Origin of the sequence: Halopseudomonas yangmingensis (genome assembly GCF_900114825.1) — a bacterium.
Lineage (GTDB): Bacteria > Pseudomonadota > Gammaproteobacteria > Pseudomonadales > Pseudomonadaceae > Halopseudomonas > Halopseudomonas yangmingensis.
Genome location: NZ_FOUI01000011.1, coordinates 57,672 through 111,991 on the forward strand (window position 1 = coordinate 57,672; position 54,320 = coordinate 111,991).

Genomic DNA, 54,320 nt, shown 5'->3' on the forward strand with positions numbered 1-54,320 from the left:
CGTAACCCAGGCTGCCCCGCGTCAGGCTGCATCAGTTGCTGCGCCGAGCCCTGCTGCTGCGCCGCGGCCGGCTGACGGGCGCATGCAAACCTCGCGTAACGATACCTTGTGGGGGATTGCTTCACGTCATGCGCCGGCGGGTGCCAGCGTTCATCAAACCATGCTGGCGATCCAGGATCTTAATCCCCAGGCCTTTATCAACGGCAACATCAACCAGATGCGTGCCAACCAGCAACTGCAGCTGCCTGATGCCAGTCAGGCCAACTCCCGCAGCCGTGCCGAAGCACTGGCCGAGGTGCAAAAACAGAATCAGGCATGGCAGAGCCGCACCCAGCCAACCGGTGAGCGCCAGCTGGATGCCCGTCAGCGCGATACCGCGGCACCAGCACCGGCGACGGCTCCGCGTGGCGATACCCTGCGACTGGTTGCAGGAACCAGCGAGCAGGTGGAGGGCACGGCTGCGGATGGTACTGGCACCGGTAATGCAGCAGCGGATGCCCGCCTGCGTGACACGCTAGATATGACCAAGGAACAACTGGATGCTGCAGAACGCGAAAAGCAGGAGCTGAATACCCGCTTGCAGCAACTGGAAGGCCAGCTGGATGCGGTACAGCGCCTGCTCGAGCTTAAGGATGGCCAGCTGGCATCCTTGCAACAGCAGCTGGCCCAGGTAGATGCCGGTTCTCCGCAAGCGCAAGAGCTGACGTCGGCTATTACCGAGCTGGAAAACCAGTTGCAGGAGTCCATGCAGCCGGTAACTGAAGCCGAATCAGAAGGCGAGTCTGAGGTCGTTGCCGCAGACGCTGAAGCGATTGCAGATGTCCTGCCCGTGCAGGCAGATAGCGAAGCAGAGGTGAGCGACGAGGCGCCGGCAGTTGCGCAAGACAGTGTTGCCGTGACTGAAACGGCCGAATCCCCGGTTGTACTGGATCAACAGTCTGACCCTGTTGTGGCGCCAGCCAGTGAACCCGTGTCGCAGCCGGCTTCGGCTCCGGTTCAGCCGGTAGCGCCAAGCCAGTCGCTGCTGCAGCAAATGATGCAGAACCAGATGCTGATGCTGGGTGGTGGCGTGGTTGCCATTCTGCTGCTGCTGTTGCTGCTGATGAATCTCTCTCGCCGCAATGCACGCCGTGAAGCAGAAATTCAGCAGAGTTACAGGGTTGCCCAGCAGCCTGATGAACTGGAGCCGGTTGCAGAAGACGACTCTTTTGCAGCGGCCTTTGATCAGGTCGAGACAGCGGCAGCCGAGGAAGATACAACGGCAGATCTGCTCGCCAACGTAGAAGCCATGATTGCCTACGGCAAACTGGATGAGGCCGAAGCGCTGCTTGTCGATGTCTTGCAGGCTGAGCCTGATAACGCTGATGTTCGCCTGAAGCTTTTGGAGGTTCAGGCACTTAAGGGCAATGCCGAAGGTTACGTTGAGCAGGCCCGTCAGCTTGAGCGTGCCGGCGGGCATGCCGATTCGCTGGCTACTATGCATGCACGTTTCCCGGTAATGGCTGCCATGCTGGCGGGTGGTGTGGCTGCGGCGCAGTCAGATGCTCAGCAGAGCATGATCGAAGATATGCTAACGCCGCAGAATGAGCCTGCTGCGTCTTCTGACGACATCGATCTTGATTTTGATTTCAGCGAATTTGAACAGGCGCTGGAGTCTGATGGCAGTGGGGAGCAAACAGAAGCCTCCATTGATCTGACCGATGCCTTGCCTGTGGCAGGCGAGTCAGCTGAATCCGATCAGGGCTTCGATCTGGATTTTGATCTTTCCGAGTTTGATGATGTCGAGAAGTCTGCCGAGACTACCGGAGCTACAGCGGAACAGCCCACAGAAGCGGAGGCTGATCCCTTTGCGATGGATGACGGTTTCGGTATGGATCTTGGTTTCGACCTTGATGCGCCTGCAATCGCTACAGAGTCGGAGCTGGATATCGAAGACCTGCCGGATCTTCAGGGGCATGAGCTGAATGAAATAACCGAGGACGAGCCGGCTGCTCCAGTTGAGCCTGTCGTCGAAGAAGACCTTCTGGATCTGGACGGTGAGCTCAGTGCCGATGATTTGCTGGCTGCATTCGATGCGGAGCAGCAAGTGCAGGCTCCCCCGTCTGAGCCGGAACAGGACCTTGATACTGAAATGCCGTCACTCAGTGACGAGGACCTGGAGAACTTTGCCGACGAGTTCGCTGCCAGTCTGGACGCCGAGGCTGAGGAGATAGGGCTTGAAGCTGCTCAGCCGTCAGCGCCTGCAGAGTCAGAGCTTGAAGTGTCATCAGCGGAGCAGGCATCGGAAAGCGATGAGGACTTCGACTTCCTTGCCGATACGGATGAGTGTTCCACCAAGCTGGATCTGGCCCGGGCCTACATTGACATGGGTGATGACGAGGGTGCGCGCGATATCCTTGGCGAGGTGCTGGAAGAAGGTAATGATCAGCAGCAGCAGGAAGCCCGCACGCTGATGGAGCAACTGGGTTGATTGATGTCTGATCTCCGCACTGACGCGGCCGCCCACGGGGCGGCCGCTGTGTTTTCACGTATCGCCGCCTGTATCGAATACCGTGGCACCGCCTACCGTGGCTGGCAGCGCCAGCAGCCGGGTGTGGCCAGTGTGCAGGAAGCGGTTGAACAGGCGTTGTCGCGGGTGGCCAATCACCCTGTGCAGGTCAGCTGTGCCGGGCGCACTGATGCCGGTGTGCATGCCTCCTGCCAGGTGATCCATTTTGACAGCAACGCCCGCCGTGCGCCGCTGAACTGGATTCATGGGGTGAACGCCAACCTGCCGGCGGATATCAGCATGAGTTGGGCCTGCGTGGTGCCGGACAGTTTCCATGCGCGGTTCTCGGCCATGGCCCGGCGTTATCGTTATGTGATCTATAACGATCCAGTCCGTCCCGCGCACCTGGCCCACGAGGTGACCTGGAATTACCGTCCGCTGGATCTGGCGCGCATGCAGCGGGCTGCGCGGGCGCTGGTTGGTGAGCATGACTTTACCTCTTACCGGGCGATTGCTTGTCAGGCCAAGTCGCCGGTGAAGACGGTACATCACCTTGAGCTGATCCGCTTTGGGCGTTTTATCGTGCTGGATATCCGTGCCAATGCCTTTTTGCATCATATGGTGCGCAATATCGCCGGGGTGCTGATGCAGATCGGCACCGGTGAGCGGCCGGAGGAATGGGCGGCCGAGGTGCTGGCTGCGCGCGACCGTCGCGCGGGCGGCCTGACGGCTCCGGCCTATGGTCTGTATCTGGTGGACGTCACCTATCCCGAGCAGTATGAATTGCCGCAGCGTTATATGGGGCCGCACTTCCTGTCTGCGCTTAACCCTGCAGACTGACGCTGGCAGGCGGTTCTGCTACTATCGGATGCCTTGCAAACTGAAGCGATAACCCATGGTGCGTATCAAGATCTGTGGCATTACCCGCGTTGAGGATGCGCTGGCAGCGGCCGAGGCCGGTGCGGATGCCATCGGGCTGGTATTCTATGCCCCCAGCCCGCGCGCGGTGGATGCACAGCAGGCTGCTGCGATTGTGCGGGCATTGCCACCCTTTGTGACCAGCGTCGGGCTCTTTGTGAATGCCACTGAGGCCGAGGTGCGCGGGGTTTTGGCCGAGGTACCGCTGGATCTTCTGCAGTTCCATGGTGATGAGCCGGAAGAATTCTGTCTGCGTTTTTCCAGGCCCTATCTGAAGGCCATCCGCATGCGCGATGATCTGGACTTGCAGGCGCAGGCGGCAAACTGGCCGAGCGCCAGCGGGATACTGCTGGACAGCTATACACCGGGGGTGCCCGGTGGCACCGGCGAGACCTTCGACTGGCAGCGCATACCGCAGCAGCACGACTGGTCGCTGGTGCTGGCCGGTGGTTTGCGAGTGGACAACGTGCAAACGGCCATTGCTGAATGCAGGCCGTGGGCAGTGGATGTAAGTGGCGGGGTAGAGCAGGCCAAGGGCATCAAGGATGTCGAGAAGATCAAAGCTTTTATTCGTGAGGTGAGGCGTGGCTGATTCAACCCGTATCGATTTTGCCGCAGTTCCCGATCAGCGTGGCCATTTTGGCCCCTATGGCGGTCGTTTCGTATCCGAGACCCTGATGGATGCGCTGGAAGAACTGGAGACCCTGTACAACCGGCTGTCTGCTGATCCGGACTTTCAGGCCGAGTTTGACCACGATCTGGCGCACTATGTGGGCCGGCCCTCACCGTTGTATCTGGCCGAGCGCCTGAGCGACAAGGTGGGTGGTGCGCGTATCTGGCTGAAGCGTGAAGACCTGAATCACACCGGCGCGCACAAGGTCAACAACACCATTGGCCAGGCGCTGCTGGCCAAGCACATGGGCAAACCGCGGGTGATTGCCGAGACCGGTGCCGGCCAGCATGGGGTGGCGACCGCTACCGTGGCCGCCCGTTTGGGTCTGAAATGCCAGGTTTATATGGGTGCCGAGGACGTCAAGCGCCAGGCCCTGAACGTGTATCGCATGAAGCTGCTGGGCGCCGAGGTGATCCCGGTGACCTCGGGTTCGAAGACCCTCAAGGATGCGATGAACGAAGCCATGCGCGACTGGGTGACCAACGTCGACGACACCTTCTACATCATCGGCACCGTGGCCGGCCCGCATCCTTATCCGAAGCTGGTGCGCGATTTCCAGTGCGTGATCGGTCGTGAGGCGCGGGCCCAGAGCCTTGAGCGTTTCGGTCGTCTGCCGGATGCGCTGGTGGCCTGTGTTGGCGGTGGCTCGAATGCGATTGGCCTGTTCCATCCGTTCCTCGACGATGAGGGCGTGGCCATCTACGGAGTCGAGGCGGGCGGCCTGGGCCTGGCGACCGGTCAGCACGCAGCGCCGCTGAACGCCGGTCGCCCCGGTGTGCTGCATGGCAACCGCACCTACCTGATGGAAGACGAGGCCGGGCAGATCATCGAGACCCACTCGGTATCAGCCGGCCTTGACTACCCGGGTGTCGGCCCCGAGCACAGCTGGCTGAAGGATATTGGCCGGGTCAGCTATGTGGATGCTACCGATGAAGAGGCGCTGTCGGCATTCCGCGAGCTGACCCAGACCGAAGGCATCATGCCGGCGCTGGAGTCCAGCCACGCAGTGGCCTATGCGATGAAACTGGCGAAAACCATGCGCCCGGATCAGCACATAGTGGTCAACCTGTCCGGTCGCGGTGACAAGGATATTCATACGGTTGCCGGTATCGACGGCATCACCATCTGAACGAGAGTGACATGAGCCGAATTCAAGCCTGTTTTGCCAAACTTCAAGCGGCCGGTCGCAAGGCGCTGATTCCCTACGTAACCGCCGGTGACCCGCAGCCACAGATGACAGTGCCATTGATGCACGAACTGGTGGCCGCCGGTGCCAACATTATCGAGCTGGGTGTGCCGTTTTCCGATCCGATGGCTGATGGTCCGGTGATCCAGCTGGCCATGGAGCGCGCACTGGCACACCACGTCAGTCTGAGCAATGTGCTGGATATGGTTCGTGAGTTCCGCCAGCGTGATAGCGAAACCCCGGTGGTGCTGATGGGTTACCTGAACCCGGTTGAGCGCATGGGCTACGAAAACTTTGCCAATGCGGCGGTCGAGGCCGGAGTAGATGGCCTGCTTACCGTGGATCTGCCGCCGGAGGAGTCCGACGAGGTGATAGGTCTGTTCCGTGAGCGGGGCCTGGACTGCATCTTCCTGTTATCGCCGACCACCACCATGAGCCGTGCGGCCAAGATCTGCGCCCGTGCCAGCGGCTATGTTTACTATGTTTCGCTGAAAGGTGTGACCGGGTCCAGTGCTTTGAACGTCGATGAAGTGGCAGCACGACTCGAACAGCTGCGCAGCGTGACCGATTTGCCGATCGGTGTCGGTTTCGGCATCCGTGACGGGGCTTCGGCGGCGGCGGTTGCCGGTGTTGCCGATGGCGTGGTGGTCGGCTCGGTACTGGTCAACCGCATTGCCGAGAATGTCGATGATCTGCCGGCGGCACGTGCTGCCATTGTGGCGGTTATCAGTGAGATGCGGGCGGCCATGGACCGCTGAGCATCCCCGCGCAACAACGCGAACAACCTGAACAGACAAGAAAAGGATTGGTGATGAGCAACTGGCTGGTGGACAAACTGATTCCTTCCATCGTGCGCTCCGAAACAAAGAAGAGCAGCGTGCCGGAAGGTCTGTGGCGCAAGTGCCCGTCCTGTGACGCGGTCCTCTACCGTCCCGAACTGGAAAAGAATCTGGATGTGTGCCTGAAGTGCAACCATCACCTGCGGATCAATGCGCGGCGTCGACTGGACCTGTTCCTGGACCCGGAAGACCGTCAGGAGCTGGGCGCTGAGCTGGAGCCTGTTGACCGGCTGAAGTTCCGCGACACCAAGAAGTACAAGGACCGTCTGGCAGCAGCACAGAAGGATACCGGCGAGAAGGATGCACTGGTGGTGATGCAGGGCCGGCTCAAGGGCATGCCGCTGGTGGCTAGCGCTTTCGAGTTCAACTTTATGGGCGGCTCGATGGGCAGTGTGGTCGGTGCACGCTTCGTGCGCGGGGCCGAACGCGCCCTGGAGCAACGCATTCCCTATGTCTGTTTCTCCGCCTCTGGCGGTGCGCGTATGCAGGAAGCGCTGTTCTCGCTGATGCAGATGGCCAAGACCAGTGCGGCACTGGCGCGCCTGCGCGAGGAGGGTCTCCCGTTCATTTCGGTGATGACCGATCCGGTGTATGGCGGTGTATCTGCCAGCCTGGCGATGCTCGGTGATCTGAATGTGGCCGAGCCGAATGCATTGATCGGTTTTGCCGGTCCACGGGTGATCGAGCAGACCGTTCGCGAGAAGCTGCCAGCCGGTTTCCAGCGCAGTGAGTTCCTGCTGGAGCATGGGGCGCTGGACATGATTGTCAGCCGTCTGGAAATGCGTGACCGGCTGGCTTCGGCACTGTCGATGCTGACCGGTGCGCCGGCGCCGGCGCCCTCTGCTGAGCAGGCGCTGGATGCTGTCGCGGATGAGGCGTCTGATGACGCGTAACCTGCCGCAGTGGCTCGCCTATCTCGAGCAACTGCACCCCAGCACTATCGATATGGGTTTGCAACGGGTCGCCGAAGTGGCGGCCCGTTTGCATGTGGATCGTCCGGCGCCGCTGGTGATCACCGTTACCGGTACCAACGGCAAGGGCTCGACCTGTGCTGCTCTGGAGGCGCTATTGCTGGCTTGCGGCCGGCGGGTTGGCTGCTACAGCTCGCCGCACTTGCTGCAGTACAACGAGCGGGTGCGCATCGCTGGCCAGATGGTTGCTGATGCTGACCTGTGCCAGGCCTTTGCCGCTGTCGAACAGGCGCGCGCTGAGATTTCCCTGACCTATTTCGAATTTGGCACCCTGGCCGCCCTCTGGCTGTTCAGTCAGGCCGGGCTGGATGTGGTTGTGCTTGAAGTGGGGCTGGGCGGCCGGCTGGATGCGGTGAATGTGGTGGATGCCGATCTGGCGATTCTTACCAGTGTCGGGCTGGATCACCAGGAATACCTGGGCACGACCCGCGAGTCAGTGGCCTTCGAGAAGGCCGGTATCCTGCGTCCCGGGATTGCCGTGGTTTGTGGTGAAACCGATCTGCCGTCAAGCTTTGTCGCACGGGTTGATGAGCTGGGCTGCCGTCTGCTGCAGCGTGGTGTGAGCTGTGACTGGCAGGCGCTGGACGGGCAGGGCTGGCAGGTGCGCCTGTGTAGTTTGCAGGCTGAGTCGGTCAGTCTGTCGCTGCCTGACGTCAGCTTGCCGCGCAATAACCTGCTACTGGCTTTGCAGGCCTTGCACTGGCTGGCCCTGTTGCCGTCTGCAGAGGCCTGTGCAGCGACGCTGGGTGCCTTGCGCATGCCGGGGCGCATGGATCGCCGTTGGCTGCACCGTGATGGAAAGAGTCGCCAGCTGTGTCTGGACGTTGGCCACAACCCGCATGCGGCGGCGTATCTGGCCGCGCAACTGGCGGAACGCCCACAGTCCCGTTGTGCGGTTTTTGGCGTGCTCGCCGACAAGGATCTTGATGGCATTCTTGATCAGCTCAAGGGTTCCTTTGAACACTGGTATCTGGCAGCGCCAGATTGCCCTCGGGCGCTGCCCGGCGCGCAGTTGCTCACCGCGGTGCAGCAGCATGGATGTGCGGCAACCCTTGCCGCCACGCTTCCCCAGGCGCTGGAGCAGGCTCTGGCTAGTGTGGACGAAAAGACTGAGGTGCTGGTGTTCGGTTCGTTTTTTACAGTTGCCGAATGTCTGCAATACCTGCAGTCGAGTGACTGGCGGATGCACGACTGATTCGCCCTGTGCATAATGCAGCTCTGTGCAACGGCAGGGCCAAGGGCTACAGGAGCAACAGATGGATCAGGGTCTCAAGCAACGAATCACCGGTGCCTTGGTACTGGTTGCCGCGGCAGTAATTTTTCTGCCGATGCTGCTGTCCGGTCAGGATGAAACTGTGACGGTTGAGGTGGATGTGCCGGAGCCATCGGTTATCCAGACACAGCCGATACAGGCTGTGGTGCCGCTGGAGATGCCCGAGCCTGATCCTGTCCCCGAGCTTGATGTGCCGCCATTGCCAAGCGAAATCACTCCAGCGGCAGAACCGCCACCTGTCCAGGTTACACCGCAACCGGTGATTGCCGAGCCAGTCCCTGCGCCTGTCGTTGCGCCGGTGACGGCTTCTGCTCCTGAGGGTGACTGGGTTATTCAGCTGGTTAGTCTGAGCGATGCGGGTAAGGCTGCAGAGCTGGCGGCACGGCTGGGCGGCGAGGGTTACAACGCCTATACCCGTGCTGTGGTGGTCAATGGTAACCGTCTGGTTCGCGTCTACGCCGGCCCGGTTCTTGATCGCACGGCGGCAGCACGGCTGCGTGACGAGCTTGAGCGCCGTCACGGTCTCAAGGGGTTGGTGGTGGCCTTTGATGACAGCTCGCGCCCGCAGCCCTGAGCGCTCTTGCGGGCGTGGTCTGCTGGCTGCATCGCCGGTTTCTGCTGACCGGTGGCTCTGCTAGAATGCCGTTCCTTTTCATCCCCCGGGGGTTGGCGTGATATCTGCCTGGTTCGATTGGCTCATACTGGCGGTTATCGGTATTTCTGCGCTGATCAGTCTGACGCGTGGTTTTGTGCGTGAAGCCCTGTCCTTGCTTAGCTGGATAATTGCGGGTGCTGTGGCGTGGCTGTTTGGCGGTGCGCTGGCTGACCAGCTGGTCGGTTATATCGATTCTCCGACCATTCGCATTATCAGTGCTTGCGCGCTTCTTTTCCTTGCCACCCTTATGCTGGGTGGCCTGATCAATTATCTGGTTGTGCAGCTGGTGCAGGTTACCGGCTTGAGTGGTACTGATCGCTTTCTCGGGATGGTTTTCGGCGCTGCCAGAGGTGCGCTGCTGGTGGTGGTGGTGGTTGGTCTGCTGAGTATGGCTCCGGTCGAGGAAGAGCTCTGGTGGCGCCAGTCCGATCTTGTTCCGCATTTTTTGCTGGTGGCTGATTGGTCGAAAAACCTGATACTTGGACTGGCCGGACGCTGAATTTCCGGTCAGCGCATTGTTGTTGAACTTTCATTCAAAGGGTGTACAGGCATGTGTGGCATTGTTGGCATTGTGGGCAAGTCGAACGTCAATCAGGCGCTCTATGATGCCCTGACCGTCCTGCAGCATCGCGGCCAGGACGCCGCCGGCATAGTAACCAGCGAGCGCGGACGGTTGTTCCTGCGCAAGGACAATGGCCTGGTGCGCGATGTGTTCCAGCAACGGCACATGCAGCGGCTGGTTGGCAATATGGGGATTGGCCACGTGCGCTATCCGACGGCCGGTTCTTCCAGTTCGGCCGAGGCGCAGCCGTTCTATGTCAATTCGCCCTATGGCATCACCCTGGCGCATAACGGCAACCTGACCAATGTCGAGCAGTTGTCGCGGGAAATCTACGAGTCGGACTTGCGTCACATCAACACCAATTCGGACTCCGAAGTGCTGCTCAATGTGTTTGCCCATGAGCTGGCTCTTGGCGGCAAGCTGCAGCCCTCGGCCGACGATATCTTCTCTGCGGTTCGCGCCGTGCATCAGCGCTGCCGTGGTGGTTACGCGGCGATCGCCATGATCACCGGCTATGGCATTGTCGGTTTCCGTGATCCCTGGGCGATCCGCCCGATCGTCTATGGCAAGCGTGAAACCGAGCAGGGCACCGAATACATGATTGCCTCGGAAAGCGTGTCTCTCGATGTGCTGGGTTTTGAGTTGATCCGCGACCTGGCACCGGGTGAGGCGGTTTATATCAACGAGCAGGGCGAACTCTTCACCCGTCAGTGCTGCGATAATCCGGTGTATTCCCCCTGTATCTTTGAACATGTCTACCTGGCTCGCCCCGATTCGATGATTGACGGTGTGCTGGTGTACAAGGCGCGCCTGCGCATGGGTGAAAAGCTGGCCGAGAAGATTGCCCGCGAGCGTCCCGATCACGGTATCGATGTGGTCATTCCGATTCCGGATACCAGTCGCACCTCGGCGGTGGAGCTGGCCAACCATCTGGGTGTGAAGTTCCGCGAAGGTTTCGTGAAGAACCGTTACATTGGCCGGACCTTTATCATGCCGGGCCAGGCGGCGCGCAAGAAGTCGGTGCGGCAGAAGCTGAATGCCATCGAGCTGGAGTTCCGTGGCAAGAACGTGCTGCTGGTAGATGATTCGATCGTGCGTGGTACTACCTGCAAGCAGATCATCCAGATGGCCCGCGAGGCGGGAGCCAATAAGGTGTATTTCTGCTCGGCGGCGCCCGCCGTGCGATACCCGAATGTCTACGGTATCGATATGCCCAGCGCCCATGAGTTGATTGCCCACGACCGCACCACCGAGGAGGTGGCCGAACTGATTGGTGCCGACTGGCTGGTCTATCAGGATCTCGAGGATCTGGTTGAAACCGTGCGCGAGGGCAACCCGCAGATCGAGAACTTCGATTGTTCGGTGTTTACCGGTGAGTACGTCACCGGTGATGTCGACGGTACCTATCTGGATAAAATCGAGCAGGCACGTAACGATTCGGCCAAGGTGCAGAAGCAGAGCGTCAGCGAGATCATCGATCTGCACAACAACTGAGAGTCAGTGGCCGACAGCCTTCGCCAGATCGGCCCAGAGGACATGCAATGAGCAATCAATGGGATGCCGGCCGCCTTGACAGCGACCTGCAGGATGCCGGTTTCGATACCCTGGCGGTGCGCGCCGGCCAGCGCCGCGGACCTGAGGCCGAGCACGGCGAAGCACTGTACCTGACCTCCAGCTATGTATTCCGTAGCGCCGCCGATGCCGCTGCCTGCTTTGCCGGCGAGGCTGAGGGCAACGTCTATTCGCGCTATATGAATCCCACCGTGCGCACCTTCGAGCAGCGTATGGCAGCATTGGAAGGTGCTGAACAGGCAGTCGCCACCGCGTCCGGCATGTCGGCCATCCTGGCTACGGTAATGAGCCTGTGCAGTGCCGGTGATCATGTGCTGGTCTCGCGCAGCGTGTTCGGCGCCACCGTCACCCTGTTTGAAAAATACGTCAAGCGTTTCGGGGTGCAGGTCGATTATGTGACCCTGGCTGATATCGCGGGCTGGAAGGCTGCCTGCAAGCCGAATACCCGTCTGTTGTTTGTTGAATCACCCTCCAACCCGTTGGCGGAGCTGGTGGATATAGCAGAGCTGGCTGGTGTGGCCAGAGAGCAGGGCGCGCTGCTGGCAGTGGATAACTGCTTCTGTACTCCGGCCTTGCAGAAACCGCTGGCGCTGGGTGCCGACATTGTCATTCATTCGGCGACCAAGTACATCGATGGGCAGGGCCGTTGTCTGGGCGGGGTGGTCTGTGGCCGCCGCGAGCAGATGCAGGAGCTGGTTGGTTTTCTGCGTACCGCCGGACCGACCCTGAGTCCGTTCAATGCCTGGGTGTTTCTCAAGGGGCTGGAAACCCTGCGCCTGCGCATGCAGGCCCATTGTGTCAGTGCCCAGGCGCTGGCCGAGTGGCTGGAGCAGCAGCCCGAGGTCGAGCGGGTGTATTACGCCGGGCTGCCCAGTCATCCGCAGCATGCGCTGGCTGCCCGGCAGATGCGCGCCTTCGGTGCGGTGGTCGGTTTCGAGCTTGCTGGTGGACGCGAAGCTGCCTGGCGTTTTATCGATGCCACCCGCTTGTTGTCCATCACGGCCAATCTCGGTGATGCAAAAAGCACCATTACGCATCCGGCAACTACCACCCATGGTCGGCTGAGTATCGAGGCCCGTGAGGCGGCAGGCATTCGCGAAGGGTTGCTCAGACTGGCGGTCGGGCTGGAGGAATTGGACGATTTGCAGACCGACTTGCAGCGGGGGTTTGCTGTCTTGCGTGCCGACTGAATGAGGCTAATGCCAACTGCTGCACAAAGCCGCAATGTCCCGCATTGCGGCTTTTTTTATTTGGATTATGCTGCAGGTGTCGCAGGGATAGCGGAGGCATGAGGTACTGCTGTGGTGCTCTGGCAGTGCGACATAACTCAAACGAAAAAAAGGAATTGTCATGAGCAACCATCTTTCCCGCACACTGCGTGCGTTCTTCCTGACCCTGTTCACCCTGCTGTGCGTGCCTGCCTTTGCCGAGGGCACTCATCCCAGTGTGAATATCAACGCAGCCAGCGCTGCCGAACTGGCTGAAGTGCTGCAGGGGGTTGGCCAGGCCAAGGCTGAAGCCATTGTTGCCTATCGCGAGACCAATGGCAGTTTTACCTCGGCCCAGTCTCTTGCTGATGTGAAGGGGATTGGCGCGGCAACTGTTGAGCGCAATCTGCAGCGTATCAGTCTGGAATAGCGAGTGTTCGGGCCGGCGCGCAGCCGGCCCGATTCTTTATGCCTTGAGCTTGCTGACAGCGGCGCTTAACTGCTGGGCCAGCGTAGCCAGTTGGGCGCTGGTGGCGGCGCTTTGTACGGTATTTCTGACGCTGTCCTCGGTTACATCGCGGATTTGCACCACGCTGCGGGTAATGGCCTCGGCTGCAATGCTTTGCTGCTCTACAGCCTGAGCAATCTCGCTGTTGCCAATACGCATTCGACTGACTGCCGAGGTGATGGACTCCAGTGACTGGCTGGCAGCACCGCTTTGCTCGACCGAGTCGCGGGTAAGGTCTGCACTGGTTTGCATATCCTCCACGGCCTCTGCGGTTCCGCGCTGCAGTCCTTCAATCATGCGCTGTATTTCATCAGTCGAATTTCTTACCCGTTGTGCCAGTGCGCGTACTTCATCGGCTACCACAGCAAAGCCGCGACCTGATTCGCCGGCACGGGCGGCTTCAATGGCCGCATTCAAGGCCAGCAGGTTGGTCTGCTCGGCGATCTCACGGATCACCTGGACCACGCCGCTGATTTCATGGCTACTGGCCTGGAGTTTCTGCATATGGCCTGTACAGCGTTCAATGCTGGTGGCCAGTCCGGCAATAGTGCGGGTAACAAGGGCTACCTGTTGTTGCCCGGAATGGGCAAGGTTGTCTGCCTGCTCGGATTCGTCACGGGTGCGTCCGCTGCTGCCGGCAATATCCTGTACGGTGGCTCCCATTTCGTTGACGGCTGCAGCGACCTGATCGGTTTCGCTTTGTTGGCCGAGCATGCCTTCACGCATGGTTTCCATTAGACGTGCCAGTTCGCTGGTGCCGTTGTCCAGTTCACTGGCGGCGTGGCGTACCTTGGATACCACCTGTTGCTGGGCCGATTGCATGGCATTGAATGCGCGTGCCATGGCACCAACCTCGTCACGACTGTCACTGACAGCGCGCATGCTCAGGTCGCCGGTCTGTTCTACCTTGAGCATGACGTCACGCAAGGCAAGCAAATGGCGGGAAATAAACAGAATCAGTGTTTGCGAGGCGACCAATACCAGCAGCATAAGCAGAAACACCACCAGCGCATAAAGCGGCGCTCGCTCGATCAACAGCTCCAGATAGTCCTGCCGCTCAACTGCAAGCAGGTGAGCTTTTCCCTGATCGTCAAGGACACCCCAGACACCCAGCCATTGCTGGCGATAGCTTTCGCTCAAGGGCTGGTCAAGCCAGCGCGGTTCGCTGCCTAGCGAGGCACCTAACGGGCTGTTGTCAGGCAGCCTCTGCAAGCCGGAGGGCAGGGCAATATCGGCGCCGAGTAGCGGCTTGGCCAGCAGGATGCGTTGCTGTTCGAGACTGTGGCGTTCGATACCCAGTGCAACCAGAACCAGCAGCAAGACCACCACGAAGCTGACAGCGTTCAGAGCCCAGAACTTGAATTTGAGTGGAAGGTCCTTGAATCGCGGCATGCGGGCTCCTGAGGGCTGGATGACAATGAGTCGCAAGTATAGCGGGATGTCGCTTCAGGGTGGACTGTCATTCGCGTTCTGCTCTGAATGCGGCAAGGTCGCGCATATCATGCACAAGGCTATGGAGTATACTGTCACCCAAATGAGGGAACGCCCGATGACGCCACCGCTTGTACAAACCACCATGATCGACTCTGATGCCGCACTCGAGCAGGCTTGCCGCCGCTGGTCGACATTGCCCTTTGTGGCACTGGATACCGAGTTTGTACGCACCGAGACCTTTTTGCCGATCGCTGGTCTGGTGCAGGTGGGGGACGGCCAACAGACCTGGCTGATCGATCCGCTGAAAATCCATGACTGGCAACCCTTTGCGCAACTGCTGGAAAATCCTGCAGTGGTCAAGGTGCTGCATGCCTGCAGCGAGGATCTTGAGGTTTTCCGTTGCCTGTGTGACACGGCGCCTGTGCCGTTGTTTGATACCCAGTTGGCTGCTGCCTTTTTGGGTATGGACTATTCGATGGGCTATTCGCGGCTGGTACAGGCCTTGCTGGATATTGAACTGCCCAAGGACGAGACCCGCTCTGACTGGTTGCAGCGGCCGTTGTCGGCCACCCAGCTTGAATATGCGGCCCGTGATGCGCAGCATTTGGCTGAGCTTTATCAAGTGCTGGCCCCGCGACTGCAGGCCTGCGGGCGCACGGACTGGCTGTTCGAGGATACGGCGCAGCAGATAGAAGCCAGTTGCACCGAGGTTGAGCCTGAATTGGCTTACCAGCAAGTCAAGCAGGCCTGGCGACTGAATCCACAGCAGTTGGCCGTATTACGCGAGTTGGCCGCCTGGCGTGAATCCGAAGCGCGCCGACGTAACCAGTCGCGCAACCGCTTGTTGCGTGAGCGTTCGATGATTGATCTGGCCCAGCGCCAGCCTGACAGTTTGCAGGCGCTGGCGCGGATTGAGGACATGCACCCGCGCACCGTACGCCACGAGGGCGCCCGTATTGTTGAGTTGATTCGCCAGGCCGCCGGGTTGCCTCGCGACAGTTGGCCGGCCCAGCTGGCCCAGCCGCTCAGTGCCGATGCCAATCGTCTGGTTAAACGCCTGCGTCAGGTTGGTGAGCAAAAGGCACGAGAGCTGTGCATGGCAGCCGAGGTCATGCTGCGGCGCAAAACTATTGAAAATATGGTACGGGAGGGGTGGCCCAACGGGCCTTACCAGCTTCCGGGCGATCTTGTTGGCTGGCGCCGCGAACTGCTTGGCGAGCAGTTGTTGGCGGAAGTCGATTCACCGGTATCGGAGAGCGCATGAAGCTGTTGTGTTCGGTCTATCGCAGTCCACGCAAGGATGGCATGTATCTGTATGTGCCTCGTCAGCAGGGGCTGAAGGGCTTGCCGGAAGTCTTGCTGGCGCATTTTGGCAAGCCGGTACATGTCATGGACATGCCCTTGTCAGCAGAAACCAGACTGGCACATGAGGCACCTGCCAAGGTTCTCGAGGAACTGCGCGAGCGTGGCTTTTACCTGCAAATGCCGCCACCCGAGGATGAGTACATCGAACACCTGCCCGAGCAGTTGCTCTATCTCAACGATCCGCTCTGATTTTTCCTTGTTTTCAGACCAGCAACTCCACTGCTGGCGGGTGGCCGAGAAAGGCGGCGGGGCTGGCGCTGGCGCCGTAGGCGCCGGATTGCAGCACGACTATCCAGTCTCCTGCTTCGGCGCGCGGTAGTTCGATACGCTCGGCGATGATGTCCAGCGGTGTGCAAAGCGGCCCGTGAATGCTCACGGCCTCTTCGGCCGGCTGGTCGGCCCGGTTACCGACCAGTACCGGGTAGTTGCGCCGCAGTACCTGACCAAAATTGCCGGAGTTGGACAGATGGTGATGCAGTCCACCGTCACACATCAGAAAGGTCTGCCCGCGACTGTGTTTGCGTTCGAGGACCCGGCATACATAGTAACCGGCTTCCCCGACCAGATAGCGGCCAAGCTCCATCACCAGGCGTGTGTCAGCCAGCCAGTCGCGGTGTTCCTGCAGTAGCTGGGCCATGTTCTCACCCAGTTGAGCCAGTGGTAATGTCTGCTCGCCGGGGAAATAGGGTATGCCCAGGCCGCCACCAAGATTGATGCTGTGCAGCGGCTTGCCGTGGGCTTCAGTCAGACGCCGGGCCAGTTCCAGGGTGCGTTGCTGGCATTCCTGAATGGCTTCCAGCCTGAGGTTCTGTGAGCCGCTGAAGATATGCAGCCCTTCCAGGTGCAGGCGCGGATGATCGCGCAGCTCTTCGATCAGGATTGTTACCTGCTCACTGTCGATACCAAAGGGTTTGGCGCCACCGCTCATTTTCATGCCGGCAGACTTCAGTTCGAAATCAGGATTGACGCGAAGGGCTATTCGGGCCGGCATTTGCAGCTGTTCGCACAGCTGCTCGATACGGTGCAGCTCGTCGGGCGATTCGACGTTGATCAGCACGCCGCTGGCAATGGCCGCGGCGAGTTCGGCTGGTTGTTTGGCCGGGCCGGCAAAGCTGATTTCACTGGCCGGCATGCCGCTGTTGAGGGCAGTTTGCAGCTCCCCGAGCGAGGCCACATCGAGCCCGTCGACCAATCCTGCCAGCCAGTCGACCACCGCCGGCATGGGGTTGGCCTTGATTGCATAATGCAGCTCTATGCAGGCTGGCAGAGCCGCCCGCAGTGCGCTTACCCGCTGGCTGATAAGGGACCGGTCATAGGCGTAAAAGGGTGTGCGTCCGGCACGCAAGGCCAGGTTTTGCAGTGTCTGGTTGCCGATCAGTAGCTGGTGCTGGTCGATCTGCTGGTTATCGAGGGCGACGTGTCGGCTCATGACGGGTTCCTGAACTGGTCGGCATGCTGGCGCCGCAGGGCGGGGCGGTCGTATTTGCCGTTGTTGTTGCGCGGTAGCTGGTCATACCAGATCCATGCCTGTGGCTGCATGTACTGTGGCAGTCGCCGTTGCAGCCACTGCTGCAGTGTCGTCTGTTGTTGCCGATCGCCACAGAGCAGAGCAATCGGAGCCTGCCCGAGTTGCGGATGGTCAGCGCCGACCACGACGCACTCTTCTACTTTGCCACTGGCCAGCAACTCATGCTCGATTTCTTCCGGGCTGACGCGCATGCCAGAGCACTTGATCTGCTCGTCACGCCGGCCGCGGTAATACATGAAACCGTCACTGTCACGGACCACGCGGTCACCAGACCATACAGCCAGCTCGGCCAGCGGGTGTTCACCCGGTTGTCCGGGCAGGGGGCGAAAGCGTTCGGCGGTGCGTAGCGGGTCGTTCCAGTAGCCCATGGCCACCAGGCTGCCGCGATGCACCAGCTCGCCTTCTTCGCCGTCAGCACAGGGTCGTCCATCCTCGCGCAAAACCAGAATTTCCGCATTGGGAATGGCAATGCCGATCGAGTCCGTCTTGCGCTCCAGCCACTCCGGCGGAACCCAGGTAGAACGAAAGGCTTCGGTCAGGCCATACATCAGATAGGGGCGCGCCTGCGGTTGCAGTTGCCGAAGCTGCTGAAGCAGTGTGGTGGGCAGATGTCCGCCGGAGTTGGTGAAAAAGCGCAGGCAGCGTGCTTGTTCCGGCCAGTCCTGGCTGGCCAGTTGCTGCCAAAGAGGAGGGACGCCGGCCAGTCCTGTGACCTGGTGACGGGCTATCGTACGGACCACCTCGGCGGGTAGCAGGTAATCCATCAGCACCACGCTGGCACCGCTGTAAAAGCTACAGGTGAGTTGGGACAGGCCATAGTCGAAAGATAATGGCAGCAAGGCCAGCAGGCGATCATCGGTCTGCAGTTGCAGGTATTGGCTGACACTCATGGCACCACACAAAAGATTGCGTTGGCTGAGCATCACCCCTTTGGGCAGTCCGGTGCTGCCGGAGGTGTAGAGCAGGGCAGCCAGATCGGTATCGATAGTGCGGGCGGCGGCGGGCAGTCGTCGCGGCAGTTGATCCCAGTGCAGGGTTTCAATCGGCAAGTCAGTCAGTCGGTCACACAGGATTACGCCTTCCAGCGCAGGGCAATTGCTCTTGTCCAGACCCAGCTGGGCTACTCGCTGGGCACTGCTGACCAGCCAGCTGACACCGGCATCACGCAGGATGTGCAGCACCTGGGCGGGTTTCAATTGCGGGTTGATCGGCACTATCACAGCGTCCGCGCGATTGCCGGCAAACAGCGCCACGACTGTCTGGAATTGTTTTGGCAGCCACACCGCCAGGCGCTGGCCGCGCTGCAACCCGAGCGATTGCAGTGCGCCAGCAGTCAGCTCGACCTGCTCCAGCAGCTCGGTATAGCTCATCTGCTGGTCGCGCCAGAGCAGCGCGCAGGCTTGGCCGCCGCTGCGAGCGGCACCCTGTTCGAGCAGTTGGTGCAGACGTATCAGCATGAGCGAATGTTCTGGCAAGGCGTCATCACAAAGACAATCCTGAAATGGCGACAAAGGCCGGAAGTTTACCCGATCAGGACTGCTTGCGCAGGCATGGAAATCGGCCTGCCCGGGGGGTTGTTCGTGGTGCCGCACGGCTGTGCGATACTGGTTGCAAGAAGGCGTCTGCAGTTTGACTGCAGATACCTGCATTGATGGCGTCTATCAGCGGAGAGTCCAGATGGCAGCGAAAGCGTCTCGGTGGTTGCAGCGTCTGCAGAAAAATGCCGCAGAGCTTACGGTGCATCCCTTGCGGATCGGTGTCACCGGCCTCAGCCGGGCCGGCAAGACCACCTTCGTTACCAGCCTGATCAACCAGCTGGAGAACTACCAGCGTGGGCTGCTGGCGCGACGGGCACCCTTTGATCGACTGGTATCGGTGCGATGGCAGCGGGAGGGTGTCGAGAGGCCGTTTCCCTACCTTGAGGCTTTGCAAGCTCTGCAGGCTGATCCTCCGCACTGGCCCCGGTCGACTGCCGACATGTCCCGGGTGGTGATTGACCTGCAGTTTCGCCAGAGTGGCTTGCGTGCCGGACTGGGCAACCGGCATGTGCGTTTGGAAATTATTGATTACCCTGGTGAATGGTTGCTGGATCTTCCCTTATTGCAACTGGATTACGGGCAGTGGTGCGAGCAGATCAGCGCGTGGCTGGCTGAGTCGCCCCGCAGGGAACTGGCCGGCGATCTGCTTGAACAGTTACAGGCGATTGATCCTTTGCAGCCCTGTGATCCGCAACAATTGCACGTCTTGCAGCAACAGTGGGTAGCCTTTCTGCATCGCTGCCGGAACGAGGCGGGTCTTGTGCGCAACCAGCCAGGACGTTTTTTGCTGCCGGGCGAGGGGGTGGCCGCTGACATGCTTGATTTTATACCGCTGCCCACGGTCAACCGTCACACCCATGCAGAAGAGGGTAGCTGGTGGCAGCAGTGTCAGGCGCGTTTCTGTTTCTATCGCGACTTTTTGGTGCGCGGCTTTTACCAGCAGCACTTCAGTCGGCTGGACCGGCAGTTGTTACTGGTTGATATGCTGGCTCCACTGGATGCCGGTCAGCCGGCATTGCATGATTTGAAACAGGCGCTTGAGGCGGTACTGGGAAGTTTCCGCTATGCGTCCGATAGCTGGCTGCGTCGCTGGTTCAACCCGCAGATCAGCCGTCTGGCATTGTGCGCTACCAAGGTTGACCAGGTGGCGCCGGCCCAGCAGCGTGCGGTGCTGCGTTGCCTTGAAGACTTGCTTACCGACAGTCTGGCAGAAGTGCGCCATGGCGGTGTGCAGGTGCAGGGATTTCCGCTGGCAGCAATCCGCGCCGCCCGCAGCGAGGGCGATACACTAGTGGCAGGACTGGCCGGCACTAGCGGTTTTGTCCGTTATCAGCCAGGCAGCGTACCGGAGCATCTGCCTCTGGATCTGGCTGTCAGCGGCCCCGGACTTCCTGAGTTGCGGCCGCCGCCTGGCCTGCACCGCAACGAGCCATTTGCACACTACCGCATGGATGATCTTCTGGTGTGGATGCTGGAGGGGCGTGTATGACCGAGCAGCGCACGCGAATTCTTGAGCAGTGGGAGGCGGTGCCTGAAGACAGTACCCAGAGCAGCCCATCAAAAATACTCGATCAGCTTGACGAGGCCGAACTGCAGGCGCTGGATGCCAGCGAAGCGGCGGCATTGCCCGAGCTTGCCGAGGGTCTGGCTGTACGTCCGGGCTCACCCTGGCCGCGGCGTTTCTGGCGGCTGTTGCTGCTGCTGATCGTGGCAGGTGTTGGCACAGAATGGTTGCAGCTGGTTTTTGCGGCCTGGGATTGGCAGCCGCTTGCTGGCGCCGCTGTGGCAGCTGCCGGTGGCGGGCTGGGTGTGACAGCCGTTCTGGCCTGGCGCGATCTGCGCCGCCAGCGGTTGCGTATCAGCGGTCTGGAGCAGTTACGCAATGAAATGCAGCAGGCGTTGCAGGGCCGCGACCAGCGTCTGGCCGTTGACTGGCTGGAGCGCCTGCAAGGACTGCACCGAGGCAGCGGGTTGGAATCTTCGCTAAATGCAGCCTGTAGTGGCCTGGACGGTTCGCATACGGCACAGGAAGTGTGTCAGCGGCTCAACCAGCAGTTTTACCAGCCGCTGGATACACGAGCCCGCCAGCTGGTTCGGCGCGAGTCCGCCAGCACCGGTCTTTTGGTGGCAACCAGCCCGTGGGTCAGTCTGGATCTGCTGCTGGTGGTCTGGCGCAATTTGCGCATGATGCAAAAGGTCGCCCAAGGCTACGGCCTGCCGGTCGGGCAGTTGTCGCGCTGGCGTCTGGCACAGCAGGTGCTGCGGAATATCGCGCTGGCTGGCGGAACCGAGCTGGCCATTGGTGCCCTTAGCGACAGTCTGTTGTCCGGCATGTTCGAGAAAATTGCAGCTCGCGTCGGTCAGGGGATGGGTGTCGGGCTCTACAGCGCCCGACTGGGGCACTTTACGCTGGATCTTTGCCGTGCGGTTCCGTTGCCTTCGCGAGAAGGCCTGGCGGAAGACAATCGAGGCGTTCTGCAGGCGATGCGTGAACGTCTTGCCGGAGGTGACCGTGACACGCTTTAAAAGTCGTCGTCGCTGGCTGCTCGAGCGCTGGATGAAGGGGCGAGTTGAGCAGTTGCAGGCGCTTGCGGCCGATTTGCGGCGGCGTTTTTTACCGGCGGATTGGGCTCGGCGCTGCGAGGTAATGGCAACCCTTGGCGAGCAGGAGCTGACCGACTGGAAGCCACGGCCCGGCTCCAGCAGTGCCGAATTGCTGCACTGGCTGCAGCCCTTGCAGCCGGCACAACGCATGTTGCTGGCCAGCCTGCTGGATGCGCCCTCGGCAGGTCCGAGAACCCTTCTTGAGGCCATCGAGAGGCTGCAACTGGATTGGCAGGCGCGACTGGATCCACTGCACAGTCACCGCGACTATGCTGAGCAACTGGAACGCCTGGCCAGTCTGCTTGGTCTGGCGCCGGCGGCACGCAGTGCCTATCTGGAAAATGAACAACAATTGCGTGGGGCGCTGGATTTGCTGGCGCTGGAGTCCATGCCACTGCGTTTGCGTTCACAGTGGGCTACCCGGCATCAGGCCGGTGTGGGCCAGTGCTTGCTGTGGTGGCAAGGGCAGCTGCTGGCGAAGGCCGGTCTGGCTCCGGAAACGACCTGTCTGCTCGGCGTGAACGATTGGCCACAGATGCCGTCGGGATGGTTTGCGCTGGGCTGGATAAGCTGCCTTCGGCATACTGCCGGTGTGACGAGCGGCGGGGATTTGCCGGCAATGCCTGAACATTCGGAACACCCATGATAGCAACCGGGCTCTTGGTTATGCGCGGCGTCCTGTCTACCATGAAATACTGACCCTTCAGTGAGGATTGCCCTTTCCATGACCTTTGCCCAGTTACTCGATGCACTTGCCGGTGCCCCCGACAATCAGGTCAGCATTCCCGACGACTGGGCCCAGGGGCGAGCCGGCTACGGCGGGCTGGTGGCTGCGCTGGTATATCAGGCAATGCGAGAGAAGGTGCCTGCCGACCGGCCGGTGCGGTCTTTGGCAATCACCTTTGTCGGTCCGGTTGAGACCGGGCAGCCGCTTCAGGTCGAGGCCCAGGTGCTGCGTGAAGGCAAGGCGGTCAGCCAGATGCTTGGTATGGCACGCCAGAATGATCAGGTCATGTGTGTGGTCCAGGGCAGCTTCGGCGCGTCGCGTGAATCCATGGTGGATGTGGCGGCCTTGCCGGCGCCCGTCGCCAAGGCACCGCTGGAGTGTATTGAAATGCCCTACATCGAGGGTGTGAATCCACGCTTTGTCAAACATTTCGAGGTGCGTTGGGCGTTTGGCGATATGCCTTTCATGCGTAGTCGCAAGCGCGAAATGGGCGGCTGGATGCGCTTTCGCCAGGATGAGGGCGAAATCCACGAAGCACACCTGCTCGGCATGGTGGATGTCTGGCCACCGGCAGTGTTGCCCTGGTTAAGTACCAAGGTGCCGGCCAGTTCCTTGACCTGGACGATTGAGTTCGTGCAGCCGCAACCGGCTATCGGACGCAACGATTGGCTGTTGTATCGGGCTGAGATCGAACATGCCAAGGATGGCTATGGCCATACAGCTGCAATGATCTGGCGTGAGGATGGCGAGCTGGTCGCCATCAGCCGTCAGACCGTTACCGTGTTTGGTTGACGCCGTGACATCGCCAGCCGTGTCTCAGCGTTGGTCTCGGGGGCTGCTGCCGATACTGTGGCTCCCGGTATCGTCCCCTGCCAGCGGGCTGCTTGACGAGCAGCAGGCAAGCCTGTTGCCGGCCATTCTGATTGGCTTGTTGCTGGCGAGCGGCGGACTCTGGTGGCTGCAGTCGCGGCGTCGCCGCTCGCGTGATAGCACTTACCGTGCACTCTTGGAACAGACTCGCGGACAGTTGCTTGATAGTGTACTGGAACAGCGTCCGTTGTTGCAGTTGATGGAACGTCTGGCGATGAGCTGGTCCGCCCTGCAGCCTGGCAGTAATGGCAGTGTATTGCTGGTCGACGAGCATGCCCGTATCAACACAATAGCTGCGCCAGGCTTGCCTGCGAGCTATTCGGCGCAGCTCGACGGCCTTCATGCTGCCGAAGGTGTTGGTTCCTGCGGGACGGCAATAGCCCGCTGTGCGCCGGTATTTGTTGCTGATGTGCAGACCGACCCTCTGTGGATGCCCTATCAGGCGCTGGCAGAGACCGGGGGCTTCCGTTCCTGCTGGTCAATGCCGTTTTTCGATGAATCCGGCCGGGTTTTGGGCACCTTTGCGGTGTATGGACAGCAGCCCGGTTTGCCGGATACCAGAGCGCGTAACTGGATGCTGGAGTTCACCCGGCTGGCGGCCCTGGCTGTCCAGAAGACACGTCTGGCCGAGCAGCATGAATTGTCCCGACAGCGTTTCACGGCTGTTTTCCATCAGGCAGCCCTGCCCATGTTGCTGGTTTCCGCTGAGGGTGTGCTGCTTGAGGCCAACCCGCGCTTCGCTGAGCTGTTTGGCTATCAGCCAGAGGCCAATGCCTGTTTTGATTTGCGTAGTTGGCTACACCCTGATGACCTGCGCACCTTCGCTCCGCAACTGCGTGAGCTGCTGGATCAACACACCCACGTGCTTGACGGCGAACTGCGCATACGACTTCCGGACGGGCGTTTTGACTGGTTCAAACTGAACATCAGTCTGGTCAGCGGTGCCCATGGGGCGCACCAGAGCTACCTGCTGGTTGCAGAGGATATCAGCCAGCGCAAGGCAACCGAGCTGGCCATGCAGGAAGCCGCGGCGGTATTCGAGCACAGCCGTGAAGGCATGCTGGTAACCGATGCCGGATACCGTATTTCCACCGTCAACCCGGCGTTTACGCGCATCACCGGACTCACTCCCGGGCAGGTTCAGGGGCGCACGGTAATGCAGTTCAATCTTGATACCGGCTCAGGCAAAACGACCGAGCAGGAGCTCGCGATATTGCAGCAGGATGGCTATTGGCAGGGTGAGGTCCGGATTCAGGGGGCTGGCGGTCAGCCATTGCCTCTCTGGGTGACGGCAACCTTGATCCATTCTGCTGACGGGCAGCTCGAGCGGTGTCTGATCATGTTCAATGATCTCAGCCGTCTGCGGCGTAGTCAGGAACAGCTCTATCGGCTGACCAACTTTGACAGTCTTACCGGTCTGCCGAATCGGGTAATGGCCAGCTTCCATCTGCAACAGCTGCTGTCGCAGGCCGGCATCCGGGATTGCCGGCTGGCTGTCCTGTACATCGACCTCGACAAATTCAAGTCGATCAATGACAACCTTGGCCACGAATGTGGCGATCAGGTGTTGCGTGAAGCGGCCAGTCGTTTGCAGTCTGAGTGTGGTCCTGCCGATATGCTGGCGCGTCTGGCTGCCGACGAGTTCATGCTGATTGTTGATGGATGCGAAGCCGATCAGGCTCGCGAGCTGGCGGGGCGACTCTGTCAGAGTATGCGCGTGCCTTTCCTGCTGGACGATGGGCGGCAACTCTACCTGTCTGCCAGCGTGGGTTTTGCCATGTACCCTGATGATGCGGCCAGTGCTGCCGAACTGATCCGCAAGGCCGACACGGCAATGGACAGTGTGAAGCTCGCCGGGCGTGACGGTGTGCGTCAATGGGCCGAGGAAATGGATGCGCAGGTCAGTCAGCGTTTCGAGCTGGAACGGGATATGCGCATTGGACTGGAGCATTCACCTGAGCAATTTGTCCTTTATTACCAGCCGTTGATTGATTTGCAAACCAGGCAGGTGCGCGGTGTCGAGGCCCTGCTGCGCTGGCAGCATCCGCAGCGGGGCTTGATAGGGCCTGACCTGTTCATTCCGGTGGCAGAGCTTACTGGTCTGATAGTGCCGCTCGGCCGGCGGGCGCTGGATGGCGCCTGTCGTCAGCTGCAGCAGTGGCAGTCCGAAGGACTGGCGCTGGAGTTCGTTTCGGTGAACCTGTCACCTTTACAGTTTTCCGGCGAAGACCTTCAGTGCAGTGTCGCAGAGACCCTGGCGAACTCGGGGCTTGCCCCTGAGGCGCTGGTGCTGGAAATCACCGAAAGTGCGCTGATGACCGATGTGCAGAAATCGCTGGATACACTGCATGTGCTCAAACGGATGGGGGTGCGGTTGGCCCTCGATGACTTCGGAACCGGCTACTCATCCTTGTCCCATTTGCGCAGCTTCCCGTTGGACAAGCTGAAAATTGACCGCAGCTTTATGCAGGGCGTACCAGAGTCCCGAGGCGACAGCCTGCTGCTGGCAAGTATTCTGGAGCTGGCAGCCGGCTTGCAGCTGGAGGTGGTTGCCGAAGGCGTGGAAACCGAGGCGCAGTTGCAGTTTCTTTACCGGCATGATTGCGCCATGGCTCAGGGATTCCTGCTGTCACGGCCCTTGCCGGTCGGGCAGCTGCAGGCCTGGCTGGCTCAGGATGGTGATCAGTAACGGGTTGCCAGCAGGGTGGCGCGCAACGGAGCAGCGTATCCCTCCACGGTCAGTGAGGGGTCGCCGGGCATCAGAAAATCCGGCAGTGACTGGAATCGCATCCACTCGGTGCTGCGCTGTTCCTCGACACTGGTGCGGTTAAGATCTACACAGCGAACGTTGTTGAAGCCGCAGCGCTGCAGCCAGCGGCTGAGCATCGCCACACTGGGTAAAAACCAGACATTGCGCATTTGTGCATAGCGGTCGGCAGGAACCAGACACTGCTGTTCGTCACCCTCTACTACCAGTGTTTCCAGTACCAGCTCACCGCCCGGGCGCAGGCAGGCGCGCAATTGCAGCAGGTGGTCCAGCGGCGAGCGGCGGTGATACAGCAGCCCCATGGAAAATACCGTATCAAAACCACCGCTCGGTTCCGGTAAGTCTTCCAGGGTGAACGGCAGCAACCACACCGGCGCCTGTGGCAGGTAATGACGTACCGCCTCGTATTGGGTGAGGAACAGCAGGTTCGGATCCACCCCTACCACCAGCGAGGCGCCTGCACCCCACATGCGCCACATGTAGTACCCGTTGCCACAACCGACATCCAGTACGCGCTTGCCGCGCAGATCCACATGCGGTGCCACGCGCTGCCATTTCCAGTCTGATCGCCACTCGCAGTCGACATGGATGCCGAACAGTTCGAAGGGACCCTTGCGCCAGGGATGCAGGCTCATCAAGGCCTGATGCAGTTGTTCCTGGCCGGACGGGTCGAGTTGTGCCTGGCTGCCGACACGCAGCCCTTGCTGCAGTTCCAGTTGATCCGGCGGGCATGCCGGCAGCTGTTGCAGACAGCTCTGCCAGCGGGCGAAGTCACCGTGATTGATACTCTCCAGACGGTTTTGCAGGGCCTGTGGCAGATCATCCAGCCAGTGCGCCAGAGGGCTGTTTTGCAGTTGTTCAATAAGCGGGTCGTAATCGATCACTTGAAGCCTATCAGCGAGCAGAAGTTGAAGCACTGGAACCAGGGGACTACCTGTGCGAAGCCGGCGTCCTGAAGCCGCAAGCGGTGCGTGTCCAGCGTGTCCGGTAGCATTACCCGTTCGATGGCGGTGCGTTTCTGCGCTATCTCCAGTTCGCTGTAGCCGTTGGCACGTTTGAAGGCATAGTGCAGGCGCTGTAGCTCGCTGCCGGTAAAAGAATCAGCAAATTCAAGCTTTTCCGACAGTATCAATACGCCGCCCGGAAGCAGGGACTCATAAATCTGTCGTAATAGACCCAGACGCAACTCGGGCGCTATGAACTGCAGGGTAAAATTCAGTACGACCACCGAACAGGGCTGCAACCTCAGCGCCAGTATGTCGGCCTGCAGCACCTCCACCGGCAGCAGTTCCTCGATCATGGCGTCCTGGGCGCTCAGGTACTCGCGGCAACGCTCGACCATGGCAGAGGCGTTGTCTACCGCGATTACCCGGCATCCGTCCGCCCGTACATGCCGTCGAATTGCCTGGGTGGCAGCGCCCAGGGAACAGCCCAGATCGTAAATCAGTGAGCCCGGGGTGGCGTACTGGCCGGCGATCAATCCGGTACTTTCCATCACGGTCGGATAGCCGGGTACCGAGCGCTTGATCATGTCGGGAAACACCCGGGCGACCTGTTCGTCGAACACAAAGTCGCTGACCTGTGTCTGGGGCTCTGCATAAATCCGGTCTTTGTCAATCATGGCACTGCACGGGTCTGGAAGGGGAGTGGCGATTCTAGCGCAAGCCGGTATGTATGGGGCGAAGTGACGGAAATTTGCCATTGCCGGGCTGCAGTGCCAGTAATGCAGTGGCATAATGCCCGGTATGGGTATGCCTGCAGTACGACTGACATACGACAGGGACTCCGCCAGGCGGGGCTCGAACGGCAATCTATCAGGGAGCTTGGAATGGTTGTCACATTGCGCTCATATTCGCGAATTGCACTGGCTACAGCCCTGCTAGCCGGCTCTTCTTCCGCTCTGGCCCTGGGCCTTGGGGATTTGCAATTGCAGTCGTCACTCAATCAGCCGCTGTCGGCTTCCCTGATACTGCACGGCACCGAGCAGCTGGAGCCGCATGAGGTGCAGGTGCGGCTGGCGGACGAGGCGGCCTTCCAGCGTATGGGGATGGCGCGCGAACAGTTTCTGCTGCAGTTGCGCTTTGAAACCCGGCGACGTGGCAACCAGCTGGAAGTTCTGGTGAGCAGCCCCGGTACGGTGCGCGAGCCCTATCTGAGTTTTTTGCTTGAGGCCCAGGGGCGTGCAGGAACAGTTTTGCGCGAATACAACCTGCTGCTTGATCCGCCGCTTTACCAGCCTCAACCGGTGACTGCCAGCCGCCCGACAGTTTCTGCAGTGCCTGCAACCGGGCAGGGCAGGCAAGCTGCGGCGCAGCCAAGCCTGCTGCCTGCTGCCGATGCCCAGCGCTACCAGACGCGCTCCGGCGACAGCCTGTGGAGTATTGCCAATCGCTTCAATCCGGATCCTTCCGTGTCGTTGAACCGGGTCATGCAAGCCATTCACCAGCTTAACCCGCATGCGTTTGTCGATGGCGATATCAATCGTTTGCGTACCGGGCAGTCACTGGTCTTGCCGACGCCGGGGCAACTTGGTCTGGGTGCCCAATGGCGTCCTGCTGCTGATGCAGGTACTGAAGACAGACCGGCTCCGGTCAGTGAGCCAGCGGTATCTTCGCCTGCACCTGTCGAACCCGAACAGGATGCGCGCCTGAGCATTGATCAGGCGGACACCACCAGCGTGCGCTATCAGGAGCAACTGGAGCGTCTCAAGGTGCTGGAGGCGCGCTTTAACCTGCTGCTGGATGAGCTGGAGGACAAGGATCGGCAAATAGCTCTCATAGAGTCCCGGCTGGCATCCGTGCGCCGGTCCCGGGAGCAGGGGCTGGCCGAAACAGGCGATACGGCTGCAGCGTTGGCTGAACAAACCGGAGCAGAGCCGCAACCCGGATTAACTGTTGCCGAAGATATGTCAGTAGATGCTCCGGCCACGGTGGCGGATAACAGTAATCGCGCCTGGCTGAACTGGTGGCCTGCATTGCTAGCGCTGCTGGCAGGCCTGCTGGCTGTCTTGCTGGTACGCCAGCGCCAGCGCAATGATCAGGAGGATGGCGCTGAGCTGCCACCGGTGGCTGTGGCACCGGTGGTTGCGCCGGCCCCGCGTCTGCAACCGCGCAAGCCCAAGCCCTTGCCTGAGGTGGTGGATGAGGCAGACCGCGGCAAGCCGGATCCGCTCGATGGCGTCGAACTCTATCTGGCCTATGGTCGATATGCAGAGGGCCGCGCCATGCTGGAGAAGGCTATTGAGGACGAGCCGCAGCGGCTGGATTTACGCTACAAATTGCTGAGGGTGCTGGCCGACATGGAAGATGTCGAGGAATTCATCGCCCAGGAGCACTTGCTGCTGGCCGAGGGCGGCGAGTCGGCCCGCATTGATGCCATCAAGGCGCGGTTCCCCGATCTGTTTGCTGGATTGCCGGTTGCCGTCAGACCAGATGATGCACCGGGCGCATCCCGACCCCTGCTTGACGAGGCCGACGAAGCTGCACTGATGGGTGTGCGCCCGCAGTCCAATCTGGATGATTTCAGCAATGAGCCGAACTTTGACCTGTTCGGCGATAGCGACAAGGATCACAACAAACCTTCCTGAGATGGCTGTCGAAGGTTTCCAGTACCGGAAGCTTGCCGGATTCATAGTCAGGTCGTCGGTCGACAGGGGCTGGCCAGGGCTTGCCCTGTGCCGGGTTGAGTGCTGTGAAGCGGACGACTAGACTGCTATAGAGCCTAACGGAGTCCTGCAATGATTCGCGCCCGCGTCCTTGGCCTGCCCGAGCAGGCCAGCAGCCATGCCCACGCCGACCACCAGATGGTGGTGGCGCTGGATGGTCGCGCAGAGTTCGAGGTGGAGGGGCGCGGCGGTGCTGTAGGGCGCCTGCAGGCCTGTCTGGTACCCGGCAGTGCCCGGCACGCGTTTGCCGGCAGCCGCGACAACCGTATGCTGATTCTTGACCTGCCTGCCGACCTGCGGCAATTGCCGGCAGCCGAGCCGCTGCTCAGGCTCTTTGAACAGCCGCGCTATCTGCCGCTGGCGGGTTCTCTGCAGGGGCTTTTGCAATTCACCTCGCGCCAGCTTGAACTGCATGCTCAGGCCGAGTCTCCGATGCTCTGGCACCTCTCGGCGGCCCTGTTGCACGGTCTGCATGACGAACTTTTCCACGCCCCGCAGGCCAATCATGGGCGCCTTGATTTGCTGCGTCTGGAGCAATTCGTGCGGGCCAATCTGGAACGCCCGCTGGATGTGGCCGAACTGGCTGCCCAGCAATGCCTGAGCCCCAGTCATCTGCATGCCTGTTTCCGTCGGGAGGCGGGCACAACGCCGCACCAGTTTGTGCTGCGGCTGCGTGTTGAGGAGGCCTGTCGTTTGCTTGCCGAAACGCGCTTGCCGTTGTCCGAGGTGGCTGCCCGGTGCGGTTTCTCCAGCCAGAGTGCCATGACCCATGTGCTGGTCAGGCATACCGGTCGCCGTCCGCGCCAGTGGCGCCACGCTGTCGCGTAGTTTTGCGCAAAACCTGCGTTGTTTTTTGCAAGATTCCTGTCTCTTGACAGCGCAAGAATCCTCTCTCTGTGCGGCAGCTAACCACTGTCGACCGACAACAATAGTCAAGCGGTGAATCTGGTCTACGCTGAGAGAATCCGGCAACCCTGCCGGCTGCTCCTCGGCTGCCGATGCCGGAACACTGCGGAGAGCCTGCCATGTTCAAAGCCAATAGCGCATTGCGCGGCGATTTTTTCCAACTGCCCGAAGACCAGCTGTTTGCCGCCCTGAGTGACAATTACTGCATTGACGAGTCGCTCTGGCTGCGCGAATTGATGCCGCTGGCCGAGCCGGCAGATGCCGATGCGCTGTCGCGTCAGGCTGCCGAGCTGATCGTTCAGGTGCGCCAGCGCGACAATGCCGTGGACAGCATTGATGCCCTGTTGCAGCAGTACAGTCTGGATACTCAGGAAGGCATCATGCTGATGTGTCTGGCCGAGGCACTGCTGCGTATCCCGGATGCCGCCACGGCCGATGCGTTGATCCGTGACAAGCTGTCAGCCGCTGATTGGGACAGTCACCTGGGCAAGAGCGAGCATGCGCTGGTGAATGCGGCAGCCTGGGGGCTGGTGGTGACCGGCAAGGTGGTGAACTTTGACCGCCGTCAGGATGGCAGCCCCGGCAGTGTACTGGAGCGGCTGGTGCGACGCAGTGGCGAGCCGGTGATCCGCTCGGCGATGCTGCAGGCGATGAAGATCATGGGTCGCCAGTTCGTGCTTGGCCGTACCATCAAGGAAGCCTTGAAGAACGGCAAGCCGCAGCGCGATGCCGGGTACAGCTATTCCTTCGACATGCTTGGCGAAGCCGCGCTGACCCGCGCCGATGCCGCCAAGTATCTGGCCGATTACAGCAGCGCGATTGCGGCGCTGGCCAGCGACGGCTACAAGGGCGATGCGCCACGCCCGACCATTTCGGTGAAGCTCTCGGCACTGCATCCGCACTATGAACAGGCCCGCGAGGCGCAGGTGCTGGAGGAACTTGGCGAGACCTTGCTGCAACTTATCCGTCAGGCCCGTGAGGGTAATGTCGGTATCACTATCGACGCCGAGGAAGCCGACCGGCTGGAGCTGTCCCTGAAGCTGTTTGCGCGGGTCTACCGACACCCGGATGTGCGTGGCTGGGGCAATTTCGGACTGGTAGTGCAGGCCTACTCCAAGCGTGCCTTGCCGGTGCTGTGCTGGCTGACCCGTCTGGCCCGCGAGCAGGGCGACCTGATTCCGTTGCGGTTGGTCAAGGGTGCCTACTGGGACAGTGAAATCAAGTTGTGCCAGCAGATGGGCGTGCAGGGCTATCCGGTGTTCACCCGCAAGGAAGCCACTGATACCGCCTACCTGGCCTGCGCACGCTTTCTGCTTAGTGAACATACCGATGGGCTGATCTATCCGCAGTTCGCCACCCACAACGCGCATACCGTGACCTGCCTGCTGGATATGGCCGGTGAGCGGCAGTTCGAGTTCCAGCGACTGCACGGCATGGGTGATGCGCTCTACGATACGGTTATCGAGAAAACCGGTCGTCCGGTACGCATCTACGCACCGGTTGGCGCACACAAGGATTTGCTGCCCTATCTGGTGCGCCGGTTGCTGGAAAACGGCGCCAACTCTTCCTTCGTGCATAAGCTGGTTGACCCGCGGGTGCCGGTCGAATCGCTTACAGAGCATCCGCTGGTTACCCTGCGCCGGCATGCCCGGCTGGATAATCCGCGCATTCCGTTACCGCCAGCCATTTACGGCGAGGGGCGGGGCAATTCGCAGGGCATCAACCTGAACATACAGAGTCAGTGGTTGCCACTGAAAACGGCCTATGAAGGCTTTTTCAACCAGCAATGGACGGCTGCGCCCCTGGTGGACGGGCAGCGCCTTGAAGGCCGTGTGCGCCCGGTGCACTGTCCCTGGCAGCGCAGCCAGCAGGTTGGCGAGGTGGTCTGGGCGACTGCCGAGCAGACCACGGATGCCATCAGTGGCTTGCAGCGGGCGTTCCCCGGCTGGAATGCCACCCCGGTGGAGCAGCGTGCAGCGATTCTGGAGAAGACCGCCGATCTGCTCGAACAGAACATGCCCGAGCTGATGGCGTTGTGCAGCCGGGAGGCCGGCAAGAGCCTGCAGGATGGCATCGACGAGGTGCGCGAGGCAGTGGATTTCTGCCGCTATTACGCCCAGCAGGCACGTCAGCGCTTTGCCCTGATCAGCCTGCCGGGGCCCACCGGTGAGCGCAATGAACTCTACCTGCAGGGCCGTGGCGTGTTTGCCTGCATCAGCCCGTGGAACTTCCCGCTGGCGATCTTCCTGGGCCAGGTAGCCGCAGCCCTGGTGTGTGGCAATAGCGTGGTAGCCAAGCCGGCCGAGCAGACCAGTCTGGTTGCCATGCGCTGTGTTGAGCTGATGCACCAGGCCGGATTGCCCAAGGGTGTGCTGGCTCTGTTGCCGGGTGATGGCGCCGAGGTTGGCAGCGTGATCAGCAGCGATCCGCGAATTGCCGGGGCGGCCTTTACCGGCTCAACCCAGACGGCTTTTCTGATCAGCCGTGCACTGGCGGCGCGTAATGCGCCACTGGCACCGCTGGTGGCCGAGACCGGTGGGCAGAACGTGATGCTGGTGGATTCCACCGCGCTGCCGGAACAGGTGGTGCGCGATGTGCTGCACTCGGCCTTCGCCAGTGCCGGCCAGCGTTGTTCGGCGCTGCGCATCCTGCTGTTGCAGGAGGATATCGCCGGGCGCGTGCTTGAGCTGCTGGGCGGTGCCATGGCCGAACTGCAGGTGGGGGATCCGTCACGCCGCGACACTGATCTGGGGCCGGTGATTGATGCCGAAGCCCGTGAGGCGCTGCAGGCGCATATCGAGGAATTCCGCAGCCGTGGCCGGCTGATCGCTGAAACACCTCTGCCGGCCGGGCTGGATGGCCACTTTGTGGCGCCGGTGGCGTTGCGGCTGGAACGTCTGGACGAGCTGGATCGTGAACATTTTGGCCCGATTCTGCATGTGCTGACCTGGCGCAGCGAGCAGCTGGGTGAGTTGCTGGAGCAGGTAAATGCCACGGGCTATGGCCTGACCATGGGTATTCACAGCCGCAACGAGCAGACCGTAGCCTGGATCGACCAGCGTGTACGGGTCGGCAACCTGTATGTAAACCGCAACCAGATTGGCGCAGTGGTCGGTGTACAGCCCTTCGGTGGTATGGGACTGTCCGGCACCGGGCCCAAGGCCGGCGGGCCGCACTATCTGCTACGCTTTGTTACTGAACGAACCCGCACTATCAACACCACGGCAGTCGGCGGCAATGCCAGCCTGCTGACGCTGGGTGAAGGTTAGGCGAGAAACAACCGGAGTCGCCGGCGGGAGGCCGGCAGCGCGAGCCGGGCAGGAGACATTTCCTGTTCGGCCCGTTTGCCGTGGGGCACATGACGTGCCGCAGGGCTATCATGACCAACAGAGCGAGAACAAAAAATGACCGGCAATACGGCAATAGTTACAGCAACCTTCCTGGTGTACCTGGGCATCATGCTTGCCTTGGGCTACATCGCCTACAAACGTACCACCAACCTGTCTGACTATATTCTTGGCGGCCGCTCGCTGGGCCCTGGTACTGCAGCGCTGTCTGCTGGTGCCTCGGACATGAGTGGCTGGCTGCTGCTCGGCCTGCCTGGCTATGCCATGGTTGCCGGCTACGAAGCCAGCTGGATTGCCATCGGCCTGCTGGTCGGTACCTGGCTGAACTGGCTGATTGTTGCCCGGCGTCTGCGGGTGTATTCCCATGCGGTGAATGACTCGCTGACGCTGCCGGCCTATTTCGAGTTTCGTTTTGAAGACAAGACCCGCGTGCTACGGGTGATCTCGGCGATCTTTATCCTGCTGTTCTTCCTGTTCTACACCAGCTCCGGGCTGGTGGCCGCCGGCAAGCTGTTCGAGAGCACCTTCGGCATGAGCTATACGCTGGCAGTGGTGATCGGCACCCTGACCATTGTGTCCTATACCTTTTTCGGTGGTTTCCTCGCGGTATCCTGGACCGATGTGATTCAGGGCCTGTTGATGGCCGCCGCGCTGGTGCTGATTCCGGTCATGGCACTGAACGGCATGGGCGGCTGGGACGAGGCGCGTGCCGCCATGGAGGCGAAGAACCCCAACCTGCTGACCTTCTTCACTGATGTGGAGGGCAAGGCACTGGGCGCGGTGGCGATCCTGTCGCTGCTCGGCTGGGGGCTGGGTTATTTTGGTCAGCCGCACATTCTGGCGCGCTTCAAGGCAGTGCAGAATGATGCAGCCCTGCCAACCGCACGGCGGATTGCCGTGCTCTGGTCGGCGGTCTGCCTGTTTGCCGCGCTGATGATCGGCTGGATCGGCATCGGCTTCTTTGGTGAGGCCGGTCTGGGCGATGCGGAGACAGTGTTCCTCGCGCTGGTCCAGGCACTGATGCATCCGCTGGTCGCCGGTATTCTGCTGGCGGCGGTGCTGGCAGCCATCATGTCGACCGCCGACTCGCAGTTGCTGGTGTCCTCCTCGGCACTCGCCGAGGACTTCTACAAGGCGCTGTTCCGCCGTGATGCCACCCAGGTGGAGCTGGTCTGGGTCGGCCGCTTTGCGGTGGTTGGTATCGCCATACTGGCACTGCTGTTTGCCCTTAACCCGGAAAGCACGGTGCTGGGTCTGGTGGCCTACGCCTGGGCCGGCTTTGGCGCTGCCTTTGGCCCTGCGGTGATTCTGTCGCTGTTCTGGAGGCGCATGAACCGCAATGGCGCGCTGGCCGGCATTCTGGTGGGCGGTCTGACCGTGGTGATCTACAAGCAGATCGACAGCATTGGCCTGTATGAAATCATCCCAGGCTTTATTCTTGCCACCATCGCCATCGTGGTGGTCAGCCTGCTGACCCCGCCGCCGTCAAAAACCATCGAAGCGACCTTCGACGAGGTGGCGGAGAAGTACTGAGGCGTTTACCTAATGATGTCCCGCCGGCTCTTGCTGAACGGCAAGACGCTGGCGGCGGCGTTCGTGGTAGATAGGCCAGAGCTGGGCGATCAGCATGCCGGTAAGCATCAGGCAGCAGCCGACAAATCCCCGCATACTCAGACGCTCATCGAGGACCAGCCAGCCGGCGAGGGCGGCGAATACGGCCTCCAGGCTGAGAATGATGGCGGCGTGGGAGGCCAGAGCATCCTTCTGGGCCACCACTTGCAAGGTGAAACCTATACCAACTGCCAGCAGGCCACCGTACAGAATCGCCGGGCCAGCCATCACGATTGCATCGTAGTCAATCGGTTCCAGCGCCAGTGCCAGTGTCAGGCTGATCAGCGCACAGACCACAAATTGCAGAAAGGCAACACGAATCGGGTCGTAACGGCTGGCCAGCGCACCAACCAGCAATACATGCACGGCCCAGCAGGCCGCACCGGCCAGTTGCAGCCAGTCGCCGGCGACGATGCGGAAGTTTTCATTAATGCTCAGCAACAGCATGCCGACCAGTGCCAGCAAGGCACCGCCCCAGGTGCCGATGCCGCTGCGCATGCCGATAAACAGCCCGAACAGGGGTACCAGGATCACATAGAGTCCGGTGATGAAGCCGGAGTTGGTTACCGTGGTGAACATCAGGCCGATCTGTTGCAGGTTGATGCCCAGTGTCAGCACCAGGCCCAGCAGCAGTCCGCCGAGCAGCATTGGCCGGCTGAAAGCGCGCGCCGGTTGCGGATTGTTGCGGCCAACCAGCAATACTAGCGGCAACACTACCAGTGCGCCGAGCATGAAGCGCAGCCCGGTATAGAGGAACGGACCTATATGTTGCATACCCAGACTTTGGGCTACAAAGGTGGTGCCCCAGATCAGGGCGGTGATCAGCATCAGGGCATCAGCCCGGTAGGTGCGCAGGTTCATCAGGATACCGCCAGCTCGGAATAGCCGTAGATTATCGATGCCAGTTTGATGCTGGCACAGATACAGTTGCAGTAAATTTTGCTCAAGCCTGTTATCCGGGTGGCTAATGCAAATTGACGTCAGACCGTTCTACTGGCAGGCTTCGTGCGGGCTGCACAAAAACAACAAGACAAAGGAAACAGGCATGGGCTTGACCTATGACATTCTGATCGCCGATGACCATCCACTGTTTCGTAGTGCGTTACGGCAGGCGCTCGGAGCCGGACTGGGCGGCGAGTCAACGCTGACTGAAGTCGGCTCCATCAATGAGTTGCAGCGCACCCTCGAACAGCGGAGTGACTGGGATCTGGTGTTGTTGGATCTGAATATGCCGGGTGCCTATGGTTTTTCCGGCCTGGTATTGCTGCGCAGCCAGTTCCCGCAAATTCCGGTGGTGGTGATTTCTGCCCAGGAAGAGGCCGAGGTCGTGCAGCGCGCCCGTGATTTCGGGGCCAGTGGTTTCATTCCCAAGTCGTCACCACTGGAAGTATTGCAGCAATCCGTCCGCGAGGTGCTGGAAGGCGGTGTCAGTTGGCCGCAAGTTGAAGGCGATGCAGCCGCCCTTACAGATGAACAACAAGACGTCAGCGCTCGATTGGCAAGTCTTACCCCCCAGCAATTCCGCGTATTGACCATGGTTTGCGACGGCCTGCTGAACAAGCAGATTGCCTGGGAGCTGAACGTCTCCGAAGCCACCATCAAGGCACACGTCACCGCGATTTTCCGCAAGCTGGGCGTACGCACACGAACTCAGGCGGCACTGGCGCTACAACATATGGAGCTGGCGCGCTGAGTCGGTGGTACCCAATACCAAAGTCGTAGAAGGGCGGCTGGGCAAACCGCCGTGCGCCTGCCAGACTGTTCGCTGATCGCCTTACAATAACCGCCGGGCCGGACCACAGCATGCTTTCAGGCACCCTGGTAGCTTCGATCTTCCTGCTTTACATGGCCGTGCTGTTCGCCATTGCCTTCTGGGGCGATCGTCGCCCTGGCGAGCTTGGGCCGCGCCTGCGAGTCTGGGTCTACAGCCTGTCATTGGCGGTCTGGTGTACCAGCTGGACCTTCTTTGGTGCGGTGGGCATGGCGGCTCAGCAGCGCTGGGGTTTTATCTCGATCTTTGTTGGCCCCATTTTGCTGTTCTTGTTCGGCTGGCGCATGTACGCGCGGATGATTGCCATCAGCAAGCAGGAAAATATCACGTCAATTGCCGACTTTATTGCCTCCCGTTACGGCAAGTCACAAGGCTTGGGCGTGGTGGTCACACTGATTTGTCTGATCAGTGTGCTGCCCTATATCGCCCTGCAGCTCAAGGGCATAGTGCTCGGCTACAACCTGCTGAGTGCGCCTGGGCTGTTCGAGGGGGCAGTGGATGAGGTGCCGGGTGCCGAAGATACCGCACTGGTGGTGACGCTGGTGCTGGCATTGTTCACCATCCTGTTTGGCACCCGCAGTCTGGATGTCACCGAACACCACCGTGGCATGATGCTGGCGATTGCCTTTGAATCACTGGTCAAGCTGTTTGCCTTTCTGGCTGTCGGTATCTTCGTTACCTGGGGGTTGTTTGGCGGCTTCAATGACCTGTTTGAGCGGGCTGCTGCCAGTCCGGCGCTGGAGCAGTACTGGCAGCAGCAGGTGCCCTGGATAGGGCTGATGCTGCAGATCGCTATCGCCATGATGGCCTTTATGTGCCTGCCACGGCAGTTTCAGGTGGCGGTAGTGGAAAACAACAATCCGGCGGATTTGCGCACTGCGCGCTGGGTGTTTCCCCTGTATCTGCTGCTGGCCGGCCTGTTTGTCATGCCGATCAGCCTGGCCGGGCAGTTGCAGTTTGGTAATGCGCTCAATCCTGATTCCTACGTGATCAGCGTACCCCTGGCTGAAGGCCGACCGCTGTTGGCATTGCTGGCCTTTATCGGCGGCGCTTCGGCGGCCACCGGGATGGTCATCGTGGCAGCTATTGCGCTTAGCACCATGGTCTCCAATGATGTGCTGCTGCCATTGTTGTTGCGCCGTCGGCGTCAACAGGAGCGTAGCTATGATGCCTTCCGTGGCTGGCTGCTGAACGCCCGGCGCACCAGCATCCTGATCATTTTGCTGCTGGCCTATGTGGTCTATCGCCTGATTGACAATGCCAGCAGTCTGGCTGGTATTGGTCAGATTGCATTTGCCGCAATTATTCAACTGGCACCGGCAATGTTTGGAGCACTGTTCTGGAAGCAGGCTAACCGCAGCGGTGTATTTGCCGGTCTCGCCGTCGGTATGCTGCTATGGCTGTGGTTGCTGTTGATGCCATTGCTGTTCGGTGGCGCCGCAGCGGGTGCCTCGCGCTGGCTGGTGACGCCTTTCGCGCTGCAGCAGCAACTGGGTTTGCCCATTGACGGCTTGACACTGGCGAGTGTGCTGGCACTGGCCGGTAATATCAGCGCATTTGTATTGGTCTCGCTATTCAGCCGCACACGGGTGCTGGAGCACTGGCAGGCGGGACGCTTTGTCGGACAGGACGCTGATAGCCGCAGCGAAGGGCCAAGTCGAGCTCTGTTGCGGGTCACTCTGGATGATTTGCTCAATGTGGCCAGTCGCTTTGTTGGTGAAGAGCGCGCACTGGCAAGCTTCCAGCGCTTTGCCGCAGCGCAGGGCAGTGCCCTGCAGCGTACACATGTTGCCAGCAGCCAGTGGATTACCCATGTCGAGAGACTGTTGGCCGGCGTGTTGGGGGCTTCGTCGGCGCGCCTGGTGGTCAAGGCGGCGATTGAAGGGCGCGATATGCAGTTTGACGATGTGGTACGCATCGTCGGTGAAGCCTCCGAAGTGCTGCAGTTCAACCGGGGGCTGTTGCAGGGTGCCATCGAGAACATCTCCCAGGGCATCAGTGTGGTCGACAAGGACTTGCGGTTGGTGGCCTGGAATCGCCGTTATCTTGAAATGTTTGATTACCCGGACGGGTTGATCAGCATCGGTCGACCTATTGCCGAACTGATTTTGTGCAATGCGCAGCGGGGCCTGTGCGGATCGGGTGATCCGCAATCGCATGTCGACAAGCGGATCAACTGGATGAAACAGGGTACTGCGCACCGCTCGGAACGGTTGTTTCCAAATGGCCGGGTGATCGAGATCATCGGTAACCCGATGCCCGGTGGCGGCTTTGTCATGAGCTTCACCGATATCACCGAGTTTCGCAACGCCGAACAGGCCCTGAAAGAGGCCAACGAGAGCCTTGAGCAGCGTGTCGAGGAGCGTACCTGCGAGTTGTCGGCACTGAACGAAGCCCTGCTGCAAGCCAAGGCGCAGACCGAGCGGGCCAGCCAGTCGAAAAGCCGTTTTCTGACGGCTGTCAGCCATGACCTGATGCAGCCGCTGAATGCGGCCCGGTTGTTTTCGGCCTCACTCGCGCATCAGCACAATCTGCCGGCCGAGGCACATGAACTGGTACGGCATCTGGATACCTCGCTACGCTCTGCCGAGGACCTGATTTCTGACTTGCTGGATATCTCCCGTCTGGAATCCGGGCGTATCAAGCCGGAATGGAGTGACTTTGCGCTGGACGACCTGTTTGATCCATTGAAGGTTGAATTTGGTGCGCTGGCTCATCAGCAGGGTACTGATCTGCGGGTGCGTGGCTGTACCGTACGGGTGCACAGCGATGTGCGACTGCTGCGGCGTATTCTGCAGAACTTCCTGACCAATGCCCTGCGCTATGCCGGTGCGTCCAGGGTCTTGCTGGGTGTGCGGCGTTGCTGCGGACAAGTGCGCATCGAAGTATGGGATCAGGGGCCGGGTATTCCGCGTGACAAGCTGCAGGTGATTTTCGAGGAGTTCCAGCGCCTCGACAGCCACCGCAATCAGGCGGAGAAGGGGCTGGGCCTGGGGTTGGCGATTGCCGATGGACTGTGCCGGGTGCTCGGACATGAGTTGCAGGTGCGCTCCTGGCCGGGGCGTGGCAGTGTGTTCAGTGTGTGTTTGCCATTGGCGCAGGCGCCTGCGCCTTTGATAATGGCGATGCCGGTAACTCCTTCGCCAGCCGTCAAGGGGGCGCAAGTGCTCTGTATCGACAACGAGCCGGCCATTCTCACCGGCATGCAGAGTTTGCTCGAGCGCTGGCAGTGCCATGTGGCCGTGGCGCGCAATCGCGACGAGGTTGCGCAGATACTGCAGCAAGGGTTTTTGCCGCAACTGGTACTGGTCGATTACCACCTGGACGACGGCGACACAGGGCTGCAGGTGATGCAGTGGCTGCGCGAGCAACTGGGCGAAAGCCTGCCCGGTGTGGTGATCAGCGCCGATGGCCGAAGCGAGCTGGTGGCAGGGATTCGCGCCAGCGGACTCGACTACCTGCCCAAGCCTGTCAAGCCGGCAGCCATGCGTGCCCTGATCAGCCGCTGGATCAGCCTTGGTTGAGCCTCACTGTTACCCTGTAACTGTATCTTGAGTCGCAAAGGCGTGACTGATAGCGTCGCGCCTTTGTTGCCAAGAGTGTTTTTCATGTCCTCTCCCTTGCGTACAGCCCTCCAGGGGGCGCGCGACACCATCCCCATGCTGATTGGTGCGCTGCCATTCGGCATCATCTTCGGCACCCTTGCTGTGTCCTCCGGCCTGTCGGTGGCGGCCACCCTGGCCATGTCCGTCTTTGTGTTTGCCGGCTCCTCGCAATTTATCGCAGTGAGCCTGATTGCTTCGGGAACCGGTTTGTTGGTGATCTGGCTGACCACGCTGATCGTCAATCTGCGGCACATGTTGTATAGCGCCAGCCTGTTGCCCTGGGTACGCCATCTGCCGCAGCGCTGGCGCATTCCGCTGGGCTTCTGGCTGACCGACGAGAGCTTTGCTGTGGTGCACCGCTATTACCTGGATGACAGTCGTCCACTGGGTGGCAAACACTGGTATTTCCTCGGTTCCTGCATTGCCATGTACAGCAACTGGGTGCTGTGCACGCTGGTTGGTGTGCTGCTTGGTCAGAGTCTGCCGGGTATGGCCGGCTGGGGTCTGGACTTTGCCATGGTGGCGACCTTTATCGGCATCGTGGTGCCGGCGCTACGTACCCGGCCCATGTTGGTGGCGGCTCTGGTCGCCGGGGCAGTGGCGGTGGTTGCCTATGATCTGCCTTACCAGCTGGGGTTGATGCTGGCGGCGTTGCTCGGTGTGGCCAGCGGTCTCCTTGCGGAGCATCTGCTTCAGCGGAGCGGGGAGGTGTGCCTTGATGACGCTGCATGAAGTGCTGCTGATCGGCGGCATGGCGCTGATCACTTTTGCCATCCGCTATACCCTGTTTGCCGCCGGCCATCGGGTGCGTTTCAGCCCACTGATGACCCGTGCGCTGGGCTATGTTCCTGTGGCAGTGCTGACGGCGATCATTGTCCCCATGATGCTCAGGCCGGAAGGGCAGCTGGCTTTGCAGTTGGACAACGCCTGGCTGTTTGGCGGGCTGGCGGCGATTGCCGTGGCCGCCTGGCGGCGCAACCTGCTGCTGACCATCTTTGCCGGCATGGCCTGTTTCCTGTTCTGGCGCTGGCTGTTCTGAGTCTTTACCAAAGCGCCGTGCGTCCGGTGCGCACGGCGACCACCACCAGCGACACTGCGGCAGCGGAAATGATCAGGGTAAAGCCGATCACCGTATTGCCAAAGCCCGCCAGGTCGCTGACCAGGCCCACACCCAGCACTACCGAGGCCATGGTCAGGTAGGCCATCAGGTAGAACGCCGAGCTGATACCGCCACGCTGGCTGGGCGGGGCCATCTGGTTGATCGAGCTGACAGCCACTACCCCGGTGGCACCCGCGCCCACGGCGGTGCCCAGGGTGGCGAGGCTGAGCAGCAATGGCGAAGACCAGATGACAGCACCTGCCATGCACAGCAGGCCAATAACCAGCAGCATTGGCCCGGCCACCAGCAGGCGGTTCTGTGGCTGGTGCTGGCAGCCGAACTGGCTGCAACCGGCCAGCAATTGCCAGGCTGCGGCGAACAGCCCGGCCAGTGCACGGTTGTCGATACCGACCAGTTCGCGCGCCAATGACGGCCCCAGCGAGGCATACAGGCTGCCGGTGGACCAGGCCAGGCAGATGGCCGCCGCGCAGAAGGCAAACACCCCCAGCAATTCCCGCGGGACTGTTACCGGGGTCGGTCGCCAGTGGCGCCAGCGGAAATCGCTGTGGCGTTGGCCAATGTTCGCAGGCCAGGGAGCTTTCAGCAGCAAGGCTATGGTCACAAGAGTCATGGCGATTACTGTGAAGAATGGCCAGATATCCTGTCCGACCTTCAGGTGCAGGGCCAGCGAGCCGAGCGCCGGCCCGGCAAAGGCTCCGCCGGTAAAGAATACTGCCGTCAGTGCGGCCGCCCGGTTCCAGTTGCCGTTCGGTTCCAGTTCCATTACCGAGGCCGAGGCGGCGCCGGTCACCAGCCCGGTGCCAATTCCGGTGAGCAGGCGAGCCACCGCCAGGCCATTGATGCCATCGGCAAGCAGGAACATCAGCGCGCCACCCCCAATGAAAAGCAGGCCTGGTATCAATACCTGACGGCGGCCGAGGCGGTCGGAGAGGGTGCCTATGGTCAGCAGCATGCTCACCACACCCAGCACATAGATGGCGAAGACCCCGGTCAGCGCCGTCGAGGAAAAGCCCCAGCGCGCCTGCCATACCGCATACAGAGGCGTCGGCAGGTTGCTGGCAAGGATGCTGGTAAAAATCGCCAGCAAGGCGGCGGTCATCGCCAGCGTGCGTGAAGCGCCAGCCGGTGACTGAATGGACATGAACAGGCTCTCCGGTTGCAGAATGCGAATTATTGCAGAGCCTGCGGCATTCTGCGCTATTGACCGATCATCACGCCGATGGATGCGGGTGACTGGCGCATGTCAGCAGCCAGATCCGTCAGCGACAGCGGATGCTGTGGGTTGATTGCGCGGCGCAACAGATCGGGTAGCCCGGACAGATCCCTGCGAGGTGTTGGCCAGCGCAACGGCGGCTCAAGCGGCTGCTCTTCCACGGCCAGGGCAAAACGGAATGGATGGAAGCCGGGCAGCCCAAGGCGAAGGTCGGTTACCACCCAGTGGTTGTCGATCAGGTCATAGCGCATGACGCCACCGGTGAACCAGTCAAGCCGCGCATGCTGCGGGTTATCGGCCAGCACCTGCAAGGCGGCGCTGCGCTGGTTGGGCAGTTGTTCCAGATGCGGTGGCTGTTTGTCGAACCAGCTGACCAGTCCTTCGTGGTATTGGTCTCCATCGAGGGCGACCACTCGCCACAGCAGGGTATTGAAAGGGGTGGGGCCGACAAAGCGTTGTTCCGTCTGAATGCCATCGCGCAGCAGCGCCTGATCCAGTTGCTGCAAGGCCATCTGCCGGCCCGCCAGTGAGCTCAGCAGGTACAGGCTGGACAGACCCAAGGCCAGAAACTGCCAGCGCTCGGTGCGCCTGCTGTGACCAAGCAATAGTCCGCCGAGCACCGCCAGCCGCAGTGGCAGGGTATACAGCGGATCGATGATAAAGATGCTGGAGATTGCCGTCGGCTGAAGAGGCAACGGCCAGAATAGTTGGGTGCCGTAGGTGGTGAAGGCATCCAGCAGCACATGAGTGGTAAGGATCAGCCAGATGCAGCCCCACAGTCGCAGGCCGGAATAGCCGGGGTGTGGTCGCCAGCGACGGACAAGCCAGGCCAGTAGCAGGCTGAATGGGGTCAATACCAGCAACGAGTGGCTGAAACCGCGATGCATGGTCATGTTGGCCACCGCATCACCGTAATCGATGACCACATCCAGATCCGGCAGGGTGCCCAGTGCGGCACCGTAGAGCAGGGCCTTGCGGCCCTGCCAGCGCCCCATCAACGCACCACCGATGGCAGCACCCAGAACAGCCTGTGTCAGCGAGTCCATCGGGGTTCTCCATCAGTGGTGACTGGGGTCGCTTGGGCGTCTCAGAGGCTGTGTTGCTTGTCCAGTTCGATCGAGGCATCCAGCAGCTCCAGCAGGGCCTTGCGGGTTTTCAGCTTGGTGTTGCGATGCGCGGTCATGTTCAGGGTGGTGAGGAACTTGGCCATGGCCAGTGCTTCCTGTTCCAGTTCCTCGGCAGGGACTACCCGGTCAAGGAAGCCGGCATCCACTGCCTGCGCCGGGCTGAACATCTCGGCATTGATTACCGAACGGTTGAAAGCGCTGTTGCTCAGCCGCGCACGGGCCAGTTCGATACCGACATGGTGCATGGTCATGCCAATCGCCACTTCGTTGAGGCCGATCTTGAACGGGCCTTCCACGCCGATGCGGTAATCCGCCGATAGCAGGATGAAAGCGCCCTTGGCCACCGCGTGGCCAGTGCAGGCCACTACCACCGGGTAGGGGTGAGAAAGCATGCGCCGTGCCAGGGTCGAGCCCTTGGCCACCAGTGCCTTGGCCGAGTCGGCGCTGGCGGTCATCACCTTGAGGTCATAGCCGCCCGAGAGCATGCCGGGCTGGCCGCTGATTACCACTACCGCACGGTCTTTCTCGGCCTGATCCAGCGCGGCATTGAAAGCATCGATAACGTCGGGGGAGATGGCGTTGACCTTGCCGTTGCTCAGGGTCAGGAAAGCGATGCCATCGGCAAGGCGGTAGGAAACCAGTTCACTCATGGGGCAGAACCTCTTGTATGTATGGCCGGCCATCGGCCGTGGCGGACAGGCAGTGTAGCAATTTCTGAGTGACCGGCCAGTACCAGAAGAAAGCGGCTGGCCGTCGATGGCTGACGTGTTCTATGCTCGTGGCATGTTTACATCAGATGCTCTTGTTGATAGTGCCCCATTGCTGCTGGTCGGTGCCGGCCATAGCCACCTGTTAACCCTGCGCCGCTGGCTTGATCAGGGCTGGCGCCCTCCTGCCGGCACCTTGCTGGTGAATCCCGGTGAGCACGCCTGGTATTCCGGCATGATGCCTGGGCTGCTTGCCGGCCGGCATCAGGTAGAGGAGTGCCGCATTGCTCTGCAGCCTCTCTGCGCTGCGCTGGATGTCCGCCATCTCGACGCTAGCGTTGTGCAGCTGGATGCTGCCGCCGGGCAGGTTCTGCTACGTACAGGGCAGAGTATCAAGGCTGACTGCATCAGTCTGGATTGCGGCGCTAAACCACCGTCGCCGCAGTGGCTGGACACTACGGTTGAAAAACTGCCGGTAAAACCTTTCGGCATACTGCTGCAGCGCTGGCAACAGTGGCGTGAGACCGGCTGGCCGACACGCATTGGCGTGCTTGGTGGTGGTGCAGCGGCCTTTGAAGTATGCATGGCCCTGCGTGCTGCAGGTTTTGCCGGGGAGCTGTCCCTGCTCACTGGCAGTACGCTGCTGGCAGACTTTCCCGAGCGTTTGCGCGAGCGTGCGTCAGCTCTGTTGCGCCAGCGGCAGGTCGGCCTGCACGAACTGTGCATGATCACAACGGTCCGCCAGTATGGCGTGTATGACCAGCAGCGCCGGGTACTGGCCTGTGAGGCGCTGGTGCTGGCCAGCGGCGCGCAGGCGCACGGCTGGCAGGCCAGCTCCGGGTTGGCCTGTGACGCTCAGGGCTTTGTGCGGATCGGCAATGATCTGCGCAGCCGCAGTCACCCGCAGATTTTTGCCAGCGGCGACTGCGCCAGCCTGCCGGGCGCCAGACGTTCCGGGGTATATGCGGTGCGCCAGGCGCCGGTATTGGCCGACAACCTGCGGGCCACGCTGAACGGTGGGCGATTGTCTGACTACCGGCCGCAACGGCTGGCCCTGGCCCTGCTCGACTGCGGCAATGGTCAGGCGCTGCTGCGCTACGGGTCATTGGGCATGGCCGGCGGCTGGTGCCTGCGCTGGAAAGATCGACTGGATCGGCGCTTTATCGAAGGAATGCGTTGCCCGTTGCCAATTGACTGATGTCATGTTGCTGACACTTGTTCGCCGTTAGGCTGCCTGCGGGGCGTTATCTTGACCGGCGCAAGGCATGCAAAGTAAAACCATAGCCCTGTTGTGGGTTTTTCAGCACTGACGTACCTTGGTTTGCAGGTGGCGTTGTCAACAAGAAGCTACGGCCTATTCGATCAATAATTCAGGGGAGTATGTCATGGGTATGATGTCCAGATTCTCGATCAGGCAGCGGTTGTTGGCGTCCTTTGTTCTTTCTGCCATTTTCATGTTGGCGCTTGCCCTGATAGGCATTCAGGGCAAGCGCATGAGTAACGAGGCGCTGCACACGGTCAACCAGGACCGTCTGGTCCCCACCGGGCAGATCGCCCAGATGTTCCAGCTGATGACGGCCAACCGGGTACTGGCGCTGACCGCATTGCAATATGACCCGCGCAACCCGCTGACCAGCATGCAGTCCGAGCCGCTGTCAGCCCTGTTGCCTGAGGTGCAGCGCAATATTGCCGAGCTGGACGGGGTGATCCGCGAATACCTGTCCACCTACCTCACCGATGAAGAGCGGCGGATTGTCGAGCGTGTCACCCGTGAGCGTGAAAGCTTTGTCAGACAGGGCCTGTTGCCAGTGTTTGATGCGGTGCAGCAGGGGCAGTTCGAGCAGGCCGCGCGGGTTTACCAGGATCAGCTTGAGCCGGCCTACGAGCGCTACCGCAACGAGCTGAACAACCTGCGGCAGCTGCAGGTGGATGTGGCCGAAGAGGAATACCAGAAGGCCCAGGCGGATTTCGAGAAAAGCCTTTGGCTGGTGGTGTCCTTGCTGATACTGGCACTGTTGTGCAGTGCACTGATTTCCCTGGCGGTGGTTTCGAGCATAGTGCGAGCAGCACACAGCCTGGAAAATGCCAGCCAGTCGATGGCCGATGGAGACCTGCTGGTCGAGGTGGACTACCAGGACCGTGACGAGATGGCCAGCATAGCCCAGGCCTTTAATCGCATGCGTCTGCGCATGCACGAAATGATCAGTCAGGTTGCCAGTTCCACGGCGCAACTGGCGGCGGCGGCCGAGGAAACCACAGCGGTAACGGTACAAACCAGCGACGGCATTCGTCGCCAGCAGTCCGAGACCGAGCAGGTGGCGGCAGCAATGAACGAAATGAGTGCCACGGTGCAGGATGTGGCGCGTAATGCGGCCAGTGCTGCCGAGGCGGCACATGCGGCTGACGCAGATGCAGCCAACGGTCGCAAGGTGCTGGCGCGGACGGTTGAGGTGATCAACATGCTGGCGCGTGAAGTGGAGAATGCCACCAGGGTGATCCGCAGCCTGCAGGAAGACAGCAACAACATAGGCTCTGTGCTGGATGTTATCCGCGCCATTGCCGAACAGACCAATCTGCTTGCACTCAATGCGGCCATTGAAGCGGCTCGGGCCGGTGAAGCCGGGCGCGGCTTTGCGGTGGTTGCCGACGAGGTGCGTACGCTGGCCTCGCGCACCCAGCAATCGACCAGCGAAATTCAGGCGATGATTGAAAAACTGCAGGGCGGCGCGGCTAATGCGGTAAAAGTCATGGAAACCGGGCATCGTCAGGCCGGAGAGGGCGTCACCCAGGTTGCCGAGGCAGGCGCAGCACTGGAGTCTATCTTGCAGGCGGTGACCACCATCAACGACATGAATGCGCAGATTGCGTCGGCTGCCGAGCAGCAAAGTGCGGTGGCTGAAGAAATCAATCGCAATATCGTGACCGTTAGCGAAATTGCCGAGCAGACCAGTGTCGGGTCGCAGCAGACCGCAGCGACCAGTGAGGAGCTTGCTCAACTGGCTGCGCAACTGCAGTCGCTGGTTGGCCAATTCAGGGTCTGAGACAGATCGGAGGGTCAGCCATGCAGCAGAGCCGGGACCAGTTCCTTGTTCAAAGACGTTTGCTGCGGTTTTTACCGCTGGCCCTCGGGTTAACCCTGTTGTGTCTGTTGCTGGTGCAGTATCAGGCTGAGGAGGCGCGGCAGCAAGCCGGTACCCATGCCCAGATTCAGGTTGTTTCTGCGCTCTATTCTGATCAGCCAGCGCTGCATATTGCTGCGCTACTGCTGGAGCTTGAGACGGCTTCTGATGATCTGGCCGGCCGGTTTGTCCAGATCCTGACGCAGCTTGGTGAATGGCTTGAGGCTCTGGAACAGCAGTTGCCGGGTGCCGCGCCAGAGACCTTGCTTGATGCATACCGGCAACAGCGAAGCCTGTTTCTGGGATCTCTCTCAAGAACCGCTACGCTGTTGCGGTCCGGGCAGCGCGAAGACGCTTCTGCGTTGTTGCACAAGGAAGGCTTGCCAGCCTGGCGCGATACCCATACAGCGCTGATCGGGTTGATCGACTGGCAATTGCAGCAACAGCATCTGGCTGTCGAAGCCGCGAATAGCCGGGAACGGCTGATGCGCTGGTTGCTGGGGCTGGCGTTGTTGCAGTTGCTGCTGATTGTCGGTGTCAGAGGGCGGCTGCGTCGTGTTTCGGGAGCAAGGCAGGATATGGAGGATCCTCTGGTCGGCCAGACGGACGCCAGTGAGCCTCGTGTGCTCGAGTCACAGCGATACGCCGAGATGCTCGCGAGCGTGCCGGACTGGTTGTGGGAGGCCGACAGCCATTGGAATTTTACCTACGTTGGCCCGCAGTGCCGTGCCTTGCTTGGTTATGAGCCAGAAGAGTTGTTGGGGCAGTCGGTGTTCAGCGTGATGGCCAGCGCCAGCCGCTCCGCATTGAACTGCCGTTTTGATGATGCGAAGGCTGCTGAACAGCCATTGCAGGCGATTGAATCGCCATGTGTGCACCGTGACGGGCACATTGTCATTCTGGAAACCACGGCAAGGCCTTTCTATTCCCGCCAGGGAGAGTTGCTGGGTTACCGCGGAACCGATCGCGAGGTGACCGAACGCAAGATCAGCGAAGACGTGCGCGAGAAGCAATCGTCAGTATTGCGCGAAGCCTTGCTGCGTGAGGTGCATCATCGGGTCAAGAACAACCTGCAGAGTGTCGTGGCGTTGCTGCAGCAGGCGTGTGGCAGGCATCCGGCGTTGGGCAGTGAACTGCAATCTGCCGTTTCCAGAGTGCATAGTGTGGCTGTACTGCATGGTATCTATGGCAGCCTGGGTACTCAGTCGTTGTCACTGGAAAGCCTGTTGCGTGGCGTGCATGCATCGGTGGTTGAGCTTAGTGGTTGCAAGTTGCAACTGGGCGACACGACAGCGATCCGTCAATGGATGGTGCGGGATGCCGATGCGGCAGTGTTGGCATTGATACTCAATGAAATAATGACCAACGCCTGCAAGCATGCTTGCGACCAGACGGCACCTCCCGAGCTGCAAATACTTGCGCGCCCGGACGAATGCGAGTTGCGCCTGGGCAATGTCGGCCAGCTGTCGGCACAGTTTGATTTCGCAGCCGGGAGGGGTTTGGGGAACGGCCTTGAACTGGTTCGTGCGCTCTTGCCTGAACGCGGCCTGCAGTTGGTGTACGAGGCGCCTGACGGGCGGGTTGAGGTCCAATTGCTGCTGTATCCGCCCTTGCTTTACCTGCATGACGGCAGTGCATCGCCGGGCGAAAAGGATATATGGCTATCTGACAGACAAGGAGGCATGTCATGAGTATCCGTCGTCTGCTGGGAATCCTGTTGCTGGTGTTTGCCGGGCTTTCGGGGGCTGCCGGAATCTGGCAGCTGTCGGATAGCATGCAGAAAATGCAAGCGGCCGACTGGGTGGTTCGCGTCAATCATCTGGCTGATCTGACCCACCAATTGAACGCCGAACTGGCGATGGAGCGAGGTATTACCGCTGCGATTCTCGGTCAGCCCGCTGCAGCCAGTTCGGTATTGCGAGCGCAGATGTTCAACGCCAGAGGACGTGTTGATCGCCAGTATCAGGTTTTTCATGAGTACCTGCAGGAACTACTGGCAGTTGCACCGCAGCACCCGATGGCGAATGCGCTGACCGAGCTGGAGCAGGCTGCCCGGCAGCAGACATTGCTGCGAGAGCAGGTTGATCTGGCGATTGTTGGCATCGCATCCGCTGTTACCCATAGAGAGTGGATAGACGCCCTGACCGGGCGGATCCGGATACTGCAGAATTTTGTCGTGGTAAGCATGCTGCCATTGCCGGCCAACCCGTATGCGTTGGCCTCTGTTCAAGTGTTCAGGGATCAGTTGTTCAGCCTCAGCGAACATCTCGGGCAGGAGCGTGCCGTGCTGGGCGCAGCAATTGCAAGCGCCCGGCCGTTGCAGGACAGCGACCGTGCACAACTGGTGAGTGCGCGTATGGTGGTCGAACGTGCGAGTGCGCGCTTTCTGGAGGCAGCGCCCTATATGCCGCATGATCCCCGACTGGAAGACGCGCTGCTGCAGATGCGTGCTCATTTGCTGAGTGACTACCACCCCCTGCGCGAACAGGTCTTTACTGCCAGCCTGGCCGGTCAAGGCTATCCGGTTACGGCAGAGGAGTGGTATCGACAGGCGACAACTGCCATTGACCAGGTGCTCGAGGTTTCCAGGTTGATCAGTCAGCGCAGCGCTACGGATATCACCAGTCTGCGAGACAGCGCCCGGCAGACACTCTGGCTGCTGGCCTGGGTTGTGCTGGCACTCACCCTGTTGTTTGGCTTTACCGTATATGCCGTGCGTCAGCGTCTGTTGCTGCCGCTGGGTTTGCTTGAACGTGCGGCACGGCAGGTCGCCAGTGGTGATCTCCAGCAGCCGGTGTTGGCGCTGCGTGATGATGAAATGGGGCATCTGGCGCACGCCATGGAGCAGATGCGTCAATCCCTGCTGGATGACCGGGTGCGGCGGGAGACGGACGCAGAAAGACTGCGCAAGTTGAATGCACTGATCGATAACAGTGCGTCAGCTATGGTAATCACCGACCTGCAGGGGAACATTGAGTACGTCAACCAGCGCTTTGAAGTGACCACAGGATATTCGCCCGCTGAAAGCATCGGACGCAAAGCCGGGTTCTGGGGGTCGGGGCTGACTGCGCGTGACCAGTATCAGTTGATGTGGCAGACCGCATTGAACGGACGCGTATGGGAGGGCGAGATGATCAATCGCCGCAAGGATGGCGAGTTGTTCTGGTGCTCGGTCAGTATCAGCCCGGTCATTGATGGTCAGGGTCAGGTTACCCACCTGATCGGAGCCCATGTGGATATCAGTGAGCGTAAACAGATTCAGCGCCAACTGGACGTGCTGCGCAATTATGACGAGCTGACCCATCTGCCCAACCGCCGATTGTTCAGTGAGTATTTCCAGCGAGTGGCCGAACAGCAGGCGCGCAGGGGTGGGTATTGTGCAGTACTGGCCATTGGTATCAGCCGCTTCAAACAGTTCAATGACAGCCTTGGCCGGGAAGCGGGAGACCAGTTGCTGCAGCGTCTGGCGCTGCGCTTGCGCCAGGCTGCCGGCAAGCGCGATACGGTGGCTCGTTTTGCCGGTACGGACTTTCATATGTTGCTGGTTGATCTGGAAAGCCCGGCTGTCCTGTTTGAACGTGTTTCCACACTGCTGGCCCATGCCAATAGACCCCTGAGCATACATGGCCAGGATGTCAAACCGGTATTGCGCGCGGGTTGCAGCCTTCTGGCAGAGCATGGCAGGGATCTTGAGACGCTGATGCGCAAGGCCGGCACCGCGTTGCACAGCGCCGAGCGTCGGGGGCACGAGCAGGCACTCTATGACGAATCTCTGGGGCATGATGCCGAGCAGCGCCTGCTGATCGAAAATGCGTTACGCCTGGCAATCGAGCGTGACCAGCTGGAGTTGCACTACCAGCCCAAAGTCGAATTGGCGAGTGGGCGAATTATTGGTGTCGAGGCGCTGGCGCGCTGGCGTGACCGCACTACAGGCGAATGGATTGCACCGGATCGCTTTATTGCCGTGGCCGAGGAGAGTGGGCTGATACTGGTGCTTGGCGCTTGGGCGCTGCGTGAAGCGTGCCGACAAAATCGCGAATGGGCAGCACAAGGGCTTCCGCCTTTGGTGGTCGCAGTCAATCTGTCTGCGGTCCAGTTGCAGCAGAGTGATCTGCCCTCGGTCGTTCGGCGTATCCTTGCAGAAACCGGCATGCCCGCAGAGTATCTGGAACTTGAGTTGACCGAAAGTGCGATCATGGAGTACCCGGAGCAGGCCAATCTGCTGTTGCGTGAACTCAAATCGCTCGGGGTCAAGTTGTCGATTGATGATTTCGGCACCGGTTATTCCAGCCTCGCTTACCTGAGCCGCTTCCCCGTCGACTTGCTGAAGATCGACCGCAGCTTCATCAACGCGCTGGAGCAGGACTCCAGTGCTGCTGCAATTGCTACTTCAATCATTGCCATGGCCCATCAGCTCGGCCTGCAAGTGATCGCCGAAGGCGTGGAGACCGAGCGTCAGCTGGCTTTCCTGCAGCGCCACGGTTGTGACCAGATTCAGGGGTATTATTTCAGCAAGCCACTGGCAGCCGCGGATCTGGGCTGGTTGCTGACCCAGGACCGGCGCCTGCAGATGCCCGAGGCGGTATCGTTCAAGCGCACCTTGCTGATGGTGGACGATGATCCGCTGATTCAGGTCGGGCTGCAGCAGGCGCTGGATGGCCAGGGCTACCGGTTGTTGTCCTGCACCACGGCCCGCGAAGCGCTCGAGCTGATGGCATGTAACGATATTCAGGTGGTTTTGGCGGATGATCACATGCCGGATATGTCGGGAACCGAGCTGCTGGCCAGGATAAAAAACTTGTACCCGGATACCGTGCGGCTGATGTTTTCCGGATACTTCGACGCCCGCCGTTTGAAAGACGCTATCAATATTGGCTCGATATACAAATACATCAGCAAGCCTTGGGAGCAGGGGCATCTGCGCCGCTGTGTGGATGATGCCTTTGCGCATCATGCCTCGTTGCAGCGTCGTTTACAGCAGGAAGACCCATCCAGCCGTCTACACGGAGAGGATGGGCCAACCGGCGGATAAAAGATTAAAAGGAATGACGTTGGGATGGCGCGGCTGACTGTTTCAAACGGCCAATAAGTGAGGTCACCTGGGCTACTTGTTCGGTCAGGCCCTCTACAGCCAGTTTGGCCTCGCTGCTCAACTGGCTCGCCCGTGAGCCCAGTTGGCCGATGTTGCTGGCTTTCTCTGAGATTTCAGCAGAAGCGCCGCGCTGCTGCTCGGCGGCGGCCGATGTTTGGGTGCAGGCATCGGCTATCTGACCGAATGACAGCACAACACTTTCCAGTCTTTGATCTGATTGACCTGCATTGTTGACGGCAGTCAGCGCATGGTTGTCGCAGCGTGACATGCTGTGGGTGGCTTCTGTGACTGTTTCGCGAAATGCCTGAAGTGTCTGGCCGATTTGTTGTGTGGACGCCAGTGTGCGTTTGGCGAGATTGCGTACCTCGTCCGCCACCACCGCGAAGCCGCGCCCGGCATCGCCTGCCCGGGCCGCCTCAATAGAGGCATTGAGCGCCAGCAGATTGGTTTGCTCGGTAATCTCGCCAATCACAGCCAGCGAGGATTCGACACCCTTGCTTGCTTCACTCAGCTGGCTGATGGCCGTGTTGGCGCGCTGCAGTTCTGCTGAAAGCTGCTGCATGCTGTCGTGGGTGTCACGCGCCAGAAGCTGACCTTCCTGTACGTGTTGCGAAGCCGTATTTATCTGCCCGAGCATATTGCCGGCCTGTCTGGCAACTTCCTCCGCCGTAACAGACATCTCTTCTGTCGCTGCAGCAATGGTGTCGGTTGCCATTGATTGCTGCTCGACACTCTTGGCCGCTTCGCTGCTGTTGCTGCCTGCAATGCGTATGCCTTGATCAAGTCTGTCGGTCAGGTCGTCAAAACGCTTCAGTACGGCATCCAGTTCGGCCTGCTGGCTGGTTATCACCAGTTCCAGACTGCCAATATCATCGCAGCGACCGGTAAATATTGTCTCGGCCAGGCTGTCATCAATAATGCGGCGAGCTCTGGCAATGGTGCGAAGCAGGGGTGCCATTATCCGCCAGACCATGGCGGCCCCGACACCGGCCAGCAGCAGGGTTATTCCCAGGCTTTGCCAGAAGGTTGTGGCAATGTGCTGACCCAGGCTGCCAATTGTGATTAGCGTGACCACGCCTGCCATCAAACTCAGATGCATGGGAATGCCACGTCGCAGGCGCGGTATAGTCACCGGCCCCTTGGTTGGCTGTTTGGCGCGCAACTCTGCGTAGAGTTTCTCGGCACGAGCCTGATGCATATTCCGGCCCATCGTGACCGCCCATTCCGTTTGAACGTGACCGCCTGTTCCGGACTAACGTGACCGCTCATTCCGTTTTATCGTGACCGATTTTGGGGGATTTCCCGGAATCACCGGTCACGATGCCGGAATCGTCGGTCACGTTCCCCCGGAA

The 54,320-nt window shown here is 60.5% G+C and carries 41 protein-coding genes (1 of these 41 only partly in view); 31 read left to right on the top strand and 10 right to left on the bottom strand.

Features of this window, described 5'->3' with window-relative positions; all coding sequences use genetic code 11:
- The 12 genes from BMZ23_RS10650 to BMZ23_RS10705 form a co-directional block, all read left to right on the top strand.
- Positions 1-2,470 carry the 3' portion of a FimV/HubP family polar landmark protein gene (locus BMZ23_RS10650; RefSeq protein WP_093476678.1) on the top strand. It extends 470 nt beyond the left edge of the window, so only the last 2,470 of its 2,940 coding nucleotides appear in the window; the start codon falls outside the window, past its left edge; the stop codon is at positions 2,468-2,470.
- 3 nt (positions 2,471-2,473) lie between these two features.
- Entirely contained in the window at positions 2,474-3,328 is an 855-nt protein-coding gene (truA, locus tag BMZ23_RS10655) for a tRNA pseudouridine(38-40) synthase TruA (RefSeq protein WP_093476681.1), read from the top strand.
- Between the two features lie 55 nt (positions 3,329-3,383).
- Positions 3,384-3,998, top strand: coding sequence for a phosphoribosylanthranilate isomerase (locus tag BMZ23_RS10660; protein WP_093476684.1), 615 nt, complete (start codon positions 3,384-3,386; stop codon positions 3,996-3,998).
- A complete protein-coding gene (trpB, locus tag BMZ23_RS10665) occupies positions 3,991-5,208 on the top strand; it encodes a tryptophan synthase subunit beta (RefSeq protein ID WP_093476687.1) in 1,218 nt (405 codons plus the stop codon). Before BMZ23_RS10660 ends, trpB begins: the two co-directional genes overlap by 8 nt.
- An 11-nt stretch (positions 5,209-5,219) precedes the next feature.
- Complete coding sequence (gene trpA / locus BMZ23_RS10670; protein ID WP_093476690.1) at positions 5,220-6,023, top strand: tryptophan synthase subunit alpha; 804 nt, start codon at positions 5,220-5,222, stop codon at positions 6,021-6,023.
- 53 nt (positions 6,024-6,076) lie between these two features.
- Positions 6,077-6,997 (top strand): acetyl-CoA carboxylase, carboxyltransferase subunit beta, encoded by a 921-nt coding sequence (gene accD / locus BMZ23_RS10675; RefSeq protein WP_093476693.1) that lies wholly within the window; start codon positions 6,077-6,079, stop codon positions 6,995-6,997.
- On the top strand, positions 6,984-8,270 hold the full coding sequence (gene folC, locus BMZ23_RS10680) for a bifunctional tetrahydrofolate synthase/dihydrofolate synthase (protein WP_093476795.1): 1,287 nt from the start codon (positions 6,984-6,986) through the stop codon (positions 8,268-8,270). Before accD ends, folC begins: the two co-directional genes overlap by 14 nt.
- Before the next feature lie 61 nt (positions 8,271-8,331).
- Positions 8,332-8,922, top strand: coding sequence for an SPOR domain-containing protein (locus tag BMZ23_RS10685; RefSeq protein ID WP_093476695.1), 591 nt, complete (start codon positions 8,332-8,334; stop codon positions 8,920-8,922).
- Positions 8,923-9,019: 97 nt separating this feature from the next.
- Entirely contained in the window at positions 9,020-9,502 is a 483-nt protein-coding gene (locus BMZ23_RS10690; RefSeq protein ID WP_093476698.1) for a CvpA family protein, read from the top strand.
- A 51-nt stretch (positions 9,503-9,553) separates the two neighbouring features.
- Positions 9,554-11,059, top strand: coding sequence for an amidophosphoribosyltransferase (purF, locus tag BMZ23_RS10695; RefSeq protein ID WP_093476701.1), 1,506 nt, complete (start codon positions 9,554-9,556; stop codon positions 11,057-11,059).
- 47 nt (positions 11,060-11,106) lie between these two features.
- Positions 11,107-12,327, top strand: a complete 1,221-nt coding sequence (locus tag BMZ23_RS10700; RefSeq protein WP_093476703.1) for an O-succinylhomoserine sulfhydrylase — start codon at positions 11,107-11,109, stop codon at positions 12,325-12,327.
- Between the two features lie 160 nt (positions 12,328-12,487).
- Entirely contained in the window at positions 12,488-12,775 is a 288-nt protein-coding gene (locus tag BMZ23_RS10705; RefSeq protein WP_093476706.1) for a ComEA family DNA-binding protein, read from the top strand.
- Positions 12,776-12,811: 36 nt separating this feature from the next.
- Here the strand turns inward: BMZ23_RS10705 and BMZ23_RS10710 are convergent, their stop codons facing one another.
- Positions 12,812-14,245 (bottom strand): methyl-accepting chemotaxis protein, encoded by a 1,434-nt coding sequence (locus BMZ23_RS10710; RefSeq protein ID WP_093476708.1) that lies wholly within the window; start codon positions 14,243-14,245, stop codon positions 12,812-12,814.
- Between the two features lie 157 nt (positions 14,246-14,402).
- Between BMZ23_RS10710 and rnd the strand changes: the two genes are divergently transcribed.
- Positions 14,403-15,551 (top strand): ribonuclease D, encoded by a 1,149-nt coding sequence (rnd, locus tag BMZ23_RS10715; protein WP_093476711.1) that lies wholly within the window; start codon positions 14,403-14,405, stop codon positions 15,549-15,551.
- On the top strand, positions 15,548-15,841 hold the full coding sequence (locus tag BMZ23_RS10720) for a YcgL domain-containing protein (protein ID WP_093476714.1): 294 nt from the start codon (positions 15,548-15,550) through the stop codon (positions 15,839-15,841). Before rnd ends, BMZ23_RS10720 begins: the two co-directional genes overlap by 4 nt.
- 13 nt (positions 15,842-15,854) lie before the next feature.
- Here the strand turns inward: BMZ23_RS10720 and BMZ23_RS10725 are convergent, their stop codons facing one another.
- Entirely contained in the window at positions 15,855-17,081 is a 1,227-nt protein-coding gene (locus tag BMZ23_RS10725) for a pyridoxal-dependent decarboxylase, exosortase A system-associated (RefSeq protein WP_093476717.1), read from the bottom strand.
- Positions 17,078-18,637, bottom strand: coding sequence for an acyl-CoA ligase (AMP-forming), exosortase A system-associated (locus tag BMZ23_RS10730; protein ID WP_093476720.1), 1,560 nt, complete (start codon positions 18,635-18,637; stop codon positions 17,078-17,080). Before BMZ23_RS10730 ends, BMZ23_RS10725 begins: the two co-directional genes overlap by 4 nt.
- Positions 18,638-18,857: 220 nt before the next feature.
- Between BMZ23_RS10730 and BMZ23_RS10740 the strand changes: the two genes are divergently transcribed.
- The 5 genes from BMZ23_RS10740 to BMZ23_RS10760 all read left to right on the top strand — a co-directional run bounded on the left by BMZ23_RS10740 (position 18,858) and on the right by BMZ23_RS10760 (position 25,608).
- Positions 18,858-20,207 carry a YcjX family protein gene (locus BMZ23_RS10740; RefSeq protein WP_093476726.1) on the top strand — a complete coding sequence of 450 codons (1,350 nt, stop codon included), beginning with the start codon at positions 18,858-18,860 and terminating at the stop codon, positions 20,205-20,207.
- Positions 20,204-21,244, top strand: coding sequence for a TIGR01620 family protein (locus BMZ23_RS10745; protein ID WP_093476729.1), 1,041 nt, complete (start codon positions 20,204-20,206; stop codon positions 21,242-21,244). The genes BMZ23_RS10740 and BMZ23_RS10745 overlap by 4 nt, the downstream gene beginning before the upstream one ends.
- A complete protein-coding gene (locus BMZ23_RS10750; protein ID WP_093476732.1) occupies positions 21,231-21,968 on the top strand; it encodes a hypothetical protein in 738 nt (245 codons plus the stop codon). Before BMZ23_RS10745 ends, BMZ23_RS10750 begins: the two co-directional genes overlap by 14 nt.
- 78 nt (positions 21,969-22,046) lie before the next feature.
- Positions 22,047-22,841, top strand: coding sequence for an acyl-CoA thioesterase (locus BMZ23_RS10755; RefSeq protein ID WP_093476735.1), 795 nt, complete (start codon positions 22,047-22,049; stop codon positions 22,839-22,841).
- A 19-nt stretch (positions 22,842-22,860) separates the two neighbouring features.
- Positions 22,861-25,608, top strand: coding sequence for a bifunctional diguanylate cyclase/phosphodiesterase (locus tag BMZ23_RS10760; protein WP_177197269.1), 2,748 nt, complete (start codon positions 22,861-22,863; stop codon positions 25,606-25,608).
- On the opposite strand, the gene cmoB is transcribed toward BMZ23_RS10760, so the two are convergent.
- Together cmoB and cmoA are read right to left on the bottom strand one after the other, a co-directional pair.
- Positions 25,602-26,570, bottom strand: coding sequence for a tRNA 5-methoxyuridine(34)/uridine 5-oxyacetic acid(34) synthase CmoB (cmoB, locus tag BMZ23_RS10765; RefSeq protein WP_093476740.1), 969 nt, complete (start codon positions 26,568-26,570; stop codon positions 25,602-25,604). The genes BMZ23_RS10760 and cmoB overlap by 7 nt on opposite strands.
- A complete protein-coding gene (gene cmoA / locus BMZ23_RS10770) occupies positions 26,567-27,307 on the bottom strand; it encodes a carboxy-S-adenosyl-L-methionine synthase CmoA (RefSeq protein ID WP_093476743.1) in 741 nt (246 codons plus the stop codon). Before cmoA ends, cmoB begins: the two co-directional genes overlap by 4 nt.
- A 207-nt stretch (positions 27,308-27,514) precedes the next feature.
- Between cmoA and BMZ23_RS10775 the strand changes: the two genes are divergently transcribed.
- The 4 genes from BMZ23_RS10775 (at position 27,515) to putP (ending at position 35,136) form a co-directional block, all read left to right on the top strand.
- Positions 27,515-29,272 (top strand): type IV pilus assembly protein FimV, encoded by a 1,758-nt coding sequence (locus BMZ23_RS10775; protein ID WP_177197270.1) that lies wholly within the window; start codon positions 27,515-27,517, stop codon positions 29,270-29,272.
- Positions 29,273-29,422: 150 nt separating this feature from the next.
- Complete coding sequence (locus tag BMZ23_RS10780; RefSeq protein WP_093476749.1) at positions 29,423-30,178, top strand: AraC family transcriptional regulator; 756 nt, start codon at positions 29,423-29,425, stop codon at positions 30,176-30,178.
- Between the two features lie 197 nt (positions 30,179-30,375).
- A complete protein-coding gene (putA, locus tag BMZ23_RS10785; RefSeq protein WP_093476752.1) occupies positions 30,376-33,525 on the top strand; it encodes a bifunctional proline dehydrogenase/L-glutamate gamma-semialdehyde dehydrogenase PutA in 3,150 nt (1,049 codons plus the stop codon).
- 135 nt (positions 33,526-33,660) lie between these two features.
- The gene (gene putP, locus BMZ23_RS10790; protein ID WP_093476755.1) at positions 33,661-35,136 is read left to right on the top strand and encodes a sodium/proline symporter PutP; all 1,476 of its coding nucleotides are present in this window, start codon (positions 33,661-33,663) and stop codon (positions 35,134-35,136) included.
- Between the two features lie 9 nt (positions 35,137-35,145).
- On the opposite strand, the gene BMZ23_RS10795 is transcribed toward putP, so the two are convergent.
- The gene (locus BMZ23_RS10795) at positions 35,146-36,075 is read right to left on the bottom strand and encodes a DMT family transporter (protein WP_093476757.1); all 930 of its coding nucleotides are present in this window, start codon (positions 36,073-36,075) and stop codon (positions 35,146-35,148) included.
- 190 nt (positions 36,076-36,265) lie between these two features.
- Here BMZ23_RS10795 and BMZ23_RS10800 point away from each other — a divergent pair, with 190 nt between their 5' ends.
- From BMZ23_RS10800 to BMZ23_RS10815, 4 genes are all read left to right on the top strand, one after another.
- Positions 36,266-36,907, top strand: coding sequence for a response regulator transcription factor (locus tag BMZ23_RS10800; protein WP_245748187.1), 642 nt, complete (start codon positions 36,266-36,268; stop codon positions 36,905-36,907).
- 110 nt (positions 36,908-37,017) lie between these two features.
- Positions 37,018-40,509 carry a hybrid sensor histidine kinase/response regulator gene (locus tag BMZ23_RS10805; protein WP_093476762.1) on the top strand — a complete coding sequence of 1,164 codons (3,492 nt, stop codon included), beginning with the start codon at positions 37,018-37,020 and terminating at the stop codon, positions 40,507-40,509.
- 84 nt (positions 40,510-40,593) lie between these two features.
- Positions 40,594-41,322: an AzlC family ABC transporter permease gene (locus BMZ23_RS10810; protein WP_093476764.1), complete on the top strand. Its 729-nt coding sequence runs from the start codon at positions 40,594-40,596 to the stop codon at positions 41,320-41,322.
- Positions 41,309-41,629, top strand: a complete 321-nt coding sequence (locus BMZ23_RS10815) for an AzlD domain-containing protein (RefSeq protein ID WP_425431689.1) — start codon at positions 41,309-41,311, stop codon at positions 41,627-41,629. Before BMZ23_RS10810 ends, BMZ23_RS10815 begins: the two co-directional genes overlap by 14 nt.
- 4 nt (positions 41,630-41,633) lie before the next feature.
- On the opposite strand, the gene BMZ23_RS10820 is transcribed toward BMZ23_RS10815, so the two are convergent.
- Genes BMZ23_RS10820 through BMZ23_RS10830 form a run of 3 tightly spaced genes read right to left on the bottom strand, consistent with a single transcriptional unit; the run spans position 41,634 to position 44,700 of the window.
- Positions 41,634-42,851, bottom strand: coding sequence for an MFS transporter (locus BMZ23_RS10820; protein ID WP_093476766.1), 1,218 nt, complete (start codon positions 42,849-42,851; stop codon positions 41,634-41,636).
- 56 nt (positions 42,852-42,907) lie between these two features.
- Entirely contained in the window at positions 42,908-43,969 is a 1,062-nt protein-coding gene (locus BMZ23_RS10825) for a metal-dependent hydrolase (protein WP_093476768.1), read from the bottom strand.
- Positions 43,970-44,010: 41 nt separating this feature from the next.
- A complete protein-coding gene (locus BMZ23_RS10830) occupies positions 44,011-44,700 on the bottom strand; it encodes a crotonase/enoyl-CoA hydratase family protein (protein WP_093476771.1) in 690 nt (229 codons plus the stop codon).
- A 133-nt stretch (positions 44,701-44,833) separates the two neighbouring features.
- Here BMZ23_RS10830 and BMZ23_RS10835 point away from each other — a divergent pair, with 133 nt between their 5' ends.
- From BMZ23_RS10835 to BMZ23_RS10850, 4 genes are all read left to right on the top strand, one after another.
- Positions 44,834-45,955 carry an FAD-dependent oxidoreductase gene (locus tag BMZ23_RS10835; RefSeq protein ID WP_177197271.1) on the top strand — a complete coding sequence of 374 codons (1,122 nt, stop codon included), beginning with the start codon at positions 44,834-44,836 and terminating at the stop codon, positions 45,953-45,955.
- Between the two features lie 187 nt (positions 45,956-46,142).
- A complete protein-coding gene (locus BMZ23_RS10840; RefSeq protein WP_093476777.1) occupies positions 46,143-47,798 on the top strand; it encodes a methyl-accepting chemotaxis protein in 1,656 nt (551 codons plus the stop codon).
- Between the two features lie 20 nt (positions 47,799-47,818).
- On the top strand, positions 47,819-49,567 hold the full coding sequence (locus BMZ23_RS10845; RefSeq protein WP_093476780.1) for a sensor histidine kinase: 1,749 nt from the start codon (positions 47,819-47,821) through the stop codon (positions 49,565-49,567).
- Positions 49,564-52,908, top strand: coding sequence for an EAL domain-containing protein (locus tag BMZ23_RS10850; RefSeq protein WP_093476783.1), 3,345 nt, complete (start codon positions 49,564-49,566; stop codon positions 52,906-52,908). The genes BMZ23_RS10845 and BMZ23_RS10850 overlap by 4 nt, the downstream gene beginning before the upstream one ends.
- 4 nt (positions 52,909-52,912) lie before the next feature.
- Here BMZ23_RS10850 and BMZ23_RS10855 read toward each other — a convergent pair whose 3' ends face one another.
- Entirely contained in the window at positions 52,913-54,178 is a 1,266-nt protein-coding gene (locus tag BMZ23_RS10855) for a methyl-accepting chemotaxis protein (protein WP_093476786.1), read from the bottom strand.
- Between the last annotated feature and the right edge of the window lie 142 nt (positions 54,179-54,320).

Bases quoted from the DNA above. Each gene is read 5' to 3' on its own strand.
- truA (WP_093476681.1), top strand. From the start codon at position 2,474: ATGTCTGATCTCCGCACTGACGCGGCCGCCCACGGGGCGGCCGCTGTG.
- BMZ23_RS10660 (WP_093476684.1), top strand. From the start codon at position 3,384: ATGGTGCGTATCAAGATCTGTGGCATTACCCGCGTTGAGGATGCGCTG.
- trpA (WP_093476690.1), top strand. From the start codon at position 5,220: ATGAGCCGAATTCAAGCCTGTTTTGCCAAACTTCAAGCGGCCGGTCGC.
- accD (WP_093476693.1), top strand. From the start codon at position 6,077: ATGAGCAACTGGCTGGTGGACAAACTGATTCCTTCCATCGTGCGCTCC.
- BMZ23_RS10685 (WP_093476695.1), top strand. From the start codon at position 8,332: ATGGATCAGGGTCTCAAGCAACGAATCACCGGTGCCTTGGTACTGGTT.
- purF (WP_093476701.1), top strand. From the start codon at position 9,554: ATGTGTGGCATTGTTGGCATTGTGGGCAAGTCGAACGTCAATCAGGCG.
- BMZ23_RS10700 (WP_093476703.1), top strand. From the start codon at position 11,107: ATGAGCAATCAATGGGATGCCGGCCGCCTTGACAGCGACCTGCAGGAT.
- BMZ23_RS10705 (WP_093476706.1), top strand. From the start codon at position 12,488: ATGAGCAACCATCTTTCCCGCACACTGCGTGCGTTCTTCCTGACCCTG.
- BMZ23_RS10710 (WP_093476708.1), bottom strand. From the start codon at position 14,245: ATGCCGCGATTCAAGGACCTTCCACTCAAATTCAAGTTCTGGGCTCTG.
- rnd (WP_093476711.1), top strand. From the start codon at position 14,403: ATGACGCCACCGCTTGTACAAACCACCATGATCGACTCTGATGCCGCA.
- BMZ23_RS10720 (WP_093476714.1), top strand. From the start codon at position 15,548: ATGAAGCTGTTGTGTTCGGTCTATCGCAGTCCACGCAAGGATGGCATG.
- BMZ23_RS10725 (WP_093476717.1), bottom strand. From the start codon at position 17,081: ATGAGCCGACACGTCGCCCTCGATAACCAGCAGATCGACCAGCACCAG.
- BMZ23_RS10730 (WP_093476720.1), bottom strand. From the start codon at position 18,637: ATGCTGATACGTCTGCACCAACTGCTCGAACAGGGTGCCGCTCGCAGC.
- BMZ23_RS10740 (WP_093476726.1), top strand. From the start codon at position 18,858: ATGGCAGCGAAAGCGTCTCGGTGGTTGCAGCGTCTGCAGAAAAATGCC.
- BMZ23_RS10745 (WP_093476729.1), top strand. From the start codon at position 20,204: ATGACCGAGCAGCGCACGCGAATTCTTGAGCAGTGGGAGGCGGTGCCT.
- BMZ23_RS10755 (WP_093476735.1), top strand. From the start codon at position 22,047: ATGACCTTTGCCCAGTTACTCGATGCACTTGCCGGTGCCCCCGACAAT.
- cmoA (WP_093476743.1), bottom strand. From the start codon at position 27,307: ATGATTGACAAAGACCGGATTTATGCAGAGCCCCAGACACAGGTCAGC.
- BMZ23_RS10775 (WP_177197270.1), top strand. From the start codon at position 27,515: ATGGTTGTCACATTGCGCTCATATTCGCGAATTGCACTGGCTACAGCC.
- BMZ23_RS10780 (WP_093476749.1), top strand. From the start codon at position 29,423: ATGATTCGCGCCCGCGTCCTTGGCCTGCCCGAGCAGGCCAGCAGCCAT.
- putA (WP_093476752.1), top strand. From the start codon at position 30,376: ATGTTCAAAGCCAATAGCGCATTGCGCGGCGATTTTTTCCAACTGCCC.
- putP (WP_093476755.1), top strand. From the start codon at position 33,661: ATGACCGGCAATACGGCAATAGTTACAGCAACCTTCCTGGTGTACCTG.
- BMZ23_RS10795 (WP_093476757.1), bottom strand. From the start codon at position 36,075: ATGAACCTGCGCACCTACCGGGCTGATGCCCTGATGCTGATCACCGCC.
- BMZ23_RS10805 (WP_093476762.1), top strand. From the start codon at position 37,018: ATGCTTTCAGGCACCCTGGTAGCTTCGATCTTCCTGCTTTACATGGCC.
- BMZ23_RS10810 (WP_093476764.1), top strand. From the start codon at position 40,594: ATGTCCTCTCCCTTGCGTACAGCCCTCCAGGGGGCGCGCGACACCATC.
- BMZ23_RS10815 (WP_425431689.1), top strand. From the start codon at position 41,309: ATGACGCTGCATGAAGTGCTGCTGATCGGCGGCATGGCGCTGATCACT.
- BMZ23_RS10820 (WP_093476766.1), bottom strand. From the start codon at position 42,851: ATGTCCATTCAGTCACCGGCTGGCGCTTCACGCACGCTGGCGATGACC.
- BMZ23_RS10825 (WP_093476768.1), bottom strand. From the start codon at position 43,969: ATGGACTCGCTGACACAGGCTGTTCTGGGTGCTGCCATCGGTGGTGCG.
- BMZ23_RS10830 (WP_093476771.1), bottom strand. From the start codon at position 44,700: ATGAGTGAACTGGTTTCCTACCGCCTTGCCGATGGCATCGCTTTCCTG.
- BMZ23_RS10835 (WP_177197271.1), top strand. From the start codon at position 44,834: ATGTTTACATCAGATGCTCTTGTTGATAGTGCCCCATTGCTGCTGGTC.
- BMZ23_RS10840 (WP_093476777.1), top strand. From the start codon at position 46,143: ATGGGTATGATGTCCAGATTCTCGATCAGGCAGCGGTTGTTGGCGTCC.
- BMZ23_RS10845 (WP_093476780.1), top strand. From the start codon at position 47,819: ATGCAGCAGAGCCGGGACCAGTTCCTTGTTCAAAGACGTTTGCTGCGG.
- BMZ23_RS10850 (WP_093476783.1), top strand. From the start codon at position 49,564: ATGAGTATCCGTCGTCTGCTGGGAATCCTGTTGCTGGTGTTTGCCGGG.
- BMZ23_RS10855 (WP_093476786.1), bottom strand. From the start codon at position 54,178: ATGGGCCGGAATATGCATCAGGCTCGTGCCGAGAAACTCTACGCAGAG.